Origin of the sequence: Myroides gitamensis (genome assembly GCF_029894455.1) — a bacterium.
Lineage (GTDB): Bacteria > Bacteroidota > Bacteroidia > Flavobacteriales > Flavobacteriaceae > Flavobacterium > Flavobacterium odoratum.
In genome coordinates, this window is sequence record NZ_JARYHN010000001.1 from 2,479,086 (window position 1) to 2,536,756 (window position 57,671).

Annotated in this window: 52 protein-coding genes and 1 pseudogene (2 of these 53 cut by a window edge); 15 read left to right on the forward strand and 38 right to left on the reverse strand. The window is 36.1% G+C overall.

Features of this window, described 5'->3' with window-relative positions; genetic code table 11:
- The 8 genes from M2306_RS10960 to M2306_RS10995 all read right to left on the reverse strand — a co-directional run.
- On the reverse strand, positions 1-138 hold the beginning of the coding sequence (locus M2306_RS10960) for a sulfite exporter TauE/SafE family protein (RefSeq protein ID WP_115092600.1). It extends 558 nt beyond the left edge of the window; 138 of the gene's 696 nt are visible here — the first part of the coding sequence; its start codon is at positions 136-138; its stop codon lies off the left edge, out of view.
- A gap of 6 nt (positions 139-144) precedes the next feature.
- Positions 145-594: a FixH family protein gene (locus M2306_RS10965; protein WP_115092599.1), complete on the reverse strand. Its 450-nt coding sequence runs from the start codon at positions 592-594 to the stop codon at positions 145-147.
- A 20-nt stretch (positions 595-614) separates the two neighbouring features.
- On the reverse strand, positions 615-2,036 hold the full coding sequence (gene ccoG / locus M2306_RS10970; protein ID WP_259187853.1) for a cytochrome c oxidase accessory protein CcoG: 1,422 nt from the start codon (positions 2,034-2,036) through the stop codon (positions 615-617).
- 101 nt (positions 2,037-2,137) lie between these two features.
- Positions 2,138-3,124 carry a cbb3-type cytochrome c oxidase N-terminal domain-containing protein gene (locus M2306_RS10975; protein ID WP_259187852.1) on the reverse strand — a complete coding sequence of 329 codons (987 nt, stop codon included), beginning with the start codon at positions 3,122-3,124 and terminating at the stop codon, positions 2,138-2,140.
- Positions 3,121-3,327, reverse strand: coding sequence for a cbb3-type cytochrome oxidase subunit 3 (locus M2306_RS10980; RefSeq protein ID WP_002990287.1), 207 nt, complete (start codon positions 3,325-3,327; stop codon positions 3,121-3,123). Before M2306_RS10980 ends, M2306_RS10975 begins: the two co-directional genes overlap by 4 nt.
- A gap of 15 nt (positions 3,328-3,342) precedes the next feature.
- Positions 3,343-5,526 carry a cytochrome-c oxidase, cbb3-type subunit I gene (gene ccoN, locus M2306_RS10985; protein WP_259187851.1) on the reverse strand — a complete coding sequence of 728 codons (2,184 nt, stop codon included), beginning with the start codon at positions 5,524-5,526 and terminating at the stop codon, positions 3,343-3,345.
- 6 nt (positions 5,527-5,532) lie between these two features.
- A complete protein-coding gene (ccoS, locus tag M2306_RS10990) occupies positions 5,533-5,739 on the reverse strand; it encodes a cbb3-type cytochrome oxidase assembly protein CcoS (RefSeq protein WP_002990283.1) in 207 nt (68 codons plus the stop codon).
- Positions 5,740-5,824: 85 nt separating this feature from the next.
- Entirely contained in the window at positions 5,825-8,206 is a 2,382-nt protein-coding gene (locus M2306_RS10995) for a heavy metal translocating P-type ATPase (protein WP_259187848.1), read from the reverse strand.
- Between the two features lie 129 nt (positions 8,207-8,335).
- Between M2306_RS10995 and M2306_RS11000 the strand changes: the two genes are divergently transcribed.
- The 4 genes and pseudogenes from M2306_RS11000 to M2306_RS11015 all read left to right on the forward strand — a co-directional run bounded on the left by M2306_RS11000 (position 8,336) and on the right by M2306_RS11015 (position 11,760).
- Positions 8,336-9,019 carry a Crp/Fnr family transcriptional regulator gene (locus M2306_RS11000; protein WP_115092594.1) on the forward strand — a complete coding sequence of 228 codons (684 nt, stop codon included), beginning with the start codon at positions 8,336-8,338 and terminating at the stop codon, positions 9,017-9,019.
- A 78-nt stretch (positions 9,020-9,097) separates the two neighbouring features.
- On the forward strand, positions 9,098-10,120 hold the full coding sequence (locus M2306_RS11005) for a DHH family phosphoesterase (protein WP_115092593.1): 1,023 nt from the start codon (positions 9,098-9,100) through the stop codon (positions 10,118-10,120).
- Entirely contained in the window at positions 10,113-10,664 is a 552-nt protein-coding gene (locus tag M2306_RS11010) for an FKBP-type peptidyl-prolyl cis-trans isomerase (protein ID WP_115092592.1), read from the forward strand. Before M2306_RS11005 ends, M2306_RS11010 begins: the two co-directional genes overlap by 8 nt.
- A 5-nt stretch (positions 10,665-10,669) precedes the next feature.
- Positions 10,670-11,760 (forward strand): annotated as a pseudogene (locus M2306_RS11015) (peptidylprolyl isomerase).
- Positions 11,761-11,867: 107 nt separating this feature from the next.
- Here M2306_RS11015 and M2306_RS11020 read toward each other — a convergent pair.
- From M2306_RS11020 to M2306_RS11070, 11 genes are all read right to left on the reverse strand, one after another.
- Positions 11,868-12,494 carry a WbqC family protein gene (locus M2306_RS11020; RefSeq protein WP_115092591.1) on the reverse strand — a complete coding sequence of 209 codons (627 nt, stop codon included), beginning with the start codon at positions 12,492-12,494 and terminating at the stop codon, positions 11,868-11,870.
- Between the two features lie 2 nt (positions 12,495-12,496).
- Positions 12,497-14,083, reverse strand: coding sequence for a signal peptidase I (gene lepB / locus M2306_RS11025; RefSeq protein ID WP_259187846.1), 1,587 nt, complete (start codon positions 14,081-14,083; stop codon positions 12,497-12,499).
- Positions 14,084-14,111: 28 nt separating this feature from the next.
- Entirely contained in the window at positions 14,112-14,819 is a 708-nt protein-coding gene (dapB, locus tag M2306_RS11030; RefSeq protein WP_115092589.1) for a 4-hydroxy-tetrahydrodipicolinate reductase, read from the reverse strand.
- Positions 14,820-14,833: 14 nt separating this feature from the next.
- Positions 14,834-15,406, reverse strand: a complete 573-nt coding sequence (locus M2306_RS11035) for a DUF5683 domain-containing protein (RefSeq protein ID WP_115092588.1) — start codon at positions 15,404-15,406, stop codon at positions 14,834-14,836.
- A gap of 23 nt (positions 15,407-15,429) precedes the next feature.
- Positions 15,430-16,332, reverse strand: a complete 903-nt coding sequence (locus M2306_RS11040) for a ParB/RepB/Spo0J family partition protein (protein ID WP_002990264.1) — start codon at positions 16,330-16,332, stop codon at positions 15,430-15,432.
- 24 nt (positions 16,333-16,356) lie between these two features.
- Entirely contained in the window at positions 16,357-17,121 is a 765-nt protein-coding gene (locus M2306_RS11045; protein ID WP_002990263.1) for a ParA family protein, read from the reverse strand.
- A 174-nt stretch (positions 17,122-17,295) separates the two neighbouring features.
- Positions 17,296-18,168, reverse strand: a complete 873-nt coding sequence (locus M2306_RS11050; RefSeq protein WP_259187844.1) for an SDR family oxidoreductase — start codon at positions 18,166-18,168, stop codon at positions 17,296-17,298.
- Positions 18,169-19,490: 1,322 nt separating this feature from the next.
- On the reverse strand, positions 19,491-20,558 hold the full coding sequence (locus tag M2306_RS11055; protein ID WP_259187843.1) for a phytase: 1,068 nt from the start codon (positions 20,556-20,558) through the stop codon (positions 19,491-19,493).
- Positions 20,558-21,556 carry a metallophosphoesterase gene (locus M2306_RS11060; protein ID WP_259187842.1) on the reverse strand — a complete coding sequence of 333 codons (999 nt, stop codon included), beginning with the start codon at positions 21,554-21,556 and terminating at the stop codon, positions 20,558-20,560. Before M2306_RS11060 ends, M2306_RS11055 begins: the two co-directional genes overlap by 1 nt.
- Before the next feature lie 67 nt (positions 21,557-21,623).
- Positions 21,624-24,461 (reverse strand): TonB-dependent receptor, encoded by a 2,838-nt coding sequence (locus M2306_RS11065; protein ID WP_259187841.1) that lies wholly within the window; start codon positions 24,459-24,461, stop codon positions 21,624-21,626.
- A gap of 358 nt (positions 24,462-24,819) precedes the next feature.
- A complete protein-coding gene (locus M2306_RS11070) occupies positions 24,820-24,996 on the reverse strand; it encodes a hypothetical protein (RefSeq protein ID WP_172462211.1) in 177 nt (58 codons plus the stop codon).
- A gap of 143 nt (positions 24,997-25,139) precedes the next feature.
- Here M2306_RS11070 and fumC point away from each other — a divergent pair, with 143 nt between their 5' ends.
- Positions 25,140-26,531 carry a class II fumarate hydratase gene (fumC, locus tag M2306_RS11075; protein WP_002990250.1) on the forward strand — a complete coding sequence of 464 codons (1,392 nt, stop codon included), beginning with the start codon at positions 25,140-25,142 and terminating at the stop codon, positions 26,529-26,531.
- Between the two features lie 368 nt (positions 26,532-26,899).
- On the opposite strand, the gene M2306_RS11080 is transcribed toward fumC, so the two are convergent.
- The 10 genes from M2306_RS11080 to M2306_RS11125 form a co-directional block, all read right to left on the reverse strand.
- Positions 26,900-27,526 carry a hypothetical protein gene (locus tag M2306_RS11080; protein WP_147279651.1) on the reverse strand — a complete coding sequence of 209 codons (627 nt, stop codon included), beginning with the start codon at positions 27,524-27,526 and terminating at the stop codon, positions 26,900-26,902.
- 106 nt (positions 27,527-27,632) lie between these two features.
- Positions 27,633-28,298, reverse strand: coding sequence for a hypothetical protein (locus M2306_RS11085; protein WP_259187837.1), 666 nt, complete (start codon positions 28,296-28,298; stop codon positions 27,633-27,635).
- Positions 28,299-29,006 (reverse strand): hypothetical protein, encoded by a 708-nt coding sequence (locus tag M2306_RS11090; protein WP_259187836.1) that lies wholly within the window; start codon positions 29,004-29,006, stop codon positions 28,299-28,301. It abuts the gene before it with no gap.
- Positions 29,007-29,427: 421 nt separating this feature from the next.
- Complete coding sequence (locus M2306_RS11095; RefSeq protein ID WP_259187835.1) at positions 29,428-30,762, reverse strand: MFS transporter; 1,335 nt, start codon at positions 30,760-30,762, stop codon at positions 29,428-29,430.
- A 72-nt stretch (positions 30,763-30,834) separates the two neighbouring features.
- Positions 30,835-31,518, reverse strand: coding sequence for a (d)CMP kinase (cmk, locus tag M2306_RS11100; RefSeq protein ID WP_002990236.1), 684 nt, complete (start codon positions 31,516-31,518; stop codon positions 30,835-30,837).
- A 17-nt stretch (positions 31,519-31,535) separates the two neighbouring features.
- Entirely contained in the window at positions 31,536-32,558 is a 1,023-nt protein-coding gene (porQ, locus tag M2306_RS11105) for a type IX secretion system protein PorQ (protein ID WP_259187833.1), read from the reverse strand.
- 211 nt (positions 32,559-32,769) lie between these two features.
- Positions 32,770-35,241 (reverse strand): endopeptidase La, encoded by a 2,472-nt coding sequence (lon, locus tag M2306_RS11110; RefSeq protein WP_002990232.1) that lies wholly within the window; start codon positions 35,239-35,241, stop codon positions 32,770-32,772.
- A gap of 188 nt (positions 35,242-35,429) precedes the next feature.
- Positions 35,430-36,437 carry a hypothetical protein gene (locus M2306_RS11115; RefSeq protein WP_115092578.1) on the reverse strand — a complete coding sequence of 336 codons (1,008 nt, stop codon included), beginning with the start codon at positions 36,435-36,437 and terminating at the stop codon, positions 35,430-35,432.
- A 92-nt stretch (positions 36,438-36,529) separates the two neighbouring features.
- Complete coding sequence (locus M2306_RS11120; protein ID WP_115092577.1) at positions 36,530-37,831, reverse strand: MFS transporter; 1,302 nt, start codon at positions 37,829-37,831, stop codon at positions 36,530-36,532.
- A gap of 70 nt (positions 37,832-37,901) precedes the next feature.
- Positions 37,902-38,711 (reverse strand): M48 family metalloprotease, encoded by an 810-nt coding sequence (locus M2306_RS11125; protein WP_259187831.1) that lies wholly within the window; start codon positions 38,709-38,711, stop codon positions 37,902-37,904.
- 322 nt (positions 38,712-39,033) lie between these two features.
- On the opposite strand from M2306_RS11125, the gene M2306_RS11130 reads away from it, so the two are divergent.
- Both M2306_RS11130 and msrB read left to right on the forward strand, forming a co-directional pair.
- The gene (locus M2306_RS11130) at positions 39,034-39,906 is read left to right on the forward strand and encodes an alpha/beta fold hydrolase (protein ID WP_115092574.1); all 873 of its coding nucleotides are present in this window, start codon (positions 39,034-39,036) and stop codon (positions 39,904-39,906) included.
- A gap of 25 nt (positions 39,907-39,931) precedes the next feature.
- Positions 39,932-40,324: a peptide-methionine (R)-S-oxide reductase MsrB gene (msrB, locus tag M2306_RS11135; RefSeq protein ID WP_115092573.1), complete on the forward strand. Its 393-nt coding sequence runs from the start codon at positions 39,932-39,934 to the stop codon at positions 40,322-40,324.
- Positions 40,325-40,361: 37 nt separating this feature from the next.
- Here msrB and M2306_RS11140 read toward each other — a convergent pair whose 3' ends face one another.
- The gene (locus tag M2306_RS11140; protein ID WP_259187827.1) at positions 40,362-41,093 is read right to left on the reverse strand and encodes a biotin--[acetyl-CoA-carboxylase] ligase; all 732 of its coding nucleotides are present in this window, start codon (positions 41,091-41,093) and stop codon (positions 40,362-40,364) included.
- 102 nt (positions 41,094-41,195) lie between these two features.
- Here M2306_RS11140 and rsfS point away from each other — a divergent pair, with 102 nt between their 5' ends.
- The 7 genes from rsfS (at position 41,196) to M2306_RS11175 (ending at position 46,739) form a co-directional block, all read left to right on the forward strand.
- Positions 41,196-41,567 carry a ribosome silencing factor gene (rsfS, locus tag M2306_RS11145; protein ID WP_002990216.1) on the forward strand — a complete coding sequence of 124 codons (372 nt, stop codon included), beginning with the start codon at positions 41,196-41,198 and terminating at the stop codon, positions 41,565-41,567.
- Positions 41,568-41,586: 19 nt separating this feature from the next.
- Complete coding sequence (gene ftsH / locus M2306_RS11150; RefSeq protein ID WP_002990214.1) at positions 41,587-43,551, forward strand: ATP-dependent zinc metalloprotease FtsH; 1,965 nt, start codon at positions 41,587-41,589, stop codon at positions 43,549-43,551.
- A gap of 143 nt (positions 43,552-43,694) precedes the next feature.
- On the forward strand, positions 43,695-44,267 hold the full coding sequence (locus M2306_RS11155) for an LUD domain-containing protein (protein WP_002990213.1): 573 nt from the start codon (positions 43,695-43,697) through the stop codon (positions 44,265-44,267).
- Positions 44,268-44,269: 2 nt separating this feature from the next.
- On the forward strand, positions 44,270-45,058 hold the full coding sequence (locus M2306_RS11160; RefSeq protein ID WP_115092571.1) for a phosphatidate cytidylyltransferase: 789 nt from the start codon (positions 44,270-44,272) through the stop codon (positions 45,056-45,058).
- A 3-nt stretch (positions 45,059-45,061) separates the two neighbouring features.
- Positions 45,062-45,715, forward strand: a complete 654-nt coding sequence (locus M2306_RS11165; RefSeq protein ID WP_115092570.1) for a phosphatidylserine decarboxylase family protein — start codon at positions 45,062-45,064, stop codon at positions 45,713-45,715.
- Positions 45,715-45,984, forward strand: a complete 270-nt coding sequence (locus M2306_RS11170) for an acyl-CoA-binding protein (protein WP_002990207.1) — start codon at positions 45,715-45,717, stop codon at positions 45,982-45,984. Before M2306_RS11165 ends, M2306_RS11170 begins: the two co-directional genes overlap by 1 nt.
- Positions 45,981-46,739: a superoxide dismutase gene (locus tag M2306_RS11175; protein WP_259187826.1), complete on the forward strand. Its 759-nt coding sequence runs from the start codon at positions 45,981-45,983 to the stop codon at positions 46,737-46,739. Before M2306_RS11170 ends, M2306_RS11175 begins: the two co-directional genes overlap by 4 nt.
- 244 nt (positions 46,740-46,983) lie before the next feature.
- Here the strand turns inward: M2306_RS11175 and dnaB are convergent, their stop codons facing one another.
- The 8 genes from dnaB to M2306_RS11215 form a co-directional block, all read right to left on the reverse strand.
- A complete protein-coding gene (gene dnaB, locus M2306_RS11180; RefSeq protein ID WP_002990202.1) occupies positions 46,984-48,519 on the reverse strand; it encodes a replicative DNA helicase in 1,536 nt (511 codons plus the stop codon).
- 148 nt (positions 48,520-48,667) lie between these two features.
- On the reverse strand, positions 48,668-49,621 hold the full coding sequence (locus tag M2306_RS11185) for an acetyl-CoA carboxylase carboxyltransferase subunit alpha (RefSeq protein WP_115092568.1): 954 nt from the start codon (positions 49,619-49,621) through the stop codon (positions 48,668-48,670).
- A gap of 64 nt (positions 49,622-49,685) precedes the next feature.
- Positions 49,686-50,579: a DMT family transporter gene (locus M2306_RS11190; RefSeq protein ID WP_115092567.1), complete on the reverse strand. Its 894-nt coding sequence runs from the start codon at positions 50,577-50,579 to the stop codon at positions 49,686-49,688.
- Positions 50,566-51,639: an LptF/LptG family permease gene (locus M2306_RS11195; protein WP_259187825.1), complete on the reverse strand. Its 1,074-nt coding sequence runs from the start codon at positions 51,637-51,639 to the stop codon at positions 50,566-50,568. Before M2306_RS11195 ends, M2306_RS11190 begins: the two co-directional genes overlap by 14 nt.
- Before the next feature lie 37 nt (positions 51,640-51,676).
- A complete protein-coding gene (gene tgt / locus M2306_RS11200) occupies positions 51,677-52,807 on the reverse strand; it encodes a tRNA guanosine(34) transglycosylase Tgt (RefSeq protein WP_115092566.1) in 1,131 nt (376 codons plus the stop codon).
- A gap of 74 nt (positions 52,808-52,881) precedes the next feature.
- Positions 52,882-53,895: a FecCD family ABC transporter permease gene (locus tag M2306_RS11205; RefSeq protein WP_115092565.1), complete on the reverse strand. Its 1,014-nt coding sequence runs from the start codon at positions 53,893-53,895 to the stop codon at positions 52,882-52,884.
- A complete protein-coding gene (locus M2306_RS11210) occupies positions 53,896-55,035 on the reverse strand; it encodes an ABC transporter substrate-binding protein (RefSeq protein ID WP_259187824.1) in 1,140 nt (379 codons plus the stop codon). It abuts the gene before it with no gap.
- A 347-nt stretch (positions 55,036-55,382) separates the two neighbouring features.
- Positions 55,383-56,168, reverse strand: coding sequence for a lipopolysaccharide kinase InaA family protein (locus M2306_RS11215; RefSeq protein WP_259187823.1), 786 nt, complete (start codon positions 56,166-56,168; stop codon positions 55,383-55,385).
- Positions 56,169-56,954: 786 nt separating this feature from the next.
- Between M2306_RS11215 and M2306_RS11220 the strand changes: the two genes are divergently transcribed.
- Positions 56,955-57,671: the 5' portion of a YncE family protein gene (locus tag M2306_RS11220; protein WP_236594065.1), read on the forward strand. Its footprint extends 312 nt past the window's final position; 717 of the gene's 1,029 nt are visible here — the first part of the coding sequence; the start codon lies at positions 56,955-56,957; its stop codon lies beyond the right edge, outside the window.

The following is a 57,671-nucleotide window of genomic DNA, read 5'->3' on the forward strand; positions in this document are numbered from 1 at the left end:
TCCTATGTGATAGGTGAACATCTGCCTAATTTTTACAACTGGGTTATGCTGGCTAATTGGCAACATTAAAGCAATGGGTCCACACATACCGATGCAATGCAGACTACTTACTAAGCCAAAAATAAGTGCCGAAATCAAATTTTTCTACTTTATCGTTAGTTGTTTTACATTTCGATAAGATACATCATTATAGTTCCATTCAACCACAATATCCCAACGACCGTCTACCAGATTTGTGTTAGGTATGAGCAAATTGGAAGAAGACAATGATATGAGAGTATCAAAGTCTAATTGCTGGTTAGACGGTCTGTATAGGAATATTTTTCCATGTATTTTATTATAGTCAAAGCTAGAAGGGAACGTAAATTTAATTCCCTCGCTTGTGCTGTATATTGTAACTTGTTCTTCGAGTTTCAGTGCTTCCATTTCTCTCTCACGACGTGAATCCACCTCAACTTCTTGTTGGTAATAATTTTCCGTTACCAATTGGTTATCGTATTTCGCATCAAATTGAACGCGAATGACATATTGTAAAATGAATATCATAAATAAGCCTATAGCTATTACGATTCCTGTTCCAAAATTAAATTTCATACCTAACTATTTTTTAATTTTTAATTCAATAAGCGCGGGCCTAAGAAGTTGGTTTTCGTTGTTTGAATCAAACGATCCCCATCATACACTTCAATAATTACTTTTGTACTATATCCATCGAGATCCTTTTGAGGAATTTCGATAAACAGTACTCCTTCGCTATAATTTTCTTTTTTAACTTCGATGATATCCTTACCAACCACTTTCACTTCTGCACTTTCTGGATTTTTCACTTTAAAGGTCAAATTATCGTAGTCTTTCATCGTTTTGTTCATAACCTTAAACGTATATACGTTAGAGATATTCGCTCCTTTGTGTTCAAACGTTTTTCCTGCAACACGCAATACTCTTGCTTCAACATCCGTTCTCAAGAATACCAGTCCAATTAAGATGACAACTAAAATAGACAATACCACAGTATATCCTTTTTGTCTTGGTGTAAACTGATATTTTTTATTCTCTACAATTTCTTCTTCAGACGCATAGCGAATTAAGCCTTTAGGGAACCCTGCTTTTTCCATTACGAAATCACATTCGTCAATACAAGCTGTACAATTCACACATTCTAATTGCGTTCCGTTTCGAATATCAATTCCTGTTGGACAAACGTTCACACATTGTTTACAGTCGATACAATCACCAAAACCTTCTGCTTTTCTGTCAATATTTTTTTTCAGTTTTGCTCTTCCGTTTGTGCTTTCTCCTCTTACGTGGTCATAAGCAACAATGATGGATTTATTATCGAGTAAAACCCCTTGTAAACGCCCATAAGGGCAAGCAATCACACATACTTGTTCTCTGAACCAAGTAAAGACAAAATAGAAAGCACAGGTAAAAATAATCAAACCGACAAAATTCCCCATGTGCACAAATGGCCCATCTTCTACCATTAAAAGCACAGCGTCACTTCCGATAATATAGGATAAGAAAACGTTGGCAATGATAAAAGAAATCACAAAGAAAATGAACCACTTCAAGAGTCTCTTGCGTATTTTCTCCGCATTCCAAGGTTGTTTGTCTAATCTCATTTGCGCTCCTCTATCCCCGTCAATCCAATATTCGATACGCCTGAAAACCATTTCCATAAAAATAGTTTGCGGACATATCCAACCGCAGAAAATACGACCGAATGAAACCGTAAATAAGGTTACAAAAACAACACCGATAATCATTGAAATTACGACCAAATAAAAATCTTGTGGCCAAAATGGGAAGCCAAAAATGTTGAATTTTCTGTCTATAACATTAAATAACAAAAATTGATTTCCGTTAATCTTTATGAAGGGTGCAGCTATTAAAAAAATTAGCAGTAAATAACTAACTATTTTTCTTTTGTTGTAGAATGGACCGGATGGCTTCTTCGGATAAATCCAAGCTCTTTTACCATCTTTGTCAATGGTACTTATCGAGTCTCTAAAACTCTCATTATTTCCATTTTCCATAGCCTTGTGTGTGTTTTATAAAAAGGAGCTGAGCATGTAAAATACTCACTCAACTCCTTTTTTCTTATATGTTTATTAGTTTTTTTTGTTTTGTCAAGGGATTACTCTTGACTTACTTCAGCTGCATCAGCAGTTGAAGCATCATCACTTGTTTCCGTTGCTGGTTCTGTCGCTTCGGCAGCGTCTCCGCTTGCTCCATCTATTTCAGCTTTAGACCAAATGATATCTCCTTCTGCTTCTTTCGGGCTTGCCGGAGTTGTTCCGTTTAATGAAATAACATAGGATGTTACTTTTTCAATTTCAGATGGTTTTAATGTTTTTTCCCAATCCACCATTCCTTTACCAGGTCTTCCTCCTTTAGCAATCGTGTGGAAAATATTTTTAACACCTCCACCTAAAATCCAATGATCATCCGTTAGGTTCGGTCCGATTCCTCCACCACCGTCAGCTTGGTGACAAGCCACACAGTTCATTTCGAAAATCTTTTTACCTGCTGCTAACGAGCTTTCATCCGTTAAGTATTGTGCCTCGTCTGCTGAGATTAAATCTGCGGCAGTCTTTCTATATTCTTCAATTTGTTCTTTGGCAATTGCCACTGACTTTTCGTATTCTACAATTTGGTTGTCGCCTCCAAATACGTGGAATCTCAATAAGTAAACAACAGAGAATATAACGGTAATATAGAATAAACCTACCCACCATGGTGGTAATTCATTATCTAACTCTTTAATACCATCGTAGTCATGCTCTAATAACAACTCATTTTCATCACTAATACCTTTAGTACGAGTCATTTTCTGCATTAATCTCTTCACCCAAGGTCTATCCGAAAATGAAAGGTTATCTTCTCTTTCTTTTTCTGCGATTTCTTCAGGCGTCATCAATCGTCTTAGTACTCTATTGGTTGCTAATGCAACTATTTCTACTGCTATTAAAGCGAATAAAAACAATCCCAACAAAATAAGTACTGCAGGATGATCTACAAAAGCAGGTCTTTGTGCTGTTCCGCCTGCTACCCATTCTACTAATACATAAAATAGCAAGAATAGTAATGGAACTCTTACATATACTGGAAAATACTTTTTCATAATTTTTTTGAATTAGGATCAACATTGTGCTTTTCATCATCTAGAAACGGCATATTGCTCAATTCCTCAATCGTCTCTTTTTTATAGGTAAATACCCATACAAACAAGCCTACAAAAAAGGTAAAGAAAATCAGCAGGGAGATAATCGGGTAAATCTCAATCCCACCTATAGTTTCCATTGTATGTTTAATAAATTTCAACATAATGCTCCTTTTTTATTATTCCTCAACTCTATTTTTGATGTCTGTACCTAAACGTTGTAGGTAAGCAACCATAGCTACAATTTCACGCTCGCTCATCGGAACGAACTCTTGTCCATTTTCTTTAGCAGCTTTTTCACTAGCTAAATATGAATCTTTATAATCCGGATCTGTTTGGAAATTCAACGCAATTTGTTCTCCTTGCTCCTTCATTGATTGTCTTGCATTTGCAATATCCTCATCTGTATAAGGCACACCTAACGTTCTCATTACGCTCATTTTCTTCTCAATGTGAGAGAAATCCGCTTGTTTGTTATCGAACAACCATTTATATCCTGGCATAATAGACCCTGGAGATGTTGATTGTGGATTATACATGTGGTTGAAATGCCAGATATCTGAATATTTCTGTCCTACACGCATTACGTCTGGTCCTGTACGTTTAGAACCCCATAAGAATGGATGATCATATACATATTCTCCAGATTTTGAATACTCACCGTAACGTTCTACTTCCGAACGGAATGGACGAATCATTTGCGAGTGACATCCCACACATCCTTCACGGATATACAAGTCTCTACCTTCTAACTCTAGTGGAGTATACGGTTTCACACTTGAAATCGTTGGAATATTAGATTTCACGAAGATTGTAGGAACAATCTGCACGATACCCCCAATTAAAATCGCAACTGTTGTTAAGATTGTAAATTGGATTGGTCTTCTTTCTAACCAAGTATGCCAAGCTTCTCCTTTTAAACGAGAAGCAGAAATTCTTTTTAATGCTGGTGCTTCAGCTAATTCGTCTTCTACTGGTTTACCAGCTCTTACTGTTTTATACACTAAGTAGATTAACACGAATAATCCAATTAAGTAGAACGATCCTCCAATTGCACGCATCACGTACATTGGCATAATAGCCGTTACTGTTTCAAGGAAGTTTCCGTATTTTAATGTTCCTGATGGATCAAAGTCTTTCCACATTAAGTGTTGAGAGAACCCTGCTACATATAAAGGAATCGTATAAAGAATAATACCTAATGTTCCGATCCAGAAGTGGAAATTCGCTAATGCTTTAGAGTATAATTCTGTTTTTGTCATTCTAGGGATTAACCAGTACACCATACCGAAAGTCATGAAACCATTCCATGCTAAGGCTCCAACGTGTACGTGAGCAATAATCCAGTCTGTATAGTGTGCAATCGCGTTTACGTTTTTCAACGATAACATTGGCCCTTCAAATGTTGCCATCCCGTATCCCGTAATACCTACTACGAAGAATTTCAATACAGGATCTACTCTTACTTTATCCCAAACTCCACGTAATGTTAGTAATCCGTTGATCATACCTCCCCAAGATGGTGCAATTAACATCACAGAGAAAACTACTCCTAAGTTTTGTGCCCATTCTGGTAAAGCTGAGTATAATAAGTGGTGAGGTCCAGCCCAGATATACAAGAAAATTAAAGACCAGAAGTGAATAATAGATAGGCGGTAAGAATACACCGGTCTATTCGCCGCTTTTGGCAAGAAGTAATACATCAATCCTAAGAATGGTGTTGTCAAGAAGAAGGCCACGGCATTGTGTCCGTACCACCACTGCACCAGTGCATCTTGAACCCCAGCATACACAGAGTATGATTTTAATCCGTGTACTGGTAACTCTAATGAGTTGAAGATGTGTAATACTGCTACTGTAACGAAAGTTGCTAAATAGAACCAGATAGCAACATAAATATGACGTTCTCTACGATTGATGATTGTCATAATCATGTTGATACCGAAAGTAACCCAAATAACCGCAATTGCGATATCAATTGGCCACTCTAATTCAGCATACTCTTTTGAAGTAGTAAAACCTAAAGGCAAAGTAATTGCTGCAGCAGCAATAATGGCTTGCCATCCATAAAAGTGAATGTTACTCAAAACATCACTGTACATTCTTGACTTACACAAACGCTGTAAAGAATAGTAAACCCCTGCAAAGATTGCATTTCCAACGAAAGCAAAAATAACTGCATTCGTATGTAGCGGACGTAGTCTTCCGTAACTTAACCAAGGAATTCCATCCGTTAAGTTAGGAAATATAAACATCACCGCTAATAGTAATCCTACAAGCATACCAATAGCCCCGAAAAAGATCGACGCGTAAAGGAATTTCTTTACAATTTTGTTGTCATAATAAAATTGTTGCACTTCCATAGTTGTTTATATTTGATTTTCTTTTTGATTAATTTTTTTGTCTTTTTCCTCCTCTTTAGGTTTCGTTTTTTTCAGTTCATCATCAAACAACATACGAACAGAAGGCGTATAAGCGTCGTCAAACTGACCACTTTTCACGGATCGAATGAAAATGTAGAGAAAGATCCCTGCTACGAAAACACTGATGCTAATTAAGAAATATATAACACTCATACCTGATAATTATTAAAACAAAGTTAACAATATATTTTACCTAAAACTATGATAAATATCACCAAAAACCTAATAATTAGTTTTTTTATTTTATCTTTTTTCCATAATAATTTGTCAATAAAGTAACAAAGCTAATGATTGTAAACGTGCTGATTGGCATCAAAATTGCTGCTAATAAAGGTGACATCATATTCATAATGGACACCGTAATACCAATCACATTATACGTTAAAGCAAGCACATAGCTGATTTTGATAACTTTAACAGATTGTTTAGAAAATTGAAGGTACCCCAACAGCTGATCAAAAACACTGGCATCTAGGATTGCATCACTGGCTGGCGTAAAGACATTTACATTCTCTGACACCGATACTCCTACATTACTTTGCGCTAACGCTCCAGCGTCATTTAATCCATCGCCAATCATCATTACATTCCCTCCTTTGTCTTGTAACGCTTTGACATACTCCAATTTCTCTTCTGGTTTTTGATTAAAGGCCAAAGCAGTTCCTGGAGGCAAAACAGATTCCAAGTAAGCTTTTTCTCCTTCATTATCCCCAGAAAGAATACTCAGTTTATAGTGGTGTTGACTCAAGCCTTTAAACAACTCTTCCAACCCTGGTCGGTAGTGATTTTCAAAAATGAATTTCCCGACATACTGTCCATCGATTGCAATGTATACTGCTGTTTCATTTAAGCGTTCTGTTACCTTTGCTCCCACTAAGGTTGCAGAACCAATCTTATAGTCTTTTCCATTAATTTCTCCAACAATTCCCTTTCCGGCAATTTCTTCAAACTGCGTGGGCTTGATTACGACTTTTGCCTGTAAAAAAGCATAGAGCTTTCGACTCAAAGGGTGGTTCGATGCGCGAACCATATTTTTGATATCTGCTTGTTGTTCTTTATCTAATTCTACTCCTTCATATTGAATTGTCGATTGTGCATTGGTGGTAATGGTTCCCGTTTTATCAAAAACGAGTGTATCCACTTTTGCCATTTGCTCTACGACCGTTACATTTTTCAAAAAGAACTTTTTGCGCCCCAAAATACGAATGGCATTTCCCAATGTAAATGGTGCAGTTAGTGCTAAGGCACATGGACAAGCCACAATTAAGATCGCTGTTACCACATTAAAGGCACTATTCAAATCCACAAAGGCCCATCCTGTAAATGCCAATACAGCAATTGTCAACAAGGCTGGAGTAAAATAGTGACTTACTGTATCGGTAATCGTTTTGTATTTCAAATCCACTCGTTTTTGAAATACCTCATTGCTCCACAATTGGGTCAAATAACTTTGAGAGACCTTATTAATCGCTTCTACTTCTACAGCTTCTCCCATTTGTTTCCCTCCTGCAAAAAGTTTATCTCCTGATTTCTTTTCTACCGGAATCGCTTCTCCCGTTACAAAACTGTAATCGATAAAAGCGCGTTCTGACAATAAGATAGAATCCACTGGCAAAAGCTCTTGATTGCGAATTAACAAGCGATCGCCCTGTTCCACATCATAGACTTGAATTGGTTCTTCTGTTCCTTGTTTTGTCAATTTAGTAATGGCAATCGGAAAGTATGATTTGTAATCGCGTTCAAAAGACAAGAAGTTATAGGTACGTTGTTGAAATAACTTCCCTAACAACATAAAGAAAACCAGCATCGTCATACTATCAAAGAACCCCGGACCTAAATCAAAGACAATATCCACCGTACTTCGAATAAACATGACAATGATTCCCAAGGACATCGGAATATCAATGGTGTAATTTTTTGTTTTGATTCCCGTCCACGCGGCTTTGTGATAAGGTGATGCCGAATAGAAAAACACAGGCAACGACAAGAATAAAATCAACCAACGGAAGAAATTCTTGTATTGATCCATCCAGATATCATCAATATTAAAGTACTCTGGAAAAGACAGCATCATGACATTTCCATAACAGAAAAAGGCAACTCCAATTTTATAGATCAAGCTGCGATCAATACTATTGGGTTTTTCTTCGTAATTCTTTAAGCTGATATAAGGTTCATAGCCAATACGGCAAAGCAAGAGAACGATTTCTTTTAAATCGATAGCTTCCGTATTGAAGGTAATTGTGGCTTTCTTCTCTGGAAAATTAACCAAAACACGGTATACTCCAGGATTTAATTTATGTAGATTTTCTAAAATCCAAATACAAGAGCTACAGTGAATATGCGGAATATACAGCGAAACAATAGCGGTATCTCCTTCATTGAATTCTAATAATTTCGATACAATGTCTGGATTACTCAAGAAATCATACTTTCCATTTATCTCTTCGGGGGTAGCTCCTGGTGTAGATTCCAGGTCATAATAACAGGTTAAATCGTTTTCATTAAAGATTTCGTAGACGGTTTTACAACCGTTACAACAAAACATTTTCTCATCGTAGTCTATACGATTAAAGGCAGTAACACTGTTACCACAATGAAAACACGCTTTTTTATCCATAAAATTTGCTCATTTACCTTGTACAAAGGTCTTAGTTAATTCTCCTAAAAATTATGACATTTATCAGTAAATAGCACTATCTTTGCAGAGGTATTTTACCAACTGCATGAAAAAATAGTTTATATAGGTATGGGAAGATGTGAGCAATGTATGATTAGAGAATTCAGTTCTCTAAAAGCTTTAACTAGAGAGGAGTTACTAGCTATTTCAGAAACAAAAACCCACTTTATTATTAAAAAAGGAGAAAATCTATTTTCGGAAGGCGAAAGTTTAAATGGGGTTTATTGTATCAAAGAGGGGTTCTGTAAATTAACAAAATTAAATTCAAACGGAAAAGACTCGATTGTCAAATTGGCAAAAAGAGGAGACCTATTGGGGCAACGTTCGATTATTAATGAGGAGGCTTCTAATCTTTCTGCTACTGCCTTAGAAGATATGCAGGTGTGTTTTATACCTAAAAAAGAAATGTTAGACAATTTTACGGAGAACAACAAATTTTCTTTGTTGGTTACGCGAGATATCTGTACACACTTAAAAGATGCCGATCAAGACTTAGCGAATCAAACCCATAAAACGGTAAAAGAGCGCTTAGCGATTATGCTGTTGAAGTTGGAAGACTTAGGAGGATCTTCTTCAGAGACCCAAGCCTTAAACATCAAATTATCCCGTGAAGATTTAGCGAATATGGTCGGAACGGCTACAGAAAGTTGTATTCGTTTATTATCGGAATTGAAAAAAGATGGCATTATTCAACTGAAAGGAAAAGACATTATTCTTTTAGATAAGAGAGAGCTCCGTGCATTGGCTGAATAAATGCGAACTGTTATTTTAATTTTATTAAATTCATCTTTATTTTTATGCAAATGATGCAAAATAACTTATTTTCGCATTATGAAGCATACATCAATAGATACGTTAAAACAACTTATTAGTTTACCGGCAAAGACCTTTGCAATCATCCCACATCGCAACCCCGATGGTGATGCTATTGGTTCTTCTTTAGGCTTATATCACGTATTAAAACAATTGGGACATAAGGTAGAAGTTATCTCTCCCAACGAGTATCCAAACTTTTTGGCTTGGATGCCTGGTACTGCAGCAATCAAAATCTACGATTTTAATAAACCTGCAGGTCAACATATACTAAAAAATAGCGATTGTATTTTTACGCTAGATTTCAATATCTTATCTCGTACAGGAGATGAAATGGGCGCTTTTTTAGCAAGCTTACCCAATGATTTTGTCATGATTGACCATCATCAAATGCCTGGAGATTACGCCAAATTAACCTTTTCTGATACGTCTTTTGGATCAACCTGTGAATTGTTGTATTCGCTTTTAGAACAAATGGATTTGACTGATTTGGTTCACCAAGAGGCAGCTACTTGTATTTACACTGGAATTGTTACTGATTCTGGTTCTTTCCGATTCCCGAAAACGACGGCGAAAACACACCAAGTAGTGGCTGCCTTAATTGAGAAAGGAATTGACAATCCGAAGATTCACCATGCGCTGTTTGACAATAGTTCATTCAACCGTTTACAGTTAATGGGACGAGCATTACAGCATCTGCATTTGATTCCCGATACGCAAGCTTCTTATCTTTATTTGAATGAGGAAGATTTGCATGAATTTTCCCACCAAAAAGGAGATACGGAAGGGTTAGTTAATTACGGACTTTCTATTAGTGGAATTGATTTAACTGCTTTTTTCATTGAACGCAAAGAAGAAGGAATTATTAAAATTTCGTTCCGCTCATCAGGTAATTTGGATGTAAATTTATTTGCTCGTACTTATTTTGAAGGGGGTGGACATATCAATGCAGCAGGAGGTAAATCTACCCTTTCACTGGATGAAACAATTCAACGCTATATCGACATTGTAAAACAACACAAACAAGATTTTTATGTTTAAGTATACGCTTTGCTTCACTCTTCTTGCTAGCGTTTTTCTTATGACGAGTTGTCAAGAGAAACAAGATGCTCGAAAACCTATTTCTAATTCGCGTTCAGTAGAAACAAAGCTTTCGATTGACCGCAATATTGAATTGAGAGAAAGCGAAGAAGATATCTTTACCAAATACAGAACAAAGGACGTTGCCAATACCTATATTCACTCGAATTCAGGGTTTTGGTTTACTTACTTAAAAAGAGCGGTTAAGGATTCGGTCCTTCCTCAGAAGAGCGATATCGTTCAATACACGTATGAAATACGTCAAGCGAATGACAGCGTTATCTATACGCAAAAAGAAATCGGCACATTGACCTATAAAGTTGATGAAGAAGATATCTTACCTGTTTTGCGCCATAGCTTAAAAATTTTAAAACCTACTGAAAGTATCAAGGTATTAAGCCCTTCTAGTTTAGCGTATAGCTATTTAGGGGATCAAAAGGCTATTGCAAAAAACCAACCTTTAATTTTCATTATTTCACTGGAATCAATCAAAAAATCTAATTAATAAAAATGAAAAAAATGACGAGTCTAATTTTAAGTTTAGTCGCTTTAGTGTCGTCTTGTACTACGCAAAAATCAGATTTACCTGATGGTTTGTACGCAGACATTCAAACAAACAAAGGTCATATCATCGTTGAGTTAGCGTATCAAAAGGCGCCTGTAACTGTGGCAAACTTTGTGAGCTTAGCTGAAGGAAAAAACCCTTTTGTCGATGAAAAATACAAAGGCAAACAATATTATGATGGAATTAAATTTCACCGTGTAGAGAACGATTTCGTAATCCAAGGTGGAGAGATCCAACCGGAACAGGTGCTGGTGGTCCAGGTTATGTGTTTAAAGATGAGTTTTCACCCGAATTAACTCACGATAAACCAGGAACTTTATCTATGGCTAACAGTGGTCCTTTTACGAATGGAAGTCAATTCTTTATTACACACAAACCTACTCAGTTTTTAGATAACAGACACTCTGTTTTCGGTTATACAGTAAAAGGAATAGATGTAGTAAACAGCATTGTAAAAGATGACGTAATCGAAAGTGTAAAAATTATCCGTCAAGGAAAAGAAGCGAAAAAATTTGATGCTGTAAAAGTATTCAAAAACTACTTCGAAGAAGCAGCTAAAGAGAAAAAAGAAAAAGAAGATAAATTAGCAGGTGCGCAACAAAAATATGCAAGCCAATTCGCTGATTTAAAAAGCAAAGCAACGAAACTTGATTCAGGTTTGTCTTATGTAATTGTTGAAAAAGGTGCAGGTAAAAAACCAGCAATCAGTCAAGAAGTATTTGTTGACTATGCAGGATTCTTTGAAAATGGACTTTTATTTGATTCAAGCATTGTTTCTTTAACACAGGAATTTGATGCATTTGATCAACGCAGAGCAGACATGAATGGATATAGCCCAATTCCTTTTACCTTTGGAGCTAAAACAGGCTTAATCCCAGGTTTTATTGAAGGTATTGAGCAAATGAATTTTGGAGATACTGCAATTATCTTCATTCCTGCTCATATGGCTTATGGCGAGCGTGGAGCTGGTCCTATCCCTCCTAATACAGACTTAGTGTTTCAGATGAAATTATATGAAACTGCTGATAGAAAATAATCAAAAATCCCCACTTCACAGTGGGGATTTTTTTATGCCTACAAGTATCTATTGCTATTCTATAAACAAAGGCATAAAAAAACCACCTCGAAAGGTGGTTTATCTATTTATTTTATGTGTTGACGTTGTAAATAAGCAACTGCGCTTCTTCCTTCATTAAACAACAAGTCCAATATGCTTAAGTTGTTTAAAAATCCATTCTTATCATCAAAGACTTGGATATAAGGTTCGAATTGATTTTCATCTTTCTTGCCGTTAACTAATGTTCTAAAATCAATTACATCTGCTGAAACTTCTTTTAGATACTCATCTGTTTTGCGGTATTTCCAATCTACACCTAAACATTCAGTTACAATGTCGTGAATCTCTAGATTCAGATCCAACATATACTTGTGTTGTTTCTCAAAAAGAGAACGAATATCATCTTCAAAATACTCAAAATAAGGAGAAGTACGATAAGCTGCTTCTAAGCTCTTAAAGTGTTGCTTTTGCCATCCAAAGGCATATTCAATTTCAACCTCCTTAAACTTTTGATGTATTCCTTCTTTGTTGTGCTTGATGGGTATATTCAGCATTTGCATTCCATTAGCACTGTGAATATACATTCTGTTTCTATTGGTTTGTTTTTGAAAATTATCTTCTACTTCAAAAACAAGCTCTTCTGCTTGCGCCATCGCTACATAGTGACTTATAGAAGGAAAATAAGTCGGATGTAGTATAATTGTATTCGACATTATTAAAACTTAGAATTCTTTTTTTCTTTTCTTCTTTTGTATAAACTATATCCGCCCCATCCGATTAATATAACTGCGAAATAAGGGAAATAAGACACTTGTGTTCCATTGCCATTTACTGTAATAAACAAGCGGTCCCAACGGATTTTATCAAAAGCTTTTGACCATGGTATATTTTGATCCAAACTCATCCACACAAATACAGGTTTACCCACAATATGATCTTCTGGTACAAATCCCCACATTCTACTATCTTCTGAGTTGTTGCGGTTATCCCCCATCATGAAGTAATAGTTTTGTTTGAAGGTATATTGATCCGTAGCTTGACCATTAATGTAAATCTGCCCGTCTTTTACTTCCAATTCATTGTCTTCGTATACTCGAATTGCACGTTTATACATTGGTAAGTTATCTGCTGTTAGGGTGATGGTTTCTCCTTTAGCAGGAATGTGAATTGGTCCTAAATTAGTTTCTGTCCAATCTTCTTTATTGTGTGGGAAGATATACCCCTTAGGCATATTGTATTGAAACAATTTAGACATATCTGGACTTCTAGTCACACCTTTTACAGCACTAAACGTTTTTAGATATTCTACATCGTCATTTGTTAGCGATTGGAAAAATACAGCGTACTGTGGACTATTTACATAGGTTACATAATCGCTAATTTTTCTGTTTTGAATAATCGTTCTTAAATCTAATGAACCATCTGTTTCGATTAGATAACTATATTGAACTCTTGCTCGATCGTTTAGTTGTAATTCTTTGTCATTGATAAAAACAACACCCTCTTTAACTGATAAATTCTCTCCAGGTAAACCAACAGCGCGTTTCACATAGTTGGTTTTTTTGTCGATGGGTTTAATAACTCCAGGGCGTTTCACTGGGTCATTAAATTTATAAATGGTATCGACAGGCCAGTTGAACACAACAATATCGTTGTGTTGTACTTTTTGGAAACCAGGTAATCTAAAATAAGGCAAATGTGGCTTATTTAAATACGATTTTTTGGATGTAAATGGAATCGTATCGTGTACCATCGGCAAGGCAACTGTTGTCATTGGTGTTCTTGCTCCATAGTGGAACTTGCTCACAAATAAAAAGTCTCCCACCAACAAGGTTTTCTCTAAGGATGAGGTTGGAATGGTATAGGGTTGAATAGCATACGTGTGAATTACGGTTGCCACAACTACAGCGAATAAAATCGAGCTTACAAACTCTCCTGATTCTGTTTCTGGTTTTAGTGATCGATTTTCACGGTACTGTACATCGCCTACATAATTAATGAAAGCTACGTATAATCCCAAGGTTACCACCCCTAAAATCGTGTCTAATGTTGATTTCTTACCAAAGCTTCTCAATATTTCAACCCAAACTACAGGGAACATAATCAAGTTTACAATTGGAATAAACAACAAGATTACCCACCACCAAGGGCGATTGATAATTTTCATTAATACTACTCCATTATATACTGGAACAGCTGCTTCCCAAGCTTTTCTACCTGCTTTTACATATAGCTTCCAAGTTCCTATAAAATGAACAACTTGAATAAGCAAGATGAAAATTAACCATTGTGCTATCGTCATACTCTTTTTATTTTAAATCCCAATTTACTTATTTTTTCAAATTAAGCACATCTTTCATTGAGAAAATACCTTTTTTATCTTTTAACCACTCCGCTGCGACAACAGCTCCTAGAGCAAATCCTTCGCGATTATGAGCGGTGTGTTTAATTTCTATTTGATCAATACTAGAATCATAACGCACGGTATGTGTACCCGGCACTTGATCTTCTCTTACTGCATCAATGTGTATTTGCTTGTCTGTTGCTTGAGGATCTAACGTCCAGCTTTCGTAGCTAGAGTTTGCTAAAATCCCTTCTGCTAAAGTGATAGCAGTTCCACTAGGTGCATCTAACTTTTGTGTATGATGGATTTCTTGCATGGAAACACCATATTGCTCGAAATTCTTCATCATTTTAGCTAGGTAGTCATTCAATTCGAAGAAGATATTTACCCCTAAGCTAAAATTGGATCCATACAAGAAAGCGCTATCTTTCTCTTTACAAAAATCAGCGACTTCGCTATAATGCTCTAACCAACCTGTCGTTCCACATACCACGGGAACTTGAGCTGTTAGCGCTTCTTTTATGTTCGAAACAGCAATAGATGGTACACTAAAGTCAATGGCCACGTCTGCTTGTTCTAGGTTTCCAGTTGACTGTTCTCTTTGTTTGATATAGACAATTGAATGTCCTCTTTCGATGGCTATTCGCTCAATGATTTTACCCATTTTACCGTAGCCTAGTAATGCAATATTCATAAGTTCTGTACAGTTTAAAAGCGATATTGTACATTAATCGCGTATTGGTACTGTTGCTGTTGAATCAGTCCTTTTTGATCTAATTCAATTACCGGTTTGATGGTCAAGTTTTCGTTGACGTTGAATTGCATCAAATGCGCATCTACGTTAGCGTCTACAATACTCAACACATAGAATCCTACAGCAATAACAACAGATAAATCTCTGTTTTTACGATATAAATTTTGTGCATCCAATAATCGTTGATCATCCAATCCTGCTAGGTTTTCATCTGTTTGATCGACTTTTCCTTGAAGTCTATTTTTATATTCGTTGCGGTAACGATTGTAATTGCGTTGGTTATCTGCCCAAAAATAAACGGGAATTCCAATTCCAGCGTATACTAGTGGAACTTTCCAATATTTTTTGTTGTAAATCTGTCCTAAACCAGGAACAATTGTAGTATAGAATGCCGCACGAGAGGGTGCAACAGGATCAAGAGGCTTATAAGCGGCCTCTCTTTTTCTTTTTTCTTTTTTACTCTCTTTTTCAATTCCTTCTTCTTCTTGTGCAAAACTTGCTACTTGAAAAAGCAGGCTGAAAATCATTATCAATAAAAATCTACTTCTCACTACTTTTCTAAAAGTTTGATAATACGCTCTAAATCTTCTTCCGAGTAAAAAGGAATCGTAATTTTTCCTTTTCCACTATGGCTTGCTTTAATATCGACCTTTGCACCAAAAAATCGACCAAATGACTGTCTATACGTCTCTGGCACGACTGGTTGAGCCTTCGGTTGAGCTTTTACAGTTGCTTGTGCTGTATCCCCTTCCTGATATCTTTTCACCAAAGCTTCTGTTTCGCGAACAGATAAATTCTCGGCAATAATTTTATGGTAAATATCCGTTTGTACGTCTAAGTCATCGATGTTAATGATTGCTCGGCCGTGTCCCATCGTAATAAAACCATCTCGAATTCCCGTTTGAATAATAGGATCTAACCTCAACAAACGCAAATAGTTAGCAATCGTAGATCTCTTTTTCCCTACGCGATCACTTACTTGTTCTTGTGTCAAGCTAATTTCTTCCATCAAACGTTGATACGACATGGCGATTTCGATTGGATCTAAATCGTGGCGTTGGATATTTTCAACCAAAGCCATAACAAGCGAATCATTGTCATTTGCGATGCGAATATAAGCAGGAATCGTGGATAAGCCAGCAATTTTAGAAGCTCTTAACCTTCTTTCCCCCGAAATTAACTGATATTTATTAAAGTCAATTTTTCGAACCGTAATAGGTTGAATCACACCTAACTCCCGAATACTACTCGCTAACTCTTGTAGTGATTCTTCATTAAAATTTGTACGAGGCTGAAAAGGATTAATTTCAATTGCTTCTAAATCCAATTCAATGATATTACCCACAACTTTGTCTGCGTTTGTATCGTCAATTGACTTAATGTCATTCTCAGGATCTTTTAACAGCGCTGACAATCCTCTCCCTAAAGCTTGTTTTTTTATTGCTTTTGCCATAGTTTATCTTTCCTCTCCTATTTTTTAGTGATTCTTTTTTACTATTTCCTCCGCTAAATTAATATAATTTGTAGCACCTTTACTTGTTGCATCGTAATTTATGATACTTTCACCAAAGCTAGGTGCTTCACTTAATTTTACGTTACGTTGAATAATGGTATCAAAAACCATGTCATTGAAGTGTTTTTGCACTTCTTCTACCACTTGATTTGACAGGCGTAAACGCGAGTCATACATGGTTAATAACAACCCTTCGATATCCAATTTAGGATTGTGAATGCGCTGTACGCTTTTAATGGTATTCAACAACTTACCTAATCCCTCTAATGCAAAGTATTCACACTGAATTGGAATAATGACAGAATCCGCAGCAGTAAGTGCATTTAATGTCAATAATCCTAGAGAAGGTGCACAATCAATAATGATGTAATCATACTTATCTTTAATTGATTGTAATGCTTCTTTCAGCATATATTCTCTGTTCTTTTTATCAACTAGTTCGATTTCAATCGCAACTAAGTCAATATGAGCAGGAATCAAGTATACATTGGGGGCTGTACAATCCACAACAGCTTCAGCAGGCGTACAACTATGCTCAAGAACTTCATAGGTTCCTACCTCCACAGCTTCCACATCTACTCCTAAACCAGAAGTAGCATTAGCCTGAGGATCGGCATCAATGAGCAACACCTTTTTCTCTAGCGCTCCTAAAGAAGCAGCTAAGTTAACAGAAGTAGTCGTTTTACCTACGCCACCCTTCTGATTTGCAACAGCTATAATTTTCCCCATTTTCTTAATATCAAAAATTTTTGAGTGGTAAAAATACAATTAATTATCTGTATATAAAATCTATTTTATTAACATTCTCAATTGACAACTTTGAACTAAAAAAAGGGTAATCTCTTATTATCCAAAAGAATACCCTTAATTTAACTTCGTTTATCTTGTCCTTTACATCTTGCTTTATTTCTTGTGTGCATTGGCTTCTAACATATCCCACATCGCTTCAGGAACTTGATCTAACATATTAAACTCTCCTGCTCCCTGTAGCCATTCCCCTCCGTCAATGGTAATTACCTCTCCATTGATGTAACTTGAAAAGTCTGAAATCAGGTAAGCAGCTAGATTAGCTAACTCTTGGTGTTCACCAACTCTTCGCAATGGAATCTTTTTCGTCAGGTCGAATTTTTCTTTCAAATCACCTGGCAATAGGCGATCCCAAGCTCCTTTTGTAGGAAAAGGCCCTGGCGCAATTGCATTAAAACGCATCCCGTATTTTGCCCATTCTACAGCCAAACTTCTCGTCATGGCCAAAACCCCTGCTTTTGCAACAGAAGAAGGCACCACATAGGCCGATCCGGTCCAAGCATAGGTTGTCGTAATATTTAAAACGACTGTATTGCGTTGTTTTTGTTCAATCCAATGTTTTCCTAAAACCAATGTACAGTTTTTCGTCCCTTTTAATACGATATCTACAATGGTATCAAAAGCATTGGAAGATAAGCGCTCTGTTGGTGAAATGAAATTACCCGCTGCATTGTTGAGTAACACATCTACTTTTCCCCATTTATCCAATACTGCTTGTAGCATCTGTTCGACTTGGTCATAGTGTCGCACATCACAGCTTACAGGGAAACACTCCCCTCCTGTTTGTTCTTCTAGTTCTTTGGCCGTTTGTTTTAATTTGTCCAAATCACGGGAAGTAATCACGACTTTCGCACCAATTTCCATAAAGTAAGCCGACATGGATTTTCCTAATCCGCTTCCTCCTCCTGTAACAATCACTACTTTATCTTTCAATGCCGTTGGTGGCAACATTTTTTCTGTATAACTCATGGTGTTTTTTCTTTTTGATATCTTCTAAAGATACAAAAAAGGAAGTTGATTTTCTTTTATCGCGGTTGAAAAACTTTATTTTAGAGGATGAGGGGGTGAGAGTGGTGAGACGGTGAGAAGGTGAAATCGAAACGAAGTGTAGATTCATCGAACACCAAAACAAAATAGCAACTCGGTGAGATAGAAGGTGAGACGGTGAGATTGGTGAGGAGGTGTGGGAAGTTGTGAAATCGTAAATTTTTTTTGATTAGAAAGATTCACTCTATATACTTATGTCATACTGACGAAGGAAGCATCGCATCGGTCACTTCTTGTGTGAAGTTATGAATACAATCAAAAAATAAAAAACCCGACTAAAAAAGTCAGGGTTTTTATTTTCAGCTACTTAAGCGATCTTTTTATCGAAAATGAATATTTTATATAATACGAACACACTAGAAATTAGTGAAAAAATAGTCAATAAAAAAAGTAATAAATTTTCTGTATTGAATACGTCAAACCCCATAATAATAAGAAAAGTAGTTATCATAGGGCATAAATAAAATAAGAAATGGAGTTTATTTTTTTTCAACATACTAAATTGTTTTTTAACAAAAATAACATAATATATGATGTTTAGAAATTTCCAACATTGTTATTGAAACATTATACATTTTAAAATAATTTATTATAGATACAAAATGCAAATATTTCCTAAACATACTATGTTATTTTTGAAATTAACCTAGTAAAACAAGAACTATAAATGTGATTTTGTAAAGTTGTAAGATTGTTAAGTTTGTGATGTTCCTAAGGCCTGTAAAATTATATACCAATCACTGTAAACTGTTAACCATACTGGATGCGACCTTTCGTTCCTCAAGGTAACATACAGATTGAATAAAAATGACAAAGTATTGCACGTTCCCCCCCCCTTTCTTCTTTTCCCTTTCATAAGTCTTCCTTGGAAATTGCTTCCACTTTTCTAGGAGATTGCTTCGACTTTCCTAGGACATTCCTTCGACAAAAACCCCTTTTTTCCAAGGAATCTCGAAGGAATCTCGAAGGAATCTCCAAGGAATCTCCAAGGAATCTCGAAGGAACGGTACGCAATAGCCTTATTAAAGCAAAGTGGTTTTTATTTTAATTGTAAACTGTTTGAAAAACTCATCAGGAAATAGGTCTTTTGTTTCCGTAATTTATCTTGTTAGTTGGCAAATTGCCATTTGCCACTACAGTTTTTTCACATCCTCTCACCCCCTCACCCCCTCACCGCCACACCCCCTCACCGCCTCCCCTAAATAAAAAAAGACATCCCTCCGGATGTCTTTTTTTATTTAGCTCTATTTTTTTGCTTCTTCAATTTTTTCTTGAATCATTGCCCAATCGTAATAATGGAATACTTTTCCGTTACTCATCATCACCAACATTCCTTTCGGAAATTTAGGATCGAGTCCTTGAGCTGTAATTTCCAGTCCATCACATTCAATTGCTGCAACTGGGATTGTAGTTATCAATTGATGTTCATGTGGATTATCGGATGCTCCTTCTCTTGGGTAAATTAAGATGGAATTATCTTGTTGATTAGACACCACGATATATCCTGTTGTTGCTTCTTTTTTATAAATCGCAATGCCTTCATGGTCGCGTTTGGCATCCGTTTGTGCAAAAAAAGCAAGTTCTTGATTTCCCTTTACTGGATCTGCATAATACTTGCGTACTCCTGCTCCTTCATCAGAATAATACACATAGCCCAACTCTTGATCTACTGCTATGGCTTCAATTTCTTTTTTTCCGCTATAAGCACCGAATTTGCGTGACAATTGCAATTCAACCTTTCCTGCTGCATTGGTTTGATAACGGTATTGCCATAAATACCCTTCAGCAGGTCCGTTTTTACGGCCTACAATCGCATAAAATACCGTTGCTCCTCCTTCTTTTCCTTCATACAAAGCAATCCCCATCGGTTCATTGTACTCTTCTGTTGTTTCTCCTTCAAACACCTTTAATCCTCCTCCATCAATAGGAGTTAATTCAGGCAATTTAAAAATGCGAATCGCATTGGCGTTGCGTTCCGTTACTATTGCAACGTCAATTTTCTGGTTTTGATACGGAAAATCATACGCAATATCCACGTTATTTGGACGTGCCATATCGACATATTGATGTACAATCTTTCCTTGTAAATCATAAGCGTAGAGTCCACCGCCATTTTCCTTATCTGTTCCGATAATTAAACTTTTTGCTTGCTCTTGTTTGTTAATCCAAATAGCGGGATCATCAGTATCAAAAACCGTTTGTTCTGTCACTATTACAGGTTGAATAGCATCTGGTGAAACAGGTGCTAATTTATCTTTACAGCTGGTCAATAACGCCAAGCTAAATAAGACGTATATTGCTCTATTTTTCATTATTTTTTCTTTTGAATGGTGTGGGTATACAGTACTTCTGTATCTTCTTTGTTTGCTTTTACCACTTGAACGGTCAAACTAGTATTCAAGATAGAAAAAGCCATAAATCCAGGTTCAGCTGCTGCAAAAACAGTGTGTTCCATGGTTCCTGAAGGGCGGACTTCACTCGCAGCCCCAGATAAGAATTGCGTTGTATAGCGATTTTTTGGTTTAATAATTTGTAAATCATGTTCATGTCCGCAGATATAAGCATCAACTTGATGGCGATCAAAAAACGCAGCGAATTGTTGTTCGAATCCTTGGGTATCTTTATTTACTTTTCGCTTTCCTCCACTGTACATGGGATGATGCCCTACCACAATTTTCCACTGCACATCCGCATCTGCTTGTCCCAAGGTTTGCTCTAGCCATTGCATCTGTTTCTCCGTGTCTTGTTCCTTTAAATCTCCATACTTCGAACTCTTGCGGTAATTCTCAATAAATGGGTTGGTATCCATCACCACCAACAATAGTTTTTTTCCATTCTCTAATTTAAACGTTTTGCTGTAATAACGATCAGGCATATTCCAACGTCTACTGATTTTCGTATAATCGACTTGTGCTTGAACATTCCCTAAATAATCGTGATTACCTAAAGCAACATACCAATCCGCATAAAGCGATGGATTAGTGTATACCTGTTCAAAAGAAGAAGTCCAATGATAATCTTGCGTACTCGCTACGCCATTCGGATAGAAGTTATCCCCCACAGAAACAACAAATTCACCATCCAGCACCACCATAGCATTTCCCATTTCTCGAGCTACCTCTTTTTGATAGTAATCCCCTACGCGCCCAAAATCTCCTAGAACGAGGAAATTAAAACTATCTTCTTGATGTACTAAACTCGGAATATCTTGTCCAGAATAACCTGTACTTTTTTCGTATTCAAAAGCCGTCTGTGCTTGAGTTAATCCTGTGAAACTAAGTAAGACTAAAGTATAAAGTATTTTCTTCATGTGTTGTAAATGAGAAAATTACAGCCAATAAAACTATTCGCTGTAATTTTCTTGTGTATGGTTTATATTATAAATCAAATTTAACCCCTAAGGTAAATTTAGGTTGGTAGTATTCCATTTGTTTTACGCGATTACTCACCCCTTGGTAATATCTCAACGGTTGATTCGTCAAGTTATTTGCCTCAGCAAACACGCGCAAATACGACGTGATTTTATAAGATGCATTCGCATCTAAAAACAATTGTTTGTCGTAGTAGCTATCCTCAAAACTATTTCCTCCTAATGCATCTAAATAATCCGAAGCATAATTTAAGGAAACACGAGCAGAGAAGCGTTCATTTTCCCATGAAAGCGATCCATTAAACATGTGAGGGGCTGATCCAGGTAACTCCATATTTTTCCTAACCTCTCCATCTGCATTGGTAATTCCTTTTGCTTCTGAGTGTGTATAGGTATAGTTCACATAGATACCCAATCCTTTAAAGAATTTACCAGGAATAAAATCTAGCTGTCTTTGAAACGCTACCTCAACCCCGAATAAATTCACTTGATCTCCATTGCGTTGTTGCATAAATTTCCAGTTTTCACCCGCTTGAATTGGATTCACTTGATCAGGGAAAGCCGCATTGAAATTATCTTGGTTGAACGAATCTGAACGGTAGGTATAAATGAAATCATTTAAATTTTTGTAAAACACTCCCGCAGAGAACATCCCTACCGATTGGAAATACTTTTCTGCCATTAAATCAAAATTATAAGCATAGGTGGCTTTCAAATCTGGGTTTCCAGCAGCAATTGCATTATCTTGAGAAATTACACTGATATAAGGCGCTAAGGCATAATAATCGGGTCTAGCTAATGCTGTAGTGAATGCAGCTCTATAAATCCAATCTGTATCTGTTTGGTATTTAAATGTCAAACTCGGCATCACATTCGTATAGCTGTTGGTGTTGTTTACTTCTCCTACTAAATCACTTTCATCAACAATGTGATTTCCGGTATAATCAATACTCGTATGTTCTACACGAGCTCCCACAATCATGGATAAATTTGCATTGAAATCTTGATCCCAACGGATATATCCTGCGTAAATTTTCTCTTTGGCTTTGTAGTTTAAAGCTAAGTATTCTTCTGGTTTTGCTTCTTTTTCAAACAAAGCGGCATTGTTTAAATCTAAACCACCTACATATTGCTTAGCAGCAAAATAACCTGGAACATATCTACTTCCTGCTTGAAAGTCTTTTCCATCATAAAAATTATGCGGTACTTCTGCTAAATTTCCGATTGCATTTGGTGCAATTAGCGTGTATTCATAGAACATATTATCGCGTTCTTTGTCTTTTAGACGCAAGCGTCCTCCAAATCTCAATCGTCCTTTTTGATCTTCAATTACTGAAAATGGGATTCTGAAATTCAATTTCGCACCAAACTCACTGTCTTTTGTAAAGTTGTGGTTTTCTGTTAGTTTTCTAAAGCTAAAGTTTTCAGGGGTATCTTTAGCTGCAGTGATTAAAGGAAAATCGCCATTTGACAAATCCTCCACCATGGCTACTTTCTTATTTTGAAAATCCAAGTAGCGCTCTCCTGGACGGTCTTCTGAAGCACGTGCATAGTTTACCGACCAATCCATATCTAAATTACTCGACCATAAATGCTCTCCGCTTAAGGCATAGTTTTGTACGCGTTGATCTTCTAAACGTGCATTTTTATTGCGATTCGTATCGATTCCTCCTTTTGTTTCTCTACGGATATCTCCTTTGTATCCGATGATGTTATTCTCCGCATCGTATTCTGGTGTTATCCCTCTGTAACGCACGCGGTATCTATTTTCTCTATCATCTCTCCAATTGTACATCGCACTGGCATAAATCGTGTGATTTTCATTGATTTTATAATCAAATGCACCTGAGAAACTGCGGCGTACGCGTTGTACATCATACTTTCTGATGTCGTATTCACTGATGTAAACATTGCCGTGTTCATCTTGATCCCAAACGGCTTCAACGTTGTCTGAACCAAAATTATTGCTGTTGTACGATCCGCTGAAAATCATTCCTAATTTAGAATCTAAAAAGCGGTTTCCATACACAAAGCTTCCGATGTAATTTCCTTTTTCTCTAATAGGGTTATATCCTCCTGCTAGTGTTGCTGCAATACGTTCTCCATAAGGGGAAGCACGAGTAATCAAATCTACAGAACCTCCGATGGCGTCAGCATCCATATCTGGGGTTAAGGTTTTATTTACTTCGATAGATGAAATCATATCTGAAGGAATTAAATCCATCTGTACATTTCGGTTATCTCCTTCAGCGGAAGGAACGCGATCTCCATTTAAAGTTACGGAGTTTAAGCTAGAAGCCAATCCTCGGATTACGATGTTACGTGCTTCTCCTTGGTCATTTTGCATGGTAATCCCCGGTACGCGTTTTAAGGCATCTCCAATATTTGAATCTGGAAAACGCCCCACTTGATCCGCAGAGATAACATTGGTTACATTGGCATTGTTCATCTGTTGATTTAATGCCTTTGCTTGTCCTTTGAGACGATCTCCGACAATCACAATTCCTTCTAAGGTTTGTGCATCTGTAGACAAACTCAAATTAATTACGGTATTCTGTCCTGCTGTTACTTCTACTTCTTGTTCAATAGGCGCATATCCGATATAACTAACAGATAAGGTGTAAGTACCTACAGGTATATTTAAAAACTCAAAATAACCATTGCTATTACTGATGGTGTATTGTTTTCCTTTATTTAATAATACGGCTGCTCCTGGAAGTGAACTTTTATCTGTTGTGTCAATCACTCTACCGGATACAATTCCGTGTTTTTTATCTGCATTTTGCGCGTGTAAGGTCCACGCAAAACAAAGGGTAAAAAAGAATAATAAGTACTTTACTTTCATAATGATAACATTGAATAGTTTTAGGCAAACTTAGTCCTCCCCCTACGAAACTGTGTTTCTATATCATTATGATTGTGTTTTGGTTTTGGTTGTTGTGTTAAGAAGGGGTTATGAGATTATGGGGGAGGTTTATTCTTTGTGAGGTTTGTTCTTTGTGAGATTTGCCCTTTGTGAGGTTTGCCCTTTGTGAGGTTTGCCCTTTGTGAGGTTTGCCCTTTGTGAGGTTTGCCCTTTGTGAGGTTTGCCCTTTGTGAGGTTTGTTGAGCCTCATAACCTTTACCTCATAACCCATACCTAATACCCCATAAAAAAAGAGGCCATGCATCGCATGACCTCTTTTATTTCGTAAAATCAAATTCTACATTTGACTTTCTTCTAACTGCTGTTTTTTAGCTTTCTTCTCTTTTAATAACTCCATTGCGCCTCCAGTTGCCCAGTAGCAAGCGAAACCAATTAAGAATATCAAAAGCCAAAACGCCATTGTAATAACGGTCATGGCAACGATGAAACCTAAATACTGTTGAAATTCAAACATTTTATTCCGGATTTTTTTGTATACGTCCCAAATATACATCCTTTTCTCGATTTAGCAATACCTCTTATTTTATTTTATACCTTCTTTAGAATCAAACTAAATAATTCAGTACCTTTAAGGTAATTTTAAATACAAATCACATCATGGACTATAGAATAGAAAAAGACACCCTTGGGGAAGTACAAGTACCAAAAGACAAATATTGGGGCGCTCAAACGGAACGTTCAAGAAACAACTTTAAGATTGGCCCAGAGGCATCCATGCCTCATGAAATTATCGAAGCTTTTGCTTATTTAAAAAAGGCAGCGGCTTATGCTAATTTTGATTTACAGGTATTGAGTCAAGAGAAAAGAGATGCCATTGCTCAAGTATGTGATGAGATTATTGCCGGAAAATTAGATGATCAGTTTCCTTTGGTTATTTGGCAAACGGGATCGGGTACACAATCCAACATGAATGTCAATGAAGTGGTTGCAAATCGCGCACAGGTTTTAGCTGGATTTGGTATTGGAGAAGGAGAACCAGTATTGAAAGCCAATGATGATGTCAACAAATCACAATCTTCTAATGACACCTACCCTACGGCTATGCATATTGCAGCGTATAAAGCAGTAATTGAATCGACGATTCCTGGGGTTACTCAACTAAAAAACACCTTAGCTGCTAAGGCAAAAGCATACAAAGACGTGGTAAAGATTGGACGTACGCATTTAATGGATGCGACACCTTTAACGTTAGGGCAAGAAATCTCTGGTTATGTTGCTCAATTGGAACACGGCTTAAAGGCTTTACAACATACACTTCCTCACTTAGCAGAATTGGCTCTGGGTGGAACGGCTGTAGGAACGGGATTAAATACTCCTGTTAACTATGATGTCGTAGTGGCTAAACACATTGCGGATTTTACAAAGCTACCTTTTGTTACGGCTCCAAATAAATTTGAGGCTTTAGCGGCTCATGATGCGATTGTAGAAACACATGGTGCACTGAAACAATTAGCGGTATCCCTCTATAAAATAGCCAATGATATTCGCATGCTAGCTTCTGGACCTCGTTCTGGAATCGGTGAGATTATCATTCCAGCCAATGAACCAGGGTCTTCTATTATGCCTGGTAAAGTAAATCCAACGCAATGTGAAGCATTAACGATGGTAGCTGCTCAGGTATTGGGGAATGATGTAACGATTTCATTCAGCGGTACACAAGGACAATATGAATTGAATGTGTTCAAACCGGTGATGGCGGCTAACTTTATTCAATCGGCTAAATTATTAGGTGATGCTTGTGTTTCTTTTGATGAACATTGTGCACAAGGAATTGAACCTAACCACAAACGCATTCAGGAACTCGTAGATAACTCTTTAATGTTAGTTACGGCTCTAAACACAAAAATTGGTTACTATAAAGCAGCTGAAATTGCACAAACCGCTCACGCCAATGGTACAACCTTAAAAGAAGAGGCTGTTCGTCTGGGCTATGTAACACCAGAAGATTTTGATCTTTGGGTAGATCCGAAGAAGATGATTGGGAATTAAGGGTAAGGGGGTGAGGTGATGAGAGGGTGAGAGGGTGAGAGAGTGAGATGGTGAAATCGGAACGCAGTGAAAATCGAAACGCAGTGTAGATTCATCGAACACCAAAACAAAATAACAACTCGGTGAGATATATTCATCGAACACCAAAACAAAATAACAACCCGGTGAGATATATTCATCGAACACCAAAACCAATATAAAATTTGTGAGATAGATGGTGAGGCGATGAGATAATAAGTGGCTGTAATCCATAACTTCTTAAACTTAAAAAGCAGTAGGGAATAGTTCTCTACTGCTTTTTTTTTATAACTATTATTTTTTGTTTCGTAGATTGTAACTACAACCAAAGAAACTTTTAGATATTTCTATCAATAAACAAATTTAATACTGTTGGATTTTATATTATTTACAAAAGGAACATAATCCTCCTTTGACAATTCTTGAAGAAGTTCTTTGTCAACATACTGATCAAGCCATAAGCTACTCATTGAATATATCAATTCTAAAGTAACATATCCTTCTTGTCTTACAATATCCTCTACTGTATGCTCTCTATAGTAAACAAGATTCTCTTTTTGCATTTTCCTTAAGGTAAAGAAATAAGAAAAAACAATTTCATTTCCTTTTTTTACTAAAATTAAGTTCTTCTTACTTGTTATTTTACTTTCTCTACCATCAAAACAATCGAAATTTTGAGCAGAGACTAACATCGTCGCATAACTCGATTCTCCTTTTAAATGACTTGTTAGAGTCTCTTTCATCTCTAAACCTTTATAAAATGAATTTGTACAAAGAAAGTTTTTTGTTTGATTACTAGTAACCGTATCTAACGCGATCCAAATATCTTGATTCGAATTATTCACTAGTTTTACTTTTAACCAAGTGCTGTCGCGTACTTCTTTTTGTTCAATCTCAAAATATACTTTTGTTTTCTTGTCTTGGCTTACTCCAAAAGCAAACGAAAACAAACTAATAAGTAAAATTATCTTTCCCATCCATTTAGTTTTGCTTGTTCTATGTAATTTTATCATTCTTGCCTTGTGGGCATTTCACAAAAACAACAAAATATTAATCGTCTAGATACATTGTCTATTATAGAAACTAGTTAAATAAACAGACAAAACTTTCTTCATTGATATGTACAAGTACTTGATTGGAGTGGATTTCTTCAAAATAAGGAACATATCCTTTTTTACTGAGCTGTTTTAAAACCTTTTTATCTATAAACTTATTCATCCATTCTGTATTTAATTGATAACTTAAACTCAAATTATAGACAGGCTCACTAACCTTATACTTATAAAAGTTATCCGCATCTTCAGACCATAATAACTTAAATGGGATTGATATTTCCTTTTCTTCTCCTTTCTTGAGCAGAATAAAATCTTCTCCCTTTTTATTTGCTACTATTTTCTTCCAGGTATCAAACTTATTAAAATTTCCTCCTTGCATTGAAGTTCCTTCTCCTACAAAGGGAATTTGTTCTTCTGTATTTAAGTTTCTTAATACTATTTTAGGAACGAATACAGATGTTCGCTCAAAATCTACTGTGAATACTTCATAAGAGAGTATGGACACATCCCATGGAAGAAAAATTGATTGATCTGTTTGATTACTAATTCTTATTTCAAGTAGATCTCCATCTATTACTTCTGAATTTAAGATTTCTACTTTTACTCCAATTTGTCCATATCCAAACGGAAGAAATAAAAAAAGGAAAACGAGTTGTGTTACTTTTTTTATCCTGTTATTTATTAATAGCTCCATTTATTCTATTTCAATTTCTAAAAAGGCTTTGCCATAAGAAGGATAATCATTCATAAATACCTTCATCTTCTCAGAAATTTTAAGTGGCACAATATTACTTTCTATTTTTTGTGTATATAATTCATACCCTTTATGTTCTAGGTTCTTTCGTTCATAAAATTCATTCCCTTTTCTTAACTGTTCCATACTATCTCTTGTAACATGATATTCTAACTGAAAATTAGCTAACTGACCTTCTATTGCCCAATAGTATAGCGTACATTTATAATAATATTGTTTAAAATAAACAATAGGTATTTGTATCCTTACACGAGTTTTTGATTTTATCAGTAAAACATCAACATTCTTAAAATTCTTTTCTTTTTCTTTTGACTTGGAACTAAATAAACTTTGACTTGGATCCATACAATCACTTACATCTGATGCCATTAGTTTTCCTAATTTCATGTTTTTATCGTACCAATTTTCTTTTAAGGAAAAAATATTTTCAGATGCATATTCACTATTAAAGGTAAGATATCGAGTCATAGAAATATCTAAAGGCAGATAATAATCTGTATCACTATGATTAAAAAACTCAACCGTCACCAAACTATTATTTTCAATAGAGTCTTTTAAAATAGTGAGCGTAATATCTTCCCTCACTACATTTTGACTATATGAGGATATTGAAACAAAAAACAACATTAAATAATATAATCTTCTCATACTAAAATTAAATTTTATCATCATTTTTCGTTCTAATTTTACTATTAAAAAAGATTGGTTAAACTCTCGGTAAAACCAACAGTAGTAAATATAGTTCAAATCTACTCATCTTACACTAGTAAAAAAGGTATCTTCAACTGTAATACAATCTACTTTATATTTATTAGGGTTTGTAAAAAACTGTGGATGCATCAATATAAATTTGAAATTCAACAATTATGTAATAAGACTTAGTTCGCTTATCCTTTAAGGCATCTTTATCCATTACCTATCGAAAATAGTAAAAGCAGAATCTTGAAAGATAGACATTAAAAAAAGCACGATAAAATTTTATTTTATCGTGCTTTTTTTAATGTATTCTATATTTTCTAAGTCGTTTAAACCTTTCTATTTCTCAGTATTTTATTAAATATCCTTTCTCTTAATGTGAAATATTTTTCACATCTTCTGGTTTGTGTTTGTATTTAAAAATAATCGCGAATAAGATGGTCACGACTAAAGAGAACAACGCGAAAATAATCCACGAATGTCTCCATCCTTCTACTTGTAAAACCAAATCTTCTTGGCTGTATACATAGTGATTCACTACCGCTTGTGCTAAGAACATACCGATGGTTGCTCCGAAACCGTTAGTCATCATCATGAATACTCCTTGAGCAGACGAACGGATATCTTCACTTGTTTCGTTATCGACATATAAAGATCCAGATACGTTGAAGAAATCAAAAGCGATACCATATACAATCATCGATAAGATAAACATCCATACGCCATTTCCAGGATCTCCTAATCCAAACAATCCAAAGCGCAATACCCAAGCAATCATCGACATCAACATTACCACTTTAATTCCAAAGCGCTTCAAGAAAAATGGAATCAACAAAATACATAGGGTTTCTGAGATTTGAGAAAGCGAGATTATCGCATTGGCATTACTAGCGCCCCAAGTACTCGCATACTCCGGAATATTCTTAAATGTCGTAATAAAAGGATTGGCATATCCGTTGGTAATTTGAAGGGATACTCCCAATAACATAGAGAAAATAAAGAAAATAGCCATTTTCTTTTGCTTGAATAAAGCGAACGCTTTTAAACCAAAGGCATCTGCCAAGGTGCGCTTTTCATCTGATTTATTCACTGGACAGTTTGGTAATACAAAGCTGTATAAAAACAGGATTACACCTAAAAATCCAGAGATATAAAACTGGTGGTAATCTTGTTGAAAACTGATAAAATTAGGGCTACTACTGAAGTTAAATCCTAGAGTGCCATCTGTATATCCGAAGAAATTCACAAATAGCATAGCGATGATAAAACCAATGGTTCCGAATGTACGTATCGGAGGGAAGGCTTTGATAACATCCAACTGATTTTGCTTCAATACGGTATAAGCTGTAGAGTTGGATAAAGCAATCGTAGGCATAAAAAACGCTACACTAATGCTGTATAAGGTAAAGATCGTTGTAAAATCTACGTTACTACCCGAAACATAACCATAATACCCTGTTGCAAACATAAAGAGTGCCGCTAATAGGTGGTTGATTCCCAATAAACGTTGAACTGGAATCCATCGATCTGCCACGATTCCCATAATAGCAGGCATAAATATAGACACAATCCCTTGCATGGCATAAAACGAACCAATTTTAGGCCCTAATCCTATAGATCCTAAATAGTTTCCCATTGACGTTAGATACGCTCCCCAAACCGCAAATTCGAGGAAGTTCATAAACGTTAGTTTAAGTTTTACATTCATAATTATTTCGTGTGTAGTGTATAGAAACAAACCGCATGCGTATGCCCCATGCGCGTTTTTTCATGGGTCATTTTAAATTCTTTCTTTTACTAATTGCAGGATTAAATCAAATTGTTCTTCTCTTGACAAATTTGAATTGTCTATTTCTACCGCATCTTCCGCTTTTACTAAAGGCGAATCTTTGCGTGAAGTATCAATTTGATCACGTTCTACCACATTGCGAAATACTTCTTCATATACCACAGTGCTGTTTTTTTCTTGTAATTCTTTGAAGCGTCTTTCTGCGCGAATCTCAGGAGTAGCAGTCATGAAAATTTTCAATTCTGCATCGGGAAAAACTACAGTTCCAATATCCCTACCATCCATAACAACTCCTTTTGCTTTACCTAAAATTTGCTGTTGTTCTACTAGTTTTTTTCGCACGGCTGAAACGGCTGCAATCTGACTCACAAATCGAGATACTTCTAAGGTGCGAATCAGCTCTTCCACATTTTCATCATTCAGGTAGATATCAGCGTATCCTTTGGACACATTGTATTCAAAGTGTACATCAAAGGTATCTAGTAGTTCAATCAAGCGTTCTTCGTCAAAAGACTTAGAGGAGATTAAACCTTTGCGCATGGCAAAAAGTGTCACTGCGCGATACATGGCACCGGTGTCGATATAGATGTAGCCTAATGACTTGGCCAATGCTTTTGCTAACGTACTTTTTCCAGTAGAGGAAAAACCGTCAATCGCTATAGTTATCTTTTTCAAATTTGAAAAATTTACAATTAATTCATATCAATAAGAACACCAAACATACTAGTGTTTGCTGCTGTGGTTTGGCGTGCATAAGAATAGTCGAATTTAAAGCGTTTCAGTTGTAAACCAACGCCCGCAGTTATCCCTGCGAAATGTCTGTTGTCAACAATTCGCAATTCCTCTCCTTTACGGAAGTTATAACCCAATCGGATTTGAAACTTCTTTCTAGGAAAAAGTTCTACTCCAACAATGAAATGTCGTAGTGCATTATTAAAAAATCCGACCTTTTCTTCTTTGAATTCTTCGTCTATAGACGTAGTTCCCCTATTGGGGTTTGAAAAGGACAAATCCCATTGTTGTAAATTATCTATTGTAATGTGCCATCGCAAAGGTACGTTTTCTAATTCTTTCGAAAGAGAAATTGCGACATCTAATGGTAATTTTTCTCGATAATCTGCATACGTTTGCAGTTGAGCCCCTAAGTTTCTGGCAGTTAAGGCAAAGTCCCATTGCCCAATTTCGTCTTTATAGAGTACACCTAGATCAATAGCTGCTCCAATAGACTGATAAGATTCCATCGAAGAGAACACAAACTTGACATTTGCTCCTACATACCAATCGGATTGTTCGATTTGATAGGAAGATCCCACGGTCAAAGCCACTTCATTACCTTTAAAACTTCCGGTATAACTTCCAAACTCATCATATCCTTCCATATCGCCATAGTTGATGAAGTTGACCCCAACAAATAGATTTCGCTTGGAACGAAAGGTTTTGGAATACCCTAAAGAACCATAATTGGCAACGCCATAAACCTTACTAAAACTCAAATCAAGCTGATTATCCATCGTTTCATTGATCACGGCTGGGTTCCAAAAGGCTTGACTCACCTGTTCAGTAAAGGCATAGTTTTTTCCTCCTAAAGCAGCTTGTCTAGGGGAAGAGGGTAAATTCAAAAACTGATAGGTATAGTCTGCTCCTACTTGACTATGCGCCTCTAGCGACAGTAAGTGGAAGACAAGTAAACAAATCCATACGATTGAATGCTTCATTTAGCCATTGGTATTATGTTGCTAATATATTACATTTTCAAAAACAATCGCAAAAAAGGAAGCCTAAGCTTTTTATAGGAGTTTGGCGATTTATTCTTAGGTTAAGTTTAAAACGTCAACCTTACTTAAGGACATTCAGGGATATAAAAAAAAGCAGTAGTCACTAGTCCTACTGCTTTTTTATTTTTTAATAAAAGGAGAAGCTATATGCTTACTTCGCTTTTTCTATGCTGAAATCTTTCGCTTTTTTCACTTTTTCTTCCAACAAGGCAATCTCCAATACTTCTTCCATGCGGTCGACATAATGGAAGGTTAACCCTTTTACATAGTCTTCTTTGATTTCTTCGATATCTTTTCTATTCTCTTTACACAAGATAATTTCCTTGATATTAGCGCGTTTCGCTGCAAGAATTTTTTCTTTGATTCCGCCTACAGGTAATACCTTTCCTCTTAGGGTAATTTCACCTGTCATGGCTAAATTCTTTTTCACCTTGCGTTGAGTAAAGGAAGAGACCATCGAAGTCAACATCGTAATTCCGGCACTTGGTCCATCTTTTGGTGTTGCACCTTCTGGTACGTGAATGTGAATTTTATACTGTTCAAATACATCTGAATCAATCCCTAACTCATCTGCATGTGCTTTAATATATTCTAGAGCAATTGTAGCAGATTCTTTCATTACTGTACCTAAGTTTCCAGTAATACTCAATCCACCTTTTCCTTTTGAAATAATAGATTCAATATACAAGATATCACCACCTACACTTGTCCAAGCTAAACCTGTAACTACACCGGCTACGTCGTTATTCTCATATTTATCAGCTTCAAAACGAGGCGTACCTAAGATTTTACGGATATCATCTTCCGTTACCTTTGGATTGTACTCTTCTTCTAAAACAATGCGTTTTGCAATTCCTCTCGCTACATGGGCCAATTGTTTATTCAATCCACGTACCCCAGACTCACGCGTATAATGCGTTACGATGAACTCCATTTGTTTTTTTCCAATGGTTAAATCCTTCGCTGTTAAACCGTGTTCTTCCAATTGTTTTGGCAACAAATGTTGTTTTCCGATTTCCACTTTTTCTTCAATCGTATACCCTGTCATTTCAATAATTTCCATACGATCTCTCAAAGCAGGTTGAATCGTTGACAAGCTATTTGAAGTAGCAATGAACATCACTTTAGACAAGTCATATCCCATTTCTAAGAAGTTATCATAGAAATCGCTGTTTTGTTCTGGATCCAATACTTCTAATAAAGCTGAAGAAGGGTCTCCATTATTACTCACGGATAATTTGTCAATTTCATCTAACAAGAAAACAGGGTTTGATGTTCCGGCTTTTTTCAAACTTTGAATAATTCGCCCTGGCATCGCACCGATATACGTTTTTCTGTGTCCTCTAATTTCAGCCTCATCACGTAAACCACCTAGTGAAATACGAACGTATTCACGACCTAGTGCTTTGGCGATTGACTTTCCAATCGATGTTTTTCCAACACCTGGAGGACCATATAGACATAGAATTGGAGCTTTTAAATCATTGCGCAATTTTAAAACTGCCATATGCTCTAAAACTCTTTTCTTTACATCTTCGATTCCGTAATGGTCTTTATCTAAAATCTTTTGCGAGCGTTTTAAATCAAATTTATCTTCCGAGTATTTACTCCAAGGTAATTCTAATAAAAGTTCTAAATAGTTACGTTGAATACCAAATTCAGCTACCTGCGGATTCATGCGTTGCCATTTCATCAATTCTTTGTCAAAACGCTCACGTACCTCTTTATTCCACTTTTTCTCTTTGCCTTTTTTGCGCATTTCCTCAAATTCCTCCTCATTTGAAAACCCTCCCAATTCTTCTTGGATGGTCTTCATTTGTTGGTGTAAGAAATACTCTTTTTGCTGCTGATCTAAGTCGATACGCACTTTAGTTTGAATCGTATTTTTCAGCTGTAACTTTTGCAATTCAACATTCATCAAACGCAACGTTTCATACGCGCGTTCTTTTAAATCGTTGATACGCAACAAGCGTTGTTTATCTTCCACCGTCAAGTTGAGGTTAGAAGAAACAAAATTGATTAAGAACGAATTGCTCTCGATGTTTTTTACTGCAAAAGAAGCCTCTGAAGGAATATTTGGGTTTTCTTTGATAATCTCAACCGCCAATTCTTTAATGGAATCCACAACTGCTGAAAACTCTTGATCATCCCCTTCTGGGCGTATTTCATCGCATTCTTTTACTGTCGCGGTTAAGTATGGGTTTTCTGAAACTAATTCAACAATTTCAAATCGCTTTTTTCCCTGTAGGATTACAGTTACGTTTCCATCAGGTAATTTTAAAACCTTAATAATTCGCGCTACGGTTCCTTGTTGGTGAATATCTTGTAAACCTGGGTCTTCAATATCCTCATTTACTTGAGCAACCACTCCAATGCTTTTTCCCTTTTTATTTGCTGCTTCAATTAATTTAATTGATTTATCTCTTCCTGCGGTAATTGGAATCACCACTCCAGGAAATAAAACCATATTACGCAAAGGCAAAATTGGCAATTCAACCGGTAGTTCCTCATTATTCATTTCTTCTTCATCTTCCTGACTTAACAGAGGAATGAACTCAGAATCACCGTCTAAGAAATCATCAAGCATCAAATTATCTAATGTTATTATTTTTTGGTTTGCCATATTATAAATATCACGTCATTATGTCAGTAGCTATTATAGTACTGTAAACAACAAAAAACACAAGTCGTTTACTATCAGTCATTTCAGCTACTTATTAGTTTTATACTACCTTAGTAGTTCAATCTTTATGCCATAAAAAAACCTTGCATAAAGCAAGGTCTTATGTCAGTTTATATATTTATCAAATATTATAGTTCTGGGATACCTGGATCTGTTCCTGGGCCTCCTGTTCCTGGATCAGTGATAATTACTTCTTTCATGGATAACTTCGCTTTGTAGTCCCCAAAGTTCAATGTAATCACTTGTCCTTCTTTTGATTTCAATTTAAACGTAAATTTACCTGCGTACGTTTTTTTGTTGTCAATCGTTAAGTTTTCAATCTTATCGATTTTAAAGTAACTTCCTGCTAACGCTGCATCTTTTTCATCTGAAACATAAACCACTCCATTTTCTGAGGTATATTCTACGCCTACTTTTGAATAATCGTAATTACCAATAGGAAGTGTTTTGTCGAAGCTAATCTTTAGCATACGCTTACGCATCGATTTACTTCTTGCATTCATTACAATCTTACCATTTAGAATATCCCCTTCAAATTTTGAAAACACATCCATATCCTTAATATCTTCTCCGTTGATGTTGGTAAAAATATAACCCGCTTCATTGGTTCCGATACGCTCGTATGGGATATTCTCAAACTGTCCTGTAATTCTAAACGATTCTTTCAAGTATTGATTCAATGGTGATGGCAATAATAGACTGCTGAAGTTTCCACTAACCAACATATCATTGCGATCGATATTTGTAATCTTAATTATTCCGTTATTGCGTTTTGGATTTGCTAAGTCTGTAGAATTGAAAAATTCAAAACCGTTATCGCCAACACTATAGGTATAGTCTAAGGTATTGATGTTTGTTGGAAAGTTCCCTACTTGGAATTTCAAAATTTTCATATCAAAAAAGTGACCTTGCATCAAATCATCAATATAGAATTGAAATTCACCATTTTCATCAACATATGCATTAAACTTCTCTTTCTTAACAAATGTTGTATCTGGAAGTGTAACTGTAAAATAGGCTGGTACTCTGAAATCTGGATCAACAAAATCATCATCTGAACTACTACATGACGAAACTCCAACACCACATAAGGCTAACAAACTTGCACCAAACAATATCGAATAAATTCTCTTCATAATTTAATATTCTAATTACAGATTCAAATATATATATTTTAATAGATTTTAAATATTTTTTAACAAAAATAAATTAACAAAAAATCTTCTTTTTAATTCTTCTTGTCTTTTACACGCAATAATAGGAAAAAACCAACGATAAAAAACAGAATTAAAAACAAAATTGCATTTTGCATCTTCCCTGTCAAATCACTGATTAACCCATAAATAGACATCCCTACCACAATTCCAATTTTTTCTGTCACATCATAAAAACTAAAAAAAGAAGTTGTATCTGTCGTTTCAGGTAAAAGCTTAGCATAAGTAGAGCGTGAAAGCGATTGTATCCCGCCCATCACTAAACCAACAAAAGCAGCAGCCACATAAAACTCATTGGGCGTAATAATAGTATAAGCATAGATACAAATAAAAACCCAAAGTACATTCAAGACACACAATGTTCGAATATTGCCAATGCGTTTAGACAAACTAGAGGTAGCAAAAGCTCCAAGGATAGCAATAATCTGAATCAGCATAATACTGACGATTAATCCCATACTTCGTTGTTGATCATCAGCCCAAGCAATTTCTTTTTCTCCAAAGAAAGCTGCAATAATCATCACGGTCTGCACCGCCATACTATACACAAAGAACGCAACTAAATAGCGTTTTAGTATAGTGTGTTCCTGCAAAAGTCCCCATACTTTCTTTAATTCTTTAAATCCTTTAAAGAAAATCTCTCGGGTTAGTTTCTTATCGTTTTTAAAATCAGGCAGTCGTCTAAAGGTAATCTGGCTAAAAGCAATCCACCAAACCCCAACTAAAATAAAAGACATTCGCATGGCCTGCGTCGCATCTTCAAATCCCAACTTTTCAGCATTCATCACCAAACCAAGGTTGATAACCAATAAAAGTACACTTCCGATATAACCTAGCGCGTATCCTTTGGCACTGATTCGATCTTGTTGTTCTTCAAAAGCAATATCAGGTAAATAGGAATTATAGAAAACTAAACTCCCCCAGAAGCCAATCAATCCCATCATATAAATCAGTAAACTCCACCCAAAATAGTCCAAGCTAAAGAAATAAAGAAGCATACAGGAAGTTGCACCAATAGCACAAAAGAGTTTCATAAAAAACTTCTTTGTCCCGAGGTAATCGGCAATTCCCGAAAGCAAAGGAGATATAATAGCAATCAAAAGAAAGCCCAAAGCGGTGATGTAACTAATGATACTCTCACTGTTCATCTCTATGCCAAAAAACGAATAGCTATTAATAGCTCTCGCACGGAATAGCATCCCATAATATAAGGGAAAAATAGAAGAAGAGATGACTAACGCATAAACCGAATTGGCCCAATCATAAAAGGCCCATGCATTTAATAGTTTAGGATCTCCCTTTTGGAAGTTTTTCATCTTGTTGAATATAAATAGCTCGCTAAAATAGAAAAAGCCACCTAGAGTCGGTCGCTTTTTCTATTTTATTTTAAAATGTAACACCATATTTTGCAGCTTCTGCTTTGGCTGCAGGAATTAATTTCTTCAGATTATCAATACGCTCTTGATTGGAAGGGTGCGTACTTGTAAAAGAAGATCCTCCGCCTCCACCGCTATTTGCAGCCATACGACTCCAAAAAGAAACCGCTTCGTCTGGATTATAACCAGCAATTGCCATTAACGTCAATCCTATTTTATCAGCTTCTGATTCGTTACTTCTACTAAAAGGCAACATAACACCATATTGACTCCCCAAACCAAAGGCCATCCCTAACGCCTGCTTTGTTCCTTCTTTACTATTTGCTGTAGCAGCATCTAATCCTAAAGCAGCAGCTTGTTGCAGCATTGCTGCACTCATGCGCTGTTGTCCGTGGTTTGCCAAAGCATGCGATACCTCATGCCCCATAACGGTTGCAATTCCAGCATCTGTTTGACAAATCGGCAAAATCCCCGTGAAGAACACAATCTTCCCTCCTGGCATACACCAAGCATTTACCTCTTTATCATCTACTAGATTGTACTCCCAACGGTAATCTTGTAAATAGGTAGGATATCCATTCGCTGTCAACCATTTTTCAGCTGCTATTCGAATTTTATTCCCAATATCTTCAATACGCTTTGCATCTTTTGTTCCTTTAATTACTTTGTGCTCTTTTAAGAACTCTCCATACTGCTGAAAAGACGATGGGAATAAAGAAGCATCGGACACAAAAGCCATGGTACTTTTTCCACTAAATGGATTTGTCTTACAACCACTTAGCAAAAGAAGAATGCCTAAAGTTAAAACTAGTTTTTTCATTCTATTTTTTCTTCAAAAATAAAACTATTCTTTTATGTTTAACAAATTAGCAGCAGCTTTTGTTGGAAAGCTTTTTTGTCTTTTTGTTAGTTGCTTTTTTGTTGAACTTCATGCTAATCCAATAAATTTTCTTTCAAACAGAAGAAGATTTGACATACAACGAGATACCTTACTAAAATACAACCCACAAAAAAACAAATCGAAACGAAGTGCAGATTCATCGAACACCAAAACAAAATATAAACCTAGTGAGATAAAAAAACTTCCCCAAAAAGACCTCTCCCAATATATTTTGTACTTTTGCTTTAAATGTTTTTAACTCATGCAAGACAATTCTAAAAAAGCAAAACATTCCTTAGAAGTTCCTAAGTCCATTATTTGGACAGGAAAATTCTTACAGTTTTTTTCGCTTCCCTTAGCGGCTAAATTTGCACAGAATCTCTTTATCACTCCTATAAAATTCAAAACACCTAAACGAGAAAAAGAGATGCTTACCAAAAGTAAGCGCAGTAAATTATACGTCAATGCCATCAAAAAGGACATTGTGATGTATGAGTATGGCATCAATAAAAAAGCAAACAAAAAGGCTTTGTTGATTCACGGTTGGAATGGTCGTGGTACTCAATTGGTAACAATTGCCAATATTTTAATTCGACAAGGATATGATATTGTAAGTTTTGACGCACCGGGTCATGGCTTTTCTCCTAAAACAAAAACAAATCTAACAGAATTTATTGCTGCTGCTTTCGAAATCGAAAAACAATTCGGTCCATTTGATTTAGTGGTTGGACATTCTTTAGGTGGAATGACCACAATGAATGCTTTACGCGATGGACTTAAAGCAAAGAAGGCTGTTATCATTGGCAGTGGTGATGTTGTACAAGATGTTATTGAAGATTTCATCAAACAACTTCAGCTGAAACCACAGATTGCAGACATCATCAAAATGCGTTTTGAAAAACAATTCAACCGCACCATGGATAGCTATTGTGTACATACTGCTGCGGAACAAATTGACATTCCATTGTTAATTATACACGACGAAGACGATGTAGATGTTCCAATTAAAGCGGCTTATCAAATCAAGAAACACGCGGTAAACAGTCAATTAATGGTTACCTCTGGATTAGGGCATCGCAAGGTATTAGGAGATAAAAAAGTCATCGAGCGCATTCGAGATTTCACCCAAGAATAAACACAGCACCATCAATTCAAATCTTATGAACAAAGACAAAAATACAACAGAACAAGAGTGGAAAGAAATCCTGACAGAGGAACAATTCTACGTTTTAAGAGAAAAAGGAACAGAGCGTCCTTTTACTGGAGCTTATACCGACTTTTACGAAGCTGGAGAATATGCATGCGCGGGTTGTGGTCAACTTTTATTTGATGCCCAAACGAAGTTTAATTCCCATTGTGGTTGGCCTTCATTTGATCAGGCTATTGAAGGAAGTGTTGAGTATATCAAGGATTTATCGCACGGAATGGTTCGTGTAGAAGTGGTCTGTTCAAATTGTCAGGGGCATTTAGGACATGTATTTCCTGATGGACCTCAAGAAACAACAGGGCATCGTTACTGTATCAATTCTGTTTCTATTACGCATCAAAAATAAAAACAAAGGCTCAGAATCAGATTCTTCTTGTTCTGAGCTAATATAGCAATTGAATTTCCTTTAATCCAAAGGCTAATTCTCCTTGATTTTCCGTCTCAATGACTAATTTTCCATAGGGCGTTACATCTCGAATTATCCCATTGAAACGCGCTCCATTTGGAGTTTCAAAAGCAGAAATCTTATCTTTTCGAAACAGATGAGTTTTATATGCTTCCCATAAGGCATCTGCATTCCCCTGTTGCAAAGCATCATACCCTTCTTTTAATTCTGAAAGCAACGCGTGTAATATTATATCCTTATCAAATTGCTCTCCTGCTAGTAATGCTAAAGAACTAGCCTTACTCATCTCAGGGAAATAGTGTTGATTGACATTAATACCAATTCCCACAATTGAAAATATTTCCCCCTTAGCTTTGATGATATTTTCGATCAATATGCCACTAATTTTCTTATTTGCAGACAAAATGTCATTCGGCCATTTGATAAAAAATGGCAGATTTGTTATTTTTTTTAAAGTGCTTGCAACGCTCAATGCAATCATCACATTCAGATCAAAAACCCCCTGAAGGCTATCGGGCTCACTCTTCATCAACACACTAAAAGTCAGATTACTACCTGCTTCAGAAACCCAACTTGTTCCTCTTTGTCCTTTGCCAGCGAATTGATTTTCCGTGACAATTGTCGTGAAGTTTTCCAAATCGCAATTTGTTAACATCTCTCTTAAATAGGCATTTGTGGATGCAGTGGCATCGAGTTTGATGATATTCATATAAAATTATTGTAGTCTAATCAGAAGCGATTCACTATATTTGAACCCAAAATTAGGAAACATATTTTTGTTAACTTGAAGAAATTTAGATAAAATCAATAAATGACAAACAAAACTATCAACAACGACGAATTGATTGCTAATATTATCAAAGGAATTGAAGCTGTAAAAGGGGAAAATACGACGATTTTAGATTTAAGAGAAATAGATAACACACCTTGTGATTATTTCATTATATGCGATGGGAATTCGAATACGCAAGTCAATGCGATTGCAGGTTCCGTTCAAAAAATTGTATCAAAAGAATTACACGACAAACCTTGGCATGTTGAAGGTGAGATTAACGCAGAATGGATTTTAATGGACTATATCAACGTTGTAGTACACGTGTTCCAGAAATCTATCCGCGAATTTTACAACTTAGAGAGCTTGTGGGGAGACGCAAAGATTACGAATATCAACAGCCAATACTAAACTTTAAAATTTATTCTTCATGGCGGGAAACATAAAACCAAACCAAAACAAACCCAAATTTAGCCCGTGGATTTTGTACGCGAGCATTGTGGTTATCGTATTGGTTATAAACTTTTTATCGAACGGCAGCGGTGTTGGAGATTCCAAACAGCTGAGTCTTTCTAAATTTTTCGATTACCTGAAAGAAGGTAAAGTAGAAAAAGTAGAATTTAATCGTTCTGTTGCTAAGGTATATTTAACGAAAGATGCTTTACAGAGTAAAGATTTTGAAGAATTACAACGAAAATCAATCCTAGGCAAAGAAAGTACAGGTCCACAATTTGTAACTGAAATTGGTAACTCAGAAATTTTTCAAAAGAAATTAGATGAGGCTGCTGGAGAAGGTAAACTAGTGGAGTACAAATCAGAGGCTGAAAGCAATTGGGGAGATTATTTTATTAGTTTCCTTCCGATCATCATTATCATCGGATTCTGGTTATTCATGATGAGAAGAATGACTGGTGGCGGTGGTGCTGGCGGAGGCGGACAGATTTTCTCTATTGGAAAATCTAAAGCGAAGCTATTTGATGAGAAGAATGACATCAAAGTAACTTTTAGCGATGTAGCTGGATTAGAAGGAGCGAAAGAAGAAATCGTAGAAATTGTGGAGTTCTTAAAGAACCCAGAAAAATATACCTCTATTGGAGGTAAAATACCAAAAGGAGCCCTTTTAGTAGGACCTCCAGGAACAGGTAAAACGTTACTAGCAAAAGCAGTTGCGGGTGAGGCAAAAGTGCCTTTCTTCTCTTTATCAGGTTCTGATTTCGTAGAGATGTTTGTTGGAGTTGGAGCATCACGTGTACGTGACTTATTCAAACAAGCAAAAGAGAAATCTCCAGCAATTATTTTCATTGATGAGATTGATGCTGTAGGTAGAGCCCGTGGAAAAAGTAATTTCTCTGGATCGAATGATGAAAGAGAAAATACATTGAACCAATTACTGACTGAAATGGATGGTTTTGGTTCTCATACTAATGTGATTGTATTAGCTGCAACGAACCGCGCAGAAATCTTAGATAAAGCGCTTTTACGTGCAGGACGTTTTGACAGACAAATTTATGTTGATCTTCCAGATGTTAAGGAAAGAGAAGCTATTTTCAATGTTCACTTACGCAACATTAAACGAGTAGATAACTTAGATATCGATTTCTTAGCAAAACAAACACCGGGATTCTCTGGTGCTGATATTGCAAACGTTTGTAACGAAGCCGCTTTAACAGCAGCTCGTAAAGACAAAAAAGAAGTAGATATGCAAGACTTCTTGGATGCAGTAGATCGAATCATTGGTGGTCTTGAGAAGAAAAACAAAATCATCACGGTAGAAGAGAAATATGCAATTGCAATTCACGAAGCTGGTCACGCTACAGTAAGCTGGATGTGTGAACACGCAGCGCCACTTGTAAAAGTAACTATTGTTCCTCGTGGACAAAGTTTAGGAGCTGCTTGGTATTTACCAGCAGAGCGCCAAATTGTACGCACAGAACAGATGTTAGATGAGATGTGTGCTACTATGGGTGGACGTGCTGCAGAAAAGATTGTTTTTGACAAAATTTCAACGGGTGCTTTAAGTGACCTTGAAAAAGTGGCTAAACAAGCTAGAGCAATGGTTACCATCTATGGTTTAAATGAGAAGTTAGGAAACATTACATACTACGATTCATCGGGTCAAAATGAATACAACTTCAGCAAACCATACTCAGAAGATACAGCGAAGGTTATTGATGAAGAAATTTCAAAATTAATCGAAGGTCAATATGAGCGTGCACAAGCAATCTTAACTGAACACAAAGACAAATTAATCCAATTGGCTGATTTACTTTGTGAGAAAGAGGTGATTTTCCAACAAGATTTAGAAAATATCTTTGGTAAACGTCCTTTTGACAAGTCAGAAACAGAGGAAAATACGATTCAACCTCAAACGGATACAGAAAACACAATCGCTTAATCAAGCATTGCTGAGAATCAATATAAAAATCTTAACTTAAAGACTCATTTAAGTTAAGATTTTTTTTATCTTTGAAAATAATAAATTTTATACATTACGACACTTAGCGTATGAGCTTTCTAAAGAAGTTAATTAGCGGATTTATGTCAAAACAAAGCAACGAAGAGGCTGATGATCGAAGAAGCCAATATCTTCCAGAAACTGTTATGCCTGTTGATGACCTATTCACTGTTAACTTTAAGAATAACGGCGGTAAGTTTTTATACTGTGATACTCAAACAGAATTACAAGAAACTTTCGTCAATGTTTTACTAGAAAATGATTGGTTTGAAAAAGAAGCTTTAACGAACGAAAACCAATTTCACTCGTTATTGAAAGACAACAATATTCGCTTTGTCAATTCCAAACAACCTGTTTTCTTTGTTTCTTCTTGTGAGAGTTTAATCGCTGATGATGGTGCTATTTTATTTTGCGACAGACAACTCAAAGATTTTAAACCACATGAAATTCCCGACAATGTTATCATCATTGCAGCAACAAGCCAAATTACACGCACTAAAAGCGACGGGCTTCGTGAAATAAAAAGAAAATACAGCAGTGCATTGCCTACTAATATTACGGCAATCAATTGCTTTAAGCCTTCTGCCAATCAAGATTTCTTAAGTTATGGCAGATCCCCTAAAAACTTATATTTACTTTTATTAGAAGATCTATAATTATGTCTGAAACCGTTAAAAGAACAATATCTGGAGTAATCTATATTGTTCTGCTTCTAAGTGCAACTTTGTATGATGCACTAACTTTCAAAATACTATTTGGATTTTTTATGATTGTAGCTGCTTATGAATTTGCTAAATTGATTCAGCTATCAAAATATCTTTGCGTGGGTTTGAGTTTAGTTGCTGTAGCAGCTATTTTCCAAGACCGTATAGCGCTTCCAGTTCAAACGTTGGTGATTATCACTTTTTTAATTTTACTAGCCATTACGGCAGAATTATTCACCACACGTAAACCTAATCGAAGCGTACCGATTAAGATTATTCTATTCCTAGGTTATATCCTAGGTACTTTTTTGGCTTTTTTACACCTTCCTTATACACCCGAAGGATATCAACCTCAAATTGTTATCGGTATTTTAATTTTGGTCTGGACCAACGATACCTTTGCTTACATTGTGGGGAAGAAATTCGGTAAACACAAGCTATTCGAGCGCATTTCTCCTAAAAAAACTATCGAGGGTTTACTAGGTGGAATTGTATTCGCGATTATTGCATCACTAGTACTAAATCACTTTTTTACATCATTAAATGTGTATATTTGGATTGCAAGTGCTATTTTTGTAGGATTATTTGGAACACTTGGGGACTTAGTTGAATCTCATTTCAAAAGAGAAGCCGGTGTTAAAGATAGTGGCAAAATCATGCCAGGACACGGAGGTATCTTAGATCGCCTAGACAGCATCTTGTTTATCTCACCATTTTTGTATATCATTTTTCAAATTTTATAAGTCATGTTTCATAAAGAAGGAACTAAAATTATTTTTTTCTCGTTAGTAGTAGCTGTAATCTTTATTGTAGTATTAGATTATGTTATAACGATTGATTGGTTAAGAATGACCTTGTCATCTATTATTCTAGCACTGCTAATCTTAGTATTGCAATTCTTTAGAAATCCAAACAGAAGCATTACCCCTAACGACCACGTTATTGTAGCGCCTGTTGATGGAAAAGTAGTTGTAATAGAAGAAGTTTATGAGCCTGAGTATTTTAAAGATAACCGTTTAATGGTTTCTATCTTTATGTCGCCGATTAATGTACACGTTACGCGTTATGGCTTGAGTGGATTGATTAAATACAGTCAATATCACGCAGGAAAATACTTAGTAGCTTGGCATCCTAAGGCAAGTGAAGAAAATGAAAGAACAACGGTTGTTATTGAAAATAACGTTTTCGGAGAAGTAATGTACCGTCAAATTGCAGGTGCATTAGCAAAGCGTATTATAAACTATGCTAAACCTGGCATGCAAGCGATTCAAGGAACGGATGCTGGTTTCATTAAATTTGGATCTAGAGTGGATTTATATTTACCGATTGGAACAAAAGTAGATGTGGTACTAAACCAAAAAGCTATTGGAAACAAAACGGTAATTGCAAAAAAACAATAATGAGCGAACAACTAGATAAAGACTTTTTAGAAGCCTACAACCGAATTTCAAAGGAAGCTAGAAATTTGGCTCCAGATGTTATGCTGCGGATTTACGCGTACTACAAACAAGCGACAAATGGTTTGAGTCATCAAGACTTTGAACACATGTCTCATGATTTGAAAAAAGCGTTTAAATTCAATGCCTGGACTCAGGTGAGTCACCTATCCACAGATCAAGCGAAAGCTGAATATATCAAACTTGCTCAATCTATTTTAAGCGAAGGATGAAAAACAGAACGTTAGTAAACCTCGTGTTTCTCTTTCTTGTCGTTGTGACATCGTCTTGTAGAAAGAAAAACGAACTCATTGAAGTTGAGATTCCTAAAAGAGAGACTTTTGTTGTAGAGAAGAAATCAGTTCTTGGACAAGAAAAAGTCAAAACGAAACAGGGTCCTTTTGAGATGCATTCGCTTTCTTTTCAATACGAAGAAATTGAAAATTTGTTTAAACCTGAAGATTTAGCGCTCCACTATGGAACTATCCATTTGGATTATGCGAATCGTTTAAACACAGCTATTCACGGTACACCTTATGTTACCGATAGTTTAACTGCTATCTTAACTAAAGTTACCCCAGCACAGGCCGAAATAACGAATTTAGCAGGTGCCTATTACAACCACAATTTCTTTTGGCAGTCTATCAACAAGAATACAACAACTAGCCCAAATACAGGCTTATCTGCCTTAATTTCATCTAGTTTTGGTTCCTATGTTAATTTAAAAGCTGAGATAACGAGAATTGCCGTTGAGTTTGAAGGTTCTGGATGGTTGTGGTTAGTAGTTGATCACCGCAATAATTTGACATTGGTCACTACAGAAAACAACGGAAATCCAATTTCCATGCGATTAGGGAAACCTTTATTAGTGATTGATCTATGGGAGCATGCTTACTTGCCTACCTATAAAAATGACAAAGAGAAATACATCAAAGCTTTACTTCCTCATTTGAATTGGGAATTTGCTAATCAGAAATTGAATGATTAGATAGTAAAACATAAAATAATATATACAAAAAAGGCGAAAGAGTACTCTTTCGCCTTTTTTGTATTATATGTTTGATTCAGAAATTTTCTGATTCAAAAGGTTCTTTTTTATGTACTCTTAATCAAAAGGTTATCCTGTTAACTGGCAAATTGCCATTTGCCACTACGCGATTTTCACCATCATCCATCACACCATCATCCATCACACAATCACCCATACCCCATAACTCATACCCCCTTACCCCTTAAAAAGGAACATCATCATCATTAAACACATCACGTGCTGGTGGTAAATGTTGGGTCATATTTGCTCCTTCGTTAATTGCAGAAGAATATACCCCATCTCCACCTGCGAAACCTTCCATGCGTGCATCTTCATCCAAGTTGTCAAACTTACCGTACATTCCTAAGAATTTCAGACGGATATTATCCAATCCACCATTTCTGTGTTTTGCTACGATAAATTCAGCTTGTCCTGCTGTAGGAGAACGGAACTCATCATCCCATTCTTCAATTTTATAGTACTCTGGACGATAAATAAACGATACGATATCCGCATCTTGCTCAATAGCTCCAGACTCCCTTAAATCGGATAATAAAGGCCTTTTAGACGTTCCCCTTGTCTCTACCGCACGCGATAACTGAGACAAAGCGATTACGGGTATATCCAACTCTTTCGCTAAGGCTTTTAAGTTACGAGAAATGGTCGAAATCTCTTGCTCACGGTTTCCTCCTCCTTTTTGACTTCCCCCCGCTGTCATTAACTGCAAGTAGTCAATTACAATAAGTTTAATTCCGTATTGAGAGGCCAAACGCCTTGCTTTTGCACGTAAATCGAAAATAGACAAGGAAGGTGTATCGTCAATAAACAACGGCGCACGTTCTAAGTCTTTTACTTTTACGTTCAATTGCTCCCATTCATGTTTTTCTAGTTTACCTGTACGCAGTTTCTCCGAAGACAAACCTGTTTCTGAAGAAATCAAACGCGTGATTAGCTGTACTGAAGACATCTCCAAGGAGAAGAAAGCTACACCAGCTCCTGCTTCAATGGCAATATTACGTGCCATCGATAATACAAACGCCGTTTTTCCCATCCCGGGACGTGCAGCAATAATAATCAAGTCACTCGGCTGCCATCCTGAAGTTAGTTCATCCAATTTATGGAAACCCGTAGGTAACCCACTCAATCCTTCTTTGGTACTAATCTCTTCAATACGCTTTTTGGCTTGCGCCACTAAGCTTTGTGCCGTCTCAGAACTCTTTTTAATATTTCCTTGTGTAACCTCATACAATTTAGCCTCCGCTTTATCTAATAAATCGAAAACATCGGTTGTTTCATCGTAGGCATCTTCGATAATTTCATTGGAAATACGAATCAAACTACGTTGAATAAACTTTTGCAGGATTACACGCGAGTGGAATTCAATATGCGCAGAAGAACTAATCTTTTGTGTCAAACTAACTAGGTAGGCATCCCCTCCAGCCATATCTAATTTGGCATTTTTACGAAGTTGAGCCGATACAGTTAGCAAGTCAATGGGTTGGTTCCCAACGAATAATTGATCAATTGCTTCAAAAATATACTTGTGTCCTTCCTTATAAAAAGCTTCTGGTTGAAGTATATCGATTACTTCGTCAATCCCCTTTTTGTCAATCATCATTGCACCTAGAACAGCCTCCTCAAAATCAGTAACTTGAGGTGGTAATTTCCCTTTTTCTAAAGCAATAACATCTTTAGTAAAAGAGCTGGCGTAGGTACGTATATCTTTTGCTTTTTCCATAATGCGAAAATAACTCTTTTTTTAATGCTGTTCGCGTATTCTCTTTACAATCAATAAAAATAAACTTTTTTCATTTGATTCAAGAAATATTGAAGCACAAAAAATCCGAGTGTAAACTCGGATTTTCATTTTTTTTTTATCTTGTCATTTAGCTTCTGTACTCTCCCATTTCGAAGTACTTTTCCATGCGTTGGTTCAGTAACTTGTCTAGTGGAGTTTTAGCCAATTCTTTGTATGTTTTTTCAATATACGTTCTCACTGAATTAAAAGTAGCTTCTCTATCTGAATGTGCTCCTCCTAATGGTTCAGCGATGATATCATCAACTAACTTATTCTTTTTCATATCATAAGAAGTCAATTTTAATGCATCTGCCGCTTGTTCTTTATATTCCCAGCTTCTCCATAAGATCGAAGAACATGATTCTGGTGAAATTACAGAATACCATGTATTTTCTAACATGGTAACACGGTCACCCACACCAATACCTAATGCTCCACCTGAAGCTCCTTCACCAATAATAATACAGATGATAGGCACTTTAATACGGAACATTTCATAAATATTACGTGCAATAGCTTCTCCTTGTCCTCTTTCCTCTGCTTCTAATCCTGGGTATGCACCTGGAGTATCAATCAAAGTAACGATTGGAATATTAAATTTCTCAGCCATTTGCATCAAACGCAAAGCTTTTCTGTATCCTTCTGGATTTGCCATCCCGAAGTTTCTATACTGTCTTGTCTTTGTGTTGAATCCTTTTTGCTGTCCTACGAACATAAAACTTTGATCTCCAATTTTCCCTAAACCACCGATCATTGCTTTGTCGTCTTTTACATTTCTATCACCAAATAATTCTAAAAATGTATCGCCACAAAGTGCTTTAATATAATCAACTGTATAAGGTCTGTTTGGGTGTCTTGACAATTGTACACGTTGCCAAGGAGTCAAATTCTTATATATCGTTTTCTTTGTCTCTTCTAATTTCTTCTCGATTTGTGAGCAAGTCGTCGATACATCTACATCAGATTCTTCCCCGATTAACGTACATTTTTTTAACTGCTCCTCAAGTTCTTTAATAGGAAGCTCAAAATCTAAATATTCCATTTATGAATAAATTTTAGTTTCAATTACTAATCACAAAGATAAAATTTTCCTCTATATAGACATACTATATTTTGGCAACTTTTATCTTTTTCCTGTTTTTAACAATAGCATTTAGTACTACTGTGCTTAATATTAACAAGGCACCGACATAAAATTCGGGGCTCATTTTTTCACTGTCTTTAAAAATTAAAATGGCTAATAGAATCCCATATACAGGTTCTAGATTGATAGTTAGCATCACGGTAAACGGTGTAATATACTTCATAACATAAACCGATCCGATAAAGGCAAAAGCGGTACAAAATGTACCTAAAACCAACAACCACAGCCAATCTGTTGTTGTAACGGTAAAGAACTCTACTGTAAATCCTCCGCTAAACAAAAGATATAAAGAAAGAATCAGCAATCCGCCGACCATTTCATAAAAGGTAATAATAGAAGCGGAAGAATGCTGTGCAAATTTACCGTTGATAATTGAAAAAACGGCGGATAAACAAGCAGCACTTAAGGCCAATAAAATTCCCTCTACATATTCCGTACTCACACTAAAAATTAATCCTAATGCACAAACAACGATAAAACCAAAGAAAACTTCGTAGGCAATAATCTTGCGTTTATAGAAAATCGGTTCTAGAATGGAAGTAAAAAAGGCGCCTGTTGACAAACAAGCCAAGGTTACGGATACATTAGAAACCTTGATGGCCCAGAAAAAAGTCAGCCAATGCAAGGCAATGACAATTCCAGCGGCTAAAAATCGAGTAATATTACTTTTACTGTCCTTTAATGTTTGTCGTTTAAAAGCGAATAACAAAAGTAAGGTGATTACAGCAATAACAATTCTGTACCACACCAAAGGTAGAGCATCTAGTGTAATTAAATTACCTAAAATAGCTGTAAACCCCCAAACGAAAACAATGAGGTGTAACAGTAAATTACTCTTTACATTATCTGCGAGCATTTCGTAATAAAAATATAGCTAAAATTGAGAACGTGACGTTAGGAATCCACACGGCCACCAACGGTGACATACTTGAAGCTTCAGCTAACACACTAAAAATCTTATCAAAGAAAACATAGATAAAAGCTAACGCAATACCGATAGCTAAGTTAATTCCCATACCCCCTCTTCGTTTCATCGAAGATACAGATACGGCGATAATCGTCAAAATAAAGGCCGATACAGGCACACTGTATTTTTTATACAACACCACCAAATGTACATTGATATTAGAAGATCCGCGCATGCGTTCTTTTTCAATAAATCTCTTTAGTTGACCTAAAGTCATGGTTTCTGCTGCATATACGACAGGACTCAAATCATCAATATCGAATTCCAAATGCAATTCTTTGGAATCAGCAAACTCTAAAACATCACCCGCATCACCTACTTCTCTTTTGAAATAGTCATATAAGGTATACAGTTTCGTTTCTTCATTCCATTCAATGCGTTTGGCGTCGATTTTTGAAACTAATTTATTGCCATCAAACTCTTCAATGGTGAAATTATACCCCGTATTTGTACTATAATTAAAGTTACTTACAAAGATAAATTCGTTGGCATTGATTTGTTTGAATACGTTCTGACTCTCCCGAACCTCGTCTCTCTTTAGGTATTTATAACGGAAATCATTATATCCGGCACTTGCTTTAGGTACAATATACATGGACATGGCAAGTGCTAAGAACGAGATTAAAGTCGCTCCAATCAAATACGGACGTAAAAATCGAGTAAAAGATATTCCAGAACTTAAAATAGCCACAATTTCTGTGTTATTTGCCAGTTTGGAGGTAAACCAAATAATGGAAATAAACAGAAATATGGGGAATAACATATTGGCGAAATAGACCGTAAAATCCAAGTAGTACATCATGGTTGCTTGAATAGGCACCTTGTTCTCTAGGATTTTATTGATCTTTTCAGAAACGTCAATGACAATACCAATAGGTACAAATAGCAAGAGCATCACAAAAAAAGTGGCTAAATATCGCTTTAAAATATACCAGTCTATAATTTTCATCTGTACCCTACTTTTGCTATTTGACGTTTGTTGATTTTTACAATCTTTCTCCCAATTGTTTCACCATTTTATTTTTCCAAGCGGCAAATGTACCTGCTAAGATTTGTTCACGTGCTTCACGAACCAACCACATATAGAAACCTAAATTGTGAATAGAAGCAATTTGTTTTCCTAGTGATTCATTAGCTGCAAATAAGTGACGTAAATAGGCTTTTGAGTATTCTGTATCTACCCAAGTATGTCCCATTGCATCAATTGGAGAGAAATCATCCTCCCATTTTTTATTTTTGATATTGATAATTCCTTCAGATGTAAACAACATTCCATTTCTCGCATTACGCGTTGGCATTACACAGTCAAACATATCAATACCCAAGGCAATATTTTCTAAGATATTAATTGGCGTACCAACCCCCATTAAATATCTTGGTTTATCTTCAGGTAAAATAGAAGTAACCACATCAGTCATTGCGTACATTTCTTCTGCAGGTTCCCCTACAGATAATCCACCGATGGCATTTCCTTCTGCTCCAACATTAGCAATATACTCTGCTGATTGTTGGCGTAAATCTTTATATGTACTTCCTTGAACAATTGGAAATAAGGCTTGCGAATATCCGTATAGTTCTGGTGTTTTATTAAAATGTGTCACGCAACGATCTAACCAACGGTGCGTCATGTGCATTGAACGTTTTGCATAGCGGTAATCACATGGATAAGGCGTACACTCATCAAAAGCCATGATGATATCCGCTCCAATTGCACGTTGAACTTCCATTACGTTTTCTGGAGAGAAAAAGTGATATGAACCATCAATGTGCGATTTAAATTTCACACCTTCTTCCTTGATTTTTCTGTTAGCAGAAAGCGAATACACTTGGAATCCACCACTATCTGTTAGAATATTGCGGTCCCAATTCATGAATTTATGCAAACCACCTGCTTGCTTTAAGATTTCTACTTTTGGTCGTAGATATAAATGATAGGTATTTCCTAGAATAATATCAGGATTAATTTCTTCTTTTAGCTCACGTTGGTGCACTCCTTTTACTGTTGCTACCGTTCCAACGGGCATGAAAATAGGCGTTTCAATAACACCGTGATCCGTCGTAATTTTTCCAGCACGCGCACGTGACTGAACATCAGTATGTAATAATTCGAACTTCATATTGTCTATTTACAGCTTGCAAAGATAATTTAAAACTAGTCATCAAGCCTAGTTTTAATATTTTTTTCTATTTTCTAAAAAACACGGTATTTCAATAGTAAAGCAATAACGATTGGAGCACCAAAAATAGCGGTAATGGCATTAATGGGTAAAATCGCCTGTGCGTGTACTTGTGTGAGCATATCACAAAGTAAAAGCAAAATACTCCCCAGCAACATACAAGCGCCAATTAACGTGCGATGGGTGTTTGTTTTCCACAACATACGCGCCATATGCGGTACAGCTAATCCAATAAAGGCAATAGGTCCGACAAAGGCTGTTGCTCCACCCGCCAATAAACTCGTGGTGATAATAATTAAATTTCTCGTTTGCTTCACGTTTATTCCCAAGGAAGCTGCATACGCATCTCCTAGCAATAAGGCATCTAATCTTCGGATTAAAAATAGGGATAATCCGACACCTATGCTAACAACAAATAAAAAAAGTAGTATCATTTCTTGTGTCAAATTTCCCAAACTTCCCGACATCCACACAACATATTTTTTTAGCTGATCCGCTTCACTAAAATAGGTCAGTATCGCTATAATGGCATTGGCAAAACTTCCAAACATTAACCCAACAATTAGTACTGTAACGGAACTTTTTACCCGATGAGATACGGCTAAAATGAGTAGTAGCAAAAGTAAACTCCCTACAATAGCAGTACTAAGTAAGGTATAACTAGACATTAAATAAGGCGCGATAAATGCGGGAAGTAGTGTACCTCCCATCAAGACTAAAGCGACCCCTAGCCCTGCACCTGCGCTAATTCCCAATACATAGGACTCGGCCATAGGATTGCGAAACAGCGTTTGCATCAATAAACCACTTAACGCTAAGGCAATACCAACCAAAATAGCGACAAAAGCCTTGGGTAAACGATAATGCAGTACAATATACTCCCATGAGGCTTTTGTTCCTTCTTGCCCTGTGAGAATGCGAATGACCTCTTTAAAGGGGATGTGTACACTGCCCCAAGAAAGATTTACAATCAATAGGAATACGACCAATACTATTCCCAATCCCCAACTTGCTTTTGGTATGTTCATTTACTGCAATTGTCGATAAAAAAACGGTTGATAATCTGGTAATAGTTCTGGATGAAATATTTGAATAAGGTCTTTTACAACCAAATCCGGTCGAAGCGGTCCCCACTCATAAAAGAGCGCCCCTCCTGTTTTTCCTTTCGTTGGAGCAAAAGAATATACATTGCCTTTTTTGAATGCCTCAAATTCTTTATAGTGTGGATTAGCAACTGCTAAATCACTCAACGATTCATAATGACCTGGATTAATCCAAAAATCAGCGTGTTGTCCTTTTTCAAGTACTTGTTCAAAAGACAGGGCTAAACTCCCTACTCCTGGTGTATCTTTCCACAGATAATCCGCTTTTGCATCTTTAAAATACACGGCTGCCCAGCTATTCCCTTCTGGCAAATACCAAACATCGGAATACATCACTCCACTGACTACAGTCGGTTTAGTTTTTGCATTTTTTACCAGTTCTAAAGCGGCTGTATAATCTGTCACAATATTCTCAAAAAATTGATTGGCTTCCTTTTCTTTGTCATACAAGACACCGAACAACTTGATCCATTCTGCTTTGCCCAAAGGATTTTGTTCAGTCCAATCCCCATTATATAAGACAGGAATACCAGCTTGTTCAATTGTATGTAAGGCTTTATTACCATTATCCATTGCAAATGCCATGAATACATCAGGTGCTGCATCGACAATCACTTCTACATTCAGTGTTTCATTTTGTCCTAATTCACGAATATGCCCTCGATCAATCTCTTGTCGAACGGATTCAGTAGAGATATAATCTAGTCCTGCAAAACCAATAAGCGATTGCACTTCATCTAAGGTTGAAATAGCTGGAATATGCGTAGTCGATGTACAGGCAATGGTTTGAATGGGAATTTGAATTTGTGTATACTGTTTGAGAGAATCAGGCACTTGTGCTTGTTCTCTTTTTAAAACATAGGTAAACTGCTCTTTTGCTGATGCCCAAGGTTGGGTGATTTGAACCACATAAATACCATCATAGGCCTTTAGGGTGAATCCCTTAGCATACGTAATAAGAGATTGCGGTGTGGATTGCTCTACTTGTGCTGCCGTCTTGTCTTTGCATTCAGTGAACAAAAGCAACAAAGTTAATCCCAAACAATAAAAAGCTATTTTTTTCATTTACACTTGTGTTTACTATGCAAAAATAAACTTATTTATTCGATTGGAAGGCGAAGGTTGTTTTTTGTGGAGGTGGTTAGAGGGTGAGACGGTGAAATCGAAACGCAGTGTAGATTCATCGAACACCAAAACCAATATAAACTAGGTGAGATAGAAGGTGTGAAGGTGTCGACCTCACCAATCTCACCACCTCACCAATCTCACCAACTCACCAATCTCACCACCTCATCAATCTCACCACCTCATCAATCTCACCATCTCACCAATCTCATCGTCTCACCAATCTCACCCCCCCCAAAAAAAAAAGGCTATCCTTTCAAATAAAAGGATAGCCGAAACCAGAAACGTTAATTAATATAAAGTCGTTTAATCTTAAACTTTATGTCTTTCTTTTTGTAAAATCTAAATTGGAACTTGATCGTTTCTAACCATAAACGAATAAAAACTTCTTTGGAGTTTTTTCCAATTAATCGAGCATAGTGCTCTGCCATCTTTTCAATATCATTGATATTGGTGGTTAGATGCGCTAAATTTTTCATGCGATGGGAAAACGACATTTCTTGATCAAATTTCATTCGATTTAAATCGACCAAATAAAATATATAAGTTCCATCGGGTTGTTTTTTAATCAGTGTGTTTCCTGGCGAATGATCTAAAAACTTAATTCCCTTTTCATGTAAACCATAAGAAAAACGAACAAATTCTTCCAAAATAACATCCCGATCAGGATAGTTTTTTTGCATAATTAAATCGCGATAGGTAATTTCTGTCTCGACGAGTTCCGAAATATAATAGGTATTCCGAATGGTTGTGGCCGTACTGTATTCAAAATACGCTACCGCTTGTGGGTTAGCTACCCCCAATTCCTTTAGTTTTTCAGCGTGTTCAAACGATCGCAATCCTTTGGGTTTTCTAAAAAACTTATACACGCGTTTATTAAATTCATTGGGAATTTTAAAGGATTTAATAGCTACTCGTTGACCAGTTGATAAGGTTGCTAGTTTAATTGAGTTTCTACCTCCTTTAAAAAGATACGTAGTTAATGCATCATAGTTTTCAATTAGGTTTGTTAATTCTTCTTGTTGGTTTTGATATAAGGGGTGAATGCGTTGATTTACCCTTAGTTGAGTCATAATTTAATTGATTTTTAATTCTATACTAAGATACGGCTATTCTAGGACACCCGTTTTTACTCCACAAACAACACAAACACCTACAAAACAACTAGTTACAAATAAAAAATATCCCTATTCCATATTTTATCTCTTTTAAATTACTACCATTAAATTAAGAACTCCCTCTAACTAAAAAACATAAACAACTCATTTACTTAAACTTATCCTCTATTTTAAGCCTTTTTAATACATCTTATTCATTCACTATTCCTTCTTTTTAGCCTCTCTTTCGTTTCGTTCACTTTTATGGATATCATTCTTTTTTAATCTTAAGCATTTGTTTTTCGTGATTAATCTCACACTTCCTTGTCATTAACACATCTTTAGTTTGAAACATTCCGAACTAAAAAGTAAAATACATACTTTTGTATCCTTTCTTTCCTGTTAATGCTCAAACAGGACAAAATTGTTAAAAATAGTTAAACAAAAAAGCCCATTGTAGTAACCTCATGAAATATTTTTTTTGTTTTTTATACTACAATCCTATTATTTGCGTTAAGAGAATAGTAGAAAATAAGCCCTTAAAAAGCGAGTTTTCTGGGTATAAAACGGATGGCTAATACGCTTTTACAGTAAATGAATCACGTAGAATACGCGATTTCAATGTTAATTAAGGAGTTGACCTATAAATTTTACGGATTACCTCTTGTTTATTTCAGAATAAAAACTAATTTTGAGAAAGATAAAAATTAACATTTTATTAAACTTTCACTTTTGTGTAATACTAATACTATGCAACTAAATATGAAAAAACTTTTATTTCTAGCACTATCATTATCAATCCTTTCAACATCTTGTAGTACATCGGATGATCCATTTGTAGAAGTACCACAGGCTCCAAACCTTGACAATGGTTTACTTATTTTAAATCAAGGAGGTTTACAGTTTAATGATGCATCTATAGGATTTTCAAGTTTTGCTTACGATAAATATCATGCTAATATTGCACAAACCGCAGACAAAGTATTAGGAGATCAAGCTCACAGTATGTCTTTCAAAGACAACAAAGCATTTGTTGTATTAAAAGGGTCTAATAAAGTTGAAATTTTCAATCGCTATACATTTAAACACGAAGGAACTATTACAGAAGGTTTAAATATGCCGTTGTACATTGCTTTCGCAAACAACAAAATATATGTTACGAATGAGGAAACACAATCGGTTAGTGTATATGATGCAAACTACAAATTCCTTAGTGACATTAAAATCAATGCACCAGTAGGTCAAATTTTAGCATGGCATACCAAATTGTATGTACAAAAAAATATTTCGGCTGATAAAAGTGAAATCGCTGTTATTGACGCAAACTCGAACATTACAAAAACAATTCCAGTAGAAAAAGAGTTGAAAGATCTTGTTACTTTAGGTGATTTTGTTTTTGCTATTTCAAGTACAAGTGATAAATCATTCTTCTATAAAATAGACGCACAAACGGACACAAAAGTAACTGAATTCTTCTCT

Excerpts from the sequence above, each read along its gene's own strand:
- M2306_RS11035 (WP_115092588.1), bottom strand. The coding sequence starts at position 15,406 with ATGATTTTCAGCCTGCTTTTTCAAGTAGCAAGTTTTGCACAAGAAGAA.
- M2306_RS11055 (WP_259187843.1), bottom strand. The coding sequence starts at position 20,558 with ATGAAAAATAGAGCAATATACGTCTTATTTAGCTTGGCGTTATTGACC.
- M2306_RS11210 (WP_259187824.1), bottom strand. The coding sequence starts at position 55,035 with ATGAAAAAAATAGCTTTTTATTGTTTGGGATTAACTTTGTTGCTTTTG.
- M2306_RS11190 (WP_115092567.1), bottom strand. The coding sequence starts at position 50,579 with ATGCTCGCAGATAATGTAAAGAGTAATTTACTGTTACACCTCATTGTT.
- M2306_RS11090 (WP_259187836.1), bottom strand. The coding sequence starts at position 29,006 with ATGAGAAGATTATATTATTTAATGTTGTTTTTTGTTTCAATATCCTCA.
- tgt (WP_115092566.1), bottom strand. The coding sequence starts at position 52,807 with ATGAAGTTCGAATTATTACATACTGATGTTCAGTCACGTGCGCGTGCT.
- M2306_RS10965 (WP_115092599.1), bottom strand. The coding sequence starts at position 594 with ATGAAATTTAATTTTGGAACAGGAATCGTAATAGCTATAGGCTTATTT.
- M2306_RS11065 (WP_259187841.1), bottom strand. The coding sequence starts at position 24,461 with ATGAAAGTAAAGTACTTATTATTCTTTTTTACCCTTTGTTTTGCGTGG.
- M2306_RS11130 (WP_115092574.1), top strand. The coding sequence starts at position 39,034 with ATGCAAGACAATTCTAAAAAAGCAAAACATTCCTTAGAAGTTCCTAAG.
- M2306_RS11010 (WP_115092592.1), top strand. The coding sequence starts at position 10,113 with ATGTTTAAGTATACGCTTTGCTTCACTCTTCTTGCTAGCGTTTTTCTT.
- M2306_RS10980 (WP_002990287.1), bottom strand. The coding sequence starts at position 3,327 with ATGTTGAAATTTATTAAACATACAATGGAAACTATAGGTGGGATTGAG.
- M2306_RS11050 (WP_259187844.1), bottom strand. The coding sequence starts at position 18,168 with ATGAGTTATACAGAAAAAATGTTGCCACCAACGGCATTGAAAGATAAA.
- M2306_RS11115 (WP_115092578.1), bottom strand. The coding sequence starts at position 36,437 with ATGAAGAGAATTTATTCGATATTGTTTGGTGCAAGTTTGTTAGCCTTA.
- lon (WP_002990232.1), bottom strand. The coding sequence starts at position 35,241 with ATGGCAAACCAAAAAATAATAACATTAGATAATTTGATGCTTGATGAT.
- M2306_RS11080 (WP_147279651.1), bottom strand. The coding sequence starts at position 27,526 with ATGGGAAAGATAATTTTACTTATTAGTTTGTTTTCGTTTGCTTTTGGA.
- M2306_RS11020 (WP_115092591.1), bottom strand. The coding sequence starts at position 12,494 with ATGTCGAATACAATTATACTACATCCGACTTATTTTCCTTCTATAAGT.
- M2306_RS11000 (WP_115092594.1), top strand. The coding sequence starts at position 8,336 with ATGGGAAGATGTGAGCAATGTATGATTAGAGAATTCAGTTCTCTAAAA.
- ccoN (WP_259187851.1), bottom strand. The coding sequence starts at position 5,526 with ATGGAAGTGCAACAATTTTATTATGACAACAAAATTGTAAAGAAATTC.
- M2306_RS11120 (WP_115092577.1), bottom strand. The coding sequence starts at position 37,831 with ATGAAAAACTTCCAAAAGGGAGATCCTAAACTATTAAATGCATGGGCC.
- M2306_RS11185 (WP_115092568.1), bottom strand. The coding sequence starts at position 49,621 with ATGGAATATTTAGATTTTGAGCTTCCTATTAAAGAACTTGAGGAGCAG.
- M2306_RS11045 (WP_002990263.1), bottom strand. The coding sequence starts at position 17,121 with ATGGGGAAAATTATAGCTGTTGCAAATCAGAAGGGTGGCGTAGGTAAA.
- fumC (WP_002990250.1), top strand. The coding sequence starts at position 25,140 with ATGGACTATAGAATAGAAAAAGACACCCTTGGGGAAGTACAAGTACCA.
- M2306_RS11040 (WP_002990264.1), bottom strand. The coding sequence starts at position 16,332 with ATGGCAAAAGCAATAAAAAAACAAGCTTTAGGGAGAGGATTGTCAGCG.
- msrB (WP_115092573.1), top strand. The coding sequence starts at position 39,932 with ATGAACAAAGACAAAAATACAACAGAACAAGAGTGGAAAGAAATCCTG.
- M2306_RS11155 (WP_002990213.1), top strand. The coding sequence starts at position 43,695 with ATGTCAAAACAAAGCAACGAAGAGGCTGATGATCGAAGAAGCCAATAT.
- ftsH (WP_002990214.1), top strand. The coding sequence starts at position 41,587 with ATGGCGGGAAACATAAAACCAAACCAAAACAAACCCAAATTTAGCCCG.
- M2306_RS11005 (WP_115092593.1), top strand. The coding sequence starts at position 9,098 with ATGAAGCATACATCAATAGATACGTTAAAACAACTTATTAGTTTACCG.
- ccoG (WP_259187853.1), bottom strand. The coding sequence starts at position 2,036 with ATGGAAAATGGAAATAATGAGAGTTTTAGAGACTCGATAAGTACCATT.
- M2306_RS11085 (WP_259187837.1), bottom strand. The coding sequence starts at position 28,298 with ATGGAGCTATTAATAAATAACAGGATAAAAAAAGTAACACAACTCGTT.
- ccoS (WP_002990283.1), bottom strand. The coding sequence starts at position 5,739 with ATGAGTGTTATATATTTCTTAATTAGCATCAGTGTTTTCGTAGCAGGG.
- rsfS (WP_002990216.1), top strand. The coding sequence starts at position 41,196 with ATGACAAACAAAACTATCAACAACGACGAATTGATTGCTAATATTATC.
- M2306_RS11125 (WP_259187831.1), bottom strand. The coding sequence starts at position 38,711 with ATGAAAAAACTAGTTTTAACTTTAGGCATTCTTCTTTTGCTAAGTGGT.
- porQ (WP_259187833.1), bottom strand. The coding sequence starts at position 32,558 with ATGAAGCATTCAATCGTATGGATTTGTTTACTTGTCTTCCACTTACTG.
- M2306_RS11215 (WP_259187823.1), bottom strand. The coding sequence starts at position 56,168 with ATGACTCAACTAAGGGTAAATCAACGCATTCACCCCTTATATCAAAAC.
- M2306_RS11175 (WP_259187826.1), top strand. The coding sequence starts at position 45,981 with ATGAAAAACAGAACGTTAGTAAACCTCGTGTTTCTCTTTCTTGTCGTT.
- M2306_RS11165 (WP_115092570.1), top strand. The coding sequence starts at position 45,062 with ATGTTTCATAAAGAAGGAACTAAAATTATTTTTTTCTCGTTAGTAGTA.
- M2306_RS11205 (WP_115092565.1), bottom strand. The coding sequence starts at position 53,895 with ATGAACATACCAAAAGCAAGTTGGGGATTGGGAATAGTATTGGTCGTA.
- M2306_RS11095 (WP_259187835.1), bottom strand. The coding sequence starts at position 30,762 with ATGAATGTAAAACTTAAACTAACGTTTATGAACTTCCTCGAATTTGCG.
- dapB (WP_115092589.1), bottom strand. The coding sequence starts at position 14,819 with ATGAATATTGCATTACTAGGCTACGGTAAAATGGGTAAAATCATTGAG.
- M2306_RS10995 (WP_259187848.1), bottom strand. The coding sequence starts at position 8,206 with ATGGATAAAAAAGCGTGTTTTCATTGTGGTAACAGTGTTACTGCCTTT.
- M2306_RS11140 (WP_259187827.1), bottom strand. The coding sequence starts at position 41,093 with ATGAATATCATCAAACTCGATGCCACTGCATCCACAAATGCCTATTTA.
- M2306_RS11195 (WP_259187825.1), bottom strand. The coding sequence starts at position 51,639 with ATGAAAATTATAGACTGGTATATTTTAAAGCGATATTTAGCCACTTTT.
- lepB (WP_259187846.1), bottom strand. The coding sequence starts at position 14,083 with ATGACGATAGCACAATGGTTAATTTTCATCTTGCTTATTCAAGTTGTT.
- M2306_RS11070 (WP_172462211.1), bottom strand. The coding sequence starts at position 24,996 with ATGTTTGAATTTCAACAGTATTTAGGTTTCATCGTTGCCATGACCGTT.
- dnaB (WP_002990202.1), bottom strand. The coding sequence starts at position 48,519 with ATGGAAAAAGCAAAAGATATACGTACCTACGCCAGCTCTTTTACTAAA.
- M2306_RS11170 (WP_002990207.1), top strand. The coding sequence starts at position 45,715 with ATGAGCGAACAACTAGATAAAGACTTTTTAGAAGCCTACAACCGAATT.
- M2306_RS10975 (WP_259187852.1), bottom strand. The coding sequence starts at position 3,124 with ATGAAAAAGTATTTTCCAGTATATGTAAGAGTTCCATTACTATTCTTG.
- M2306_RS11160 (WP_115092571.1), top strand. The coding sequence starts at position 44,270 with ATGTCTGAAACCGTTAAAAGAACAATATCTGGAGTAATCTATATTGTT.
- M2306_RS11060 (WP_259187842.1), bottom strand. The coding sequence starts at position 21,556 with ATGAAGAAAATACTTTATACTTTAGTCTTACTTAGTTTCACAGGATTA.